This is a genomic window from Streptomyces sp. NPDC104381 (assembly GCF_055583745.1).
Genome location: NZ_JBVJNK010000006.1, coordinates 614295 through 670813 on the forward strand (window position 1 = coordinate 614295; position 56519 = coordinate 670813).

The 56519-nt window shown below is 72.3% G+C and carries 55 protein-coding genes and 1 pseudogene (2 of these 56 cut by a window edge); 33 read left to right on the plus strand and 23 right to left on the minus strand.

What is annotated here, in order from left to right; all coding sequences use genetic code 11:
• The 3 genes from ACZ607_RS23980 to ACZ607_RS23990 form a co-directional block, all read left to right on the plus strand.
• Positions 1-148, plus strand: the 3' portion of a protein-coding gene (locus ACZ607_RS23980; protein WP_469737603.1) for a hypothetical protein. Its footprint begins 446 nt before the window's first position; 148 of the gene's 594 nt are visible here — the last part of the coding sequence; the start codon falls outside the window, past its left edge; it ends in the stop codon at positions 146-148.
• A 267-nt stretch (positions 149-415) separates the two neighbouring features.
• Positions 416-1099 (plus strand): RNA polymerase sigma factor, encoded by a 684-nt coding sequence (locus ACZ607_RS23985; RefSeq protein WP_469737605.1) that lies wholly within the window; start codon positions 416-418, stop codon positions 1097-1099.
• Entirely contained in the window at positions 1099-2175 is a 1077-nt protein-coding gene (locus ACZ607_RS23990) for a hypothetical protein (protein ID WP_469737606.1), read from the plus strand. Before ACZ607_RS23985 ends, ACZ607_RS23990 begins: the two co-directional genes overlap by 1 nt.
• A gap of 177 nt (positions 2176-2352) precedes the next feature.
• Here the strand turns inward: ACZ607_RS23990 and ACZ607_RS23995 are convergent, their stop codons facing one another.
• Positions 2353-3249: a L,D-transpeptidase family protein gene (locus ACZ607_RS23995; protein ID WP_469737608.1), complete on the minus strand. Its 897-nt coding sequence runs from the start codon at positions 3247-3249 to the stop codon at positions 2353-2355.
• A 301-nt stretch (positions 3250-3550) separates the two neighbouring features.
• Between ACZ607_RS23995 and ACZ607_RS24000 the strand changes: the two genes are divergently transcribed.
• The 4 genes from ACZ607_RS24000 to leuE all read left to right on the plus strand — a co-directional run bounded on the left by ACZ607_RS24000 (position 3551) and on the right by leuE (position 8042).
• Complete coding sequence (locus tag ACZ607_RS24000; RefSeq protein ID WP_469737610.1) at positions 3551-5140, plus strand: acyl-CoA mutase large subunit family protein; 1590 nt, start codon at positions 3551-3553, stop codon at positions 5138-5140.
• A gap of 245 nt (positions 5141-5385) precedes the next feature.
• Complete coding sequence (locus tag ACZ607_RS24005; protein ID WP_469737612.1) at positions 5386-6546, plus strand: hypothetical protein; 1161 nt, start codon at positions 5386-5388, stop codon at positions 6544-6546.
• 113 nt (positions 6547-6659) lie between these two features.
• Positions 6660-7310 (plus strand): class F sortase, encoded by a 651-nt coding sequence (locus tag ACZ607_RS24010; protein WP_469737614.1) that lies wholly within the window; start codon positions 6660-6662, stop codon positions 7308-7310.
• Between the two features lie 78 nt (positions 7311-7388).
• On the plus strand, positions 7389-8042 hold the full coding sequence (gene leuE, locus ACZ607_RS24015) for a leucine efflux protein LeuE (protein ID WP_469737616.1): 654 nt from the start codon (positions 7389-7391) through the stop codon (positions 8040-8042).
• Between the two features lie 12 nt (positions 8043-8054).
• Here leuE and ACZ607_RS24020 read toward each other — a convergent pair whose 3' ends face one another.
• Both ACZ607_RS24020 and ACZ607_RS24025 read right to left on the minus strand, forming a co-directional pair.
• Positions 8055-8513, minus strand: coding sequence for a MarR family winged helix-turn-helix transcriptional regulator (locus tag ACZ607_RS24020; RefSeq protein WP_469737618.1), 459 nt, complete (start codon positions 8511-8513; stop codon positions 8055-8057).
• 18 nt (positions 8514-8531) lie between these two features.
• Positions 8532-9956, minus strand: coding sequence for an FAD-dependent monooxygenase (locus ACZ607_RS24025; RefSeq protein WP_469737619.1), 1425 nt, complete (start codon positions 9954-9956; stop codon positions 8532-8534).
• 38 nt (positions 9957-9994) lie between these two features.
• On the opposite strand from ACZ607_RS24025, the gene ACZ607_RS24030 reads away from it, so the two are divergent.
• From ACZ607_RS24030 to ACZ607_RS24055, 6 genes are all read left to right on the plus strand, one after another.
• Positions 9995-10639: a TetR/AcrR family transcriptional regulator C-terminal domain-containing protein gene (locus ACZ607_RS24030; protein ID WP_469737621.1), complete on the plus strand. Its 645-nt coding sequence runs from the start codon at positions 9995-9997 to the stop codon at positions 10637-10639.
• Positions 10640-10787: 148 nt separating this feature from the next.
• Positions 10788-11753 (plus strand): glycosyltransferase family 2 protein, encoded by a 966-nt coding sequence (locus tag ACZ607_RS24035; protein ID WP_469737623.1) that lies wholly within the window; start codon positions 10788-10790, stop codon positions 11751-11753.
• A 3-nt stretch (positions 11754-11756) separates the two neighbouring features.
• Complete coding sequence (locus ACZ607_RS24040) at positions 11757-13103, plus strand: polysialyltransferase family glycosyltransferase (RefSeq protein ID WP_469737625.1); 1347 nt, start codon at positions 11757-11759, stop codon at positions 13101-13103.
• Positions 13104-13158: 55 nt separating this feature from the next.
• Complete coding sequence (locus ACZ607_RS24045; RefSeq protein WP_469737627.1) at positions 13159-14442, plus strand: hypothetical protein; 1284 nt, start codon at positions 13159-13161, stop codon at positions 14440-14442.
• Positions 14439-16805: a polysaccharide pyruvyl transferase family protein gene (locus tag ACZ607_RS24050; protein ID WP_469737629.1), complete on the plus strand. Its 2367-nt coding sequence runs from the start codon at positions 14439-14441 to the stop codon at positions 16803-16805. The genes ACZ607_RS24045 and ACZ607_RS24050 overlap by 4 nt, the downstream gene beginning before the upstream one ends.
• A gap of 50 nt (positions 16806-16855) precedes the next feature.
• A complete protein-coding gene (locus tag ACZ607_RS24055; RefSeq protein ID WP_469737631.1) occupies positions 16856-17956 on the plus strand; it encodes an acyltransferase in 1101 nt (366 codons plus the stop codon).
• Between the two features lie 10 nt (positions 17957-17966).
• On the opposite strand, the gene ACZ607_RS24060 is transcribed toward ACZ607_RS24055, so the two are convergent.
• Together ACZ607_RS24060 and ACZ607_RS24065 are read right to left on the minus strand one after the other, a co-directional pair.
• A complete protein-coding gene (locus ACZ607_RS24060; protein ID WP_469737633.1) occupies positions 17967-19298 on the minus strand; it encodes a polysialyltransferase family glycosyltransferase in 1332 nt (443 codons plus the stop codon).
• The gene (locus ACZ607_RS24065; protein WP_469737635.1) at positions 19295-20278 is read right to left on the minus strand and encodes a glycosyltransferase family 2 protein; all 984 of its coding nucleotides are present in this window, start codon (positions 20276-20278) and stop codon (positions 19295-19297) included. Before ACZ607_RS24065 ends, ACZ607_RS24060 begins: the two co-directional genes overlap by 4 nt.
• 208 nt (positions 20279-20486) lie before the next feature.
• On the opposite strand from ACZ607_RS24065, the gene ACZ607_RS24070 reads away from it, so the two are divergent.
• The 5 genes from ACZ607_RS24070 to ACZ607_RS24090 all read left to right on the plus strand — a co-directional run bounded on the left by ACZ607_RS24070 (position 20487) and on the right by ACZ607_RS24090 (position 25914).
• The gene (locus tag ACZ607_RS24070) at positions 20487-21872 is read left to right on the plus strand and encodes a DUF6716 putative glycosyltransferase (protein ID WP_469737637.1); all 1386 of its coding nucleotides are present in this window, start codon (positions 20487-20489) and stop codon (positions 21870-21872) included.
• 20 nt (positions 21873-21892) lie between these two features.
• Positions 21893-23137, plus strand: coding sequence for a cytidylyltransferase domain-containing protein (locus tag ACZ607_RS24075; RefSeq protein ID WP_469737638.1), 1245 nt, complete (start codon positions 21893-21895; stop codon positions 23135-23137).
• Between the two features lie 12 nt (positions 23138-23149).
• A complete protein-coding gene (locus ACZ607_RS24080) occupies positions 23150-24085 on the plus strand; it encodes an N-acetylneuraminate synthase family protein (protein WP_469737640.1) in 936 nt (311 codons plus the stop codon).
• Positions 24086-24096: 11 nt separating this feature from the next.
• On the plus strand, positions 24097-25140 hold the full coding sequence (locus tag ACZ607_RS24085) for a hypothetical protein (protein WP_469737642.1): 1044 nt from the start codon (positions 24097-24099) through the stop codon (positions 25138-25140).
• A gap of 99 nt (positions 25141-25239) precedes the next feature.
• Positions 25240-25914, plus strand: coding sequence for a hypothetical protein (locus ACZ607_RS24090; RefSeq protein WP_469737644.1), 675 nt, complete (start codon positions 25240-25242; stop codon positions 25912-25914).
• A 35-nt stretch (positions 25915-25949) separates the two neighbouring features.
• Here ACZ607_RS24090 and ACZ607_RS24095 read toward each other — a convergent pair whose 3' ends face one another.
• The 4 genes from ACZ607_RS24095 to ACZ607_RS24110 form a co-directional block, all read right to left on the minus strand.
• Positions 25950-27776 carry a serine/threonine-protein kinase gene (locus ACZ607_RS24095; protein ID WP_469737646.1) on the minus strand — a complete coding sequence of 609 codons (1827 nt, stop codon included), beginning with the start codon at positions 27774-27776 and terminating at the stop codon, positions 25950-25952.
• Between the two features lie 127 nt (positions 27777-27903).
• Complete coding sequence (locus ACZ607_RS24100) at positions 27904-28722, minus strand: SGNH/GDSL hydrolase family protein (RefSeq protein WP_469737647.1); 819 nt, start codon at positions 28720-28722, stop codon at positions 27904-27906.
• Positions 28709-29278 carry a PadR family transcriptional regulator gene (locus tag ACZ607_RS24105; RefSeq protein WP_469737649.1) on the minus strand — a complete coding sequence of 190 codons (570 nt, stop codon included), beginning with the start codon at positions 29276-29278 and terminating at the stop codon, positions 28709-28711. Before ACZ607_RS24105 ends, ACZ607_RS24100 begins: the two co-directional genes overlap by 14 nt.
• Before the next feature lie 112 nt (positions 29279-29390).
• The gene (locus ACZ607_RS24110; protein ID WP_469737651.1) at positions 29391-30071 is read right to left on the minus strand and encodes a macro domain-containing protein; all 681 of its coding nucleotides are present in this window, start codon (positions 30069-30071) and stop codon (positions 29391-29393) included.
• Positions 30072-30287: 216 nt separating this feature from the next.
• On the opposite strand from ACZ607_RS24110, the gene ACZ607_RS24115 reads away from it, so the two are divergent.
• Complete coding sequence (locus tag ACZ607_RS24115; protein WP_469737653.1) at positions 30288-31904, plus strand: ADP-ribosyltransferase domain-containing protein; 1617 nt, start codon at positions 30288-30290, stop codon at positions 31902-31904.
• A gap of 28 nt (positions 31905-31932) precedes the next feature.
• Here the strand turns inward: ACZ607_RS24115 and ACZ607_RS24120 are convergent, their stop codons facing one another.
• Positions 31933-32691, minus strand: coding sequence for a hypothetical protein (locus ACZ607_RS24120; RefSeq protein ID WP_469737655.1), 759 nt, complete (start codon positions 32689-32691; stop codon positions 31933-31935).
• Positions 32692-32848: 157 nt separating this feature from the next.
• Here ACZ607_RS24120 and ACZ607_RS24125 point away from each other — a divergent pair, with 157 nt between their 5' ends.
• The 9 genes and pseudogenes from ACZ607_RS24125 (at position 32849) to ACZ607_RS24165 (ending at position 42064) form a co-directional block, all read left to right on the plus strand.
• Positions 32849-34063 (plus strand): amidohydrolase, encoded by a 1215-nt coding sequence (locus tag ACZ607_RS24125; protein WP_469737657.1) that lies wholly within the window; start codon positions 32849-32851, stop codon positions 34061-34063.
• 207 nt (positions 34064-34270) lie between these two features.
• Entirely contained in the window at positions 34271-35311 is a 1041-nt protein-coding gene (locus ACZ607_RS24130; protein ID WP_469737659.1) for a BMP family lipoprotein, read from the plus strand.
• Between the two features lie 254 nt (positions 35312-35565).
• Entirely contained in the window at positions 35566-37191 is a 1626-nt protein-coding gene (locus tag ACZ607_RS24135) for an ABC transporter ATP-binding protein (protein ID WP_469737753.1), read from the plus strand.
• A complete protein-coding gene (locus tag ACZ607_RS24140) occupies positions 37188-38303 on the plus strand; it encodes an ABC transporter permease (protein ID WP_469737661.1) in 1116 nt (371 codons plus the stop codon). Before ACZ607_RS24135 ends, ACZ607_RS24140 begins: the two co-directional genes overlap by 4 nt.
• Positions 38300-39589 (plus strand): ABC transporter permease, encoded by a 1290-nt coding sequence (locus tag ACZ607_RS24145; protein WP_469737663.1) that lies wholly within the window; start codon positions 38300-38302, stop codon positions 39587-39589. Before ACZ607_RS24140 ends, ACZ607_RS24145 begins: the two co-directional genes overlap by 4 nt.
• Positions 39586-39987, plus strand: coding sequence for a cytidine deaminase (locus ACZ607_RS24150; protein WP_469737665.1), 402 nt, complete (start codon positions 39586-39588; stop codon positions 39985-39987). The genes ACZ607_RS24145 and ACZ607_RS24150 overlap by 4 nt, the downstream gene beginning before the upstream one ends.
• Positions 39988-40126: 139 nt before the next feature.
• Complete coding sequence (locus ACZ607_RS24155) at positions 40127-41404, plus strand: thymidine phosphorylase (RefSeq protein ID WP_469737667.1); 1278 nt, start codon at positions 40127-40129, stop codon at positions 41402-41404.
• Positions 41405-41509: 105 nt separating this feature from the next.
• A pseudogene (locus ACZ607_RS24160) lies at positions 41510-41698 on the plus strand (Uma2 family endonuclease); the annotation flags it as partial.
• 21 nt (positions 41699-41719) lie between these two features.
• Positions 41720-42064: an STAS domain-containing protein gene (locus tag ACZ607_RS24165; protein WP_469737669.1), complete on the plus strand. Its 345-nt coding sequence runs from the start codon at positions 41720-41722 to the stop codon at positions 42062-42064.
• A gap of 7 nt (positions 42065-42071) precedes the next feature.
• Here the strand turns inward: ACZ607_RS24165 and ACZ607_RS24170 are convergent, their stop codons facing one another.
• The 4 genes from ACZ607_RS24170 to ACZ607_RS24185 all read right to left on the minus strand — a co-directional run bounded on the left by ACZ607_RS24170 (position 42072) and on the right by ACZ607_RS24185 (position 45556).
• Positions 42072-42353 carry a hypothetical protein gene (locus ACZ607_RS24170; RefSeq protein ID WP_469737671.1) on the minus strand — a complete coding sequence of 94 codons (282 nt, stop codon included), beginning with the start codon at positions 42351-42353 and terminating at the stop codon, positions 42072-42074.
• Between the two features lie 17 nt (positions 42354-42370).
• Entirely contained in the window at positions 42371-43357 is a 987-nt protein-coding gene (locus ACZ607_RS24175; protein ID WP_469737673.1) for a sigma-70 family RNA polymerase sigma factor, read from the minus strand.
• A gap of 97 nt (positions 43358-43454) precedes the next feature.
• Entirely contained in the window at positions 43455-44171 is a 717-nt protein-coding gene (locus tag ACZ607_RS24180; protein WP_469737675.1) for a L,D-transpeptidase family protein, read from the minus strand.
• A gap of 89 nt (positions 44172-44260) precedes the next feature.
• A complete protein-coding gene (locus ACZ607_RS24185; RefSeq protein ID WP_469737676.1) occupies positions 44261-45556 on the minus strand; it encodes an MFS transporter in 1296 nt (431 codons plus the stop codon).
• A 62-nt stretch (positions 45557-45618) separates the two neighbouring features.
• Here ACZ607_RS24185 and ACZ607_RS24190 point away from each other — a divergent pair, with 62 nt between their 5' ends.
• Positions 45619-46572, plus strand: a complete 954-nt coding sequence (locus ACZ607_RS24190) for a LysR family transcriptional regulator (protein WP_356712889.1) — start codon at positions 45619-45621, stop codon at positions 46570-46572.
• 21 nt (positions 46573-46593) lie between these two features.
• Here the strand turns inward: ACZ607_RS24190 and ACZ607_RS24195 are convergent, their stop codons facing one another.
• Positions 46594-47352 (minus strand): alpha/beta hydrolase family protein, encoded by a 759-nt coding sequence (locus tag ACZ607_RS24195; RefSeq protein ID WP_469737678.1) that lies wholly within the window; start codon positions 47350-47352, stop codon positions 46594-46596.
• 103 nt (positions 47353-47455) lie between these two features.
• On the opposite strand from ACZ607_RS24195, the gene ACZ607_RS24200 reads away from it, so the two are divergent.
• Together ACZ607_RS24200 and ACZ607_RS24205 are read left to right on the plus strand one after the other, a co-directional pair.
• Positions 47456-48610 carry an adenosine deaminase gene (locus tag ACZ607_RS24200; RefSeq protein ID WP_469737680.1) on the plus strand — a complete coding sequence of 385 codons (1155 nt, stop codon included), beginning with the start codon at positions 47456-47458 and terminating at the stop codon, positions 48608-48610.
• A 135-nt stretch (positions 48611-48745) separates the two neighbouring features.
• The gene (locus ACZ607_RS24205) at positions 48746-49042 is read left to right on the plus strand and encodes a hypothetical protein (RefSeq protein ID WP_469737682.1); all 297 of its coding nucleotides are present in this window, start codon (positions 48746-48748) and stop codon (positions 49040-49042) included.
• A 74-nt stretch (positions 49043-49116) separates the two neighbouring features.
• Here the strand turns inward: ACZ607_RS24205 and ACZ607_RS24210 are convergent, their stop codons facing one another.
• The 5 genes from ACZ607_RS24210 to afsQ1 all read right to left on the minus strand — a co-directional run bounded on the left by ACZ607_RS24210 (position 49117) and on the right by afsQ1 (position 52931).
• Positions 49117-49320, minus strand: coding sequence for a PspC domain-containing protein (locus ACZ607_RS24210; protein WP_099173697.1), 204 nt, complete (start codon positions 49318-49320; stop codon positions 49117-49119).
• A gap of 92 nt (positions 49321-49412) precedes the next feature.
• Complete coding sequence (locus ACZ607_RS24215) at positions 49413-49982, minus strand: VanZ family protein (RefSeq protein ID WP_469737755.1); 570 nt, start codon at positions 49980-49982, stop codon at positions 49413-49415.
• Positions 49983-50077: 95 nt separating this feature from the next.
• Positions 50078-50725, minus strand: coding sequence for a hypothetical protein (locus tag ACZ607_RS24220; protein WP_469737684.1), 648 nt, complete (start codon positions 50723-50725; stop codon positions 50078-50080).
• Positions 50722-52257 carry an ATP-binding protein gene (locus ACZ607_RS24225; protein ID WP_469737686.1) on the minus strand — a complete coding sequence of 512 codons (1536 nt, stop codon included), beginning with the start codon at positions 52255-52257 and terminating at the stop codon, positions 50722-50724. Before ACZ607_RS24225 ends, ACZ607_RS24220 begins: the two co-directional genes overlap by 4 nt.
• Positions 52254-52931 (minus strand): two-component system response regulator AfsQ1, encoded by a 678-nt coding sequence (gene afsQ1 / locus ACZ607_RS24230; protein WP_015578482.1) that lies wholly within the window; start codon positions 52929-52931, stop codon positions 52254-52256. Before afsQ1 ends, ACZ607_RS24225 begins: the two co-directional genes overlap by 4 nt.
• A 181-nt stretch (positions 52932-53112) precedes the next feature.
• On the opposite strand from afsQ1, the gene ACZ607_RS24235 reads away from it, so the two are divergent.
• Entirely contained in the window at positions 53113-53859 is a 747-nt protein-coding gene (locus tag ACZ607_RS24235; RefSeq protein WP_469737688.1) for a SigE family RNA polymerase sigma factor, read from the plus strand.
• Between the two features lie 195 nt (positions 53860-54054).
• Here ACZ607_RS24235 and ACZ607_RS24240 read toward each other — a convergent pair whose 3' ends face one another.
• On the minus strand, positions 54055-54759 hold the full coding sequence (locus tag ACZ607_RS24240; RefSeq protein WP_469737690.1) for a uridine kinase family protein: 705 nt from the start codon (positions 54757-54759) through the stop codon (positions 54055-54057).
• A gap of 63 nt (positions 54760-54822) precedes the next feature.
• Here ACZ607_RS24240 and ACZ607_RS24245 point away from each other — a divergent pair, with 63 nt between their 5' ends.
• Positions 54823-55248, plus strand: a complete 426-nt coding sequence (locus ACZ607_RS24245; RefSeq protein WP_469737692.1) for a hypothetical protein — start codon at positions 54823-54825, stop codon at positions 55246-55248.
• A gap of 68 nt (positions 55249-55316) precedes the next feature.
• Here the strand turns inward: ACZ607_RS24245 and ACZ607_RS24250 are convergent, their stop codons facing one another.
• Entirely contained in the window at positions 55317-56264 is a 948-nt protein-coding gene (locus ACZ607_RS24250) for an aldehyde dehydrogenase family protein (protein WP_469737694.1), read from the minus strand.
• Positions 56257-56519: the end of an aldehyde dehydrogenase family protein gene (locus tag ACZ607_RS24255; protein WP_469737695.1), read on the minus strand. 1174 nt of this gene lie beyond the right edge of the window; the window shows 263 of its 1437 coding nt (coding positions 1175-1437); the start codon falls outside the window, past its right edge — the gene reads right to left on this strand; its stop codon occupies positions 56257-56259. Before ACZ607_RS24255 ends, ACZ607_RS24250 begins: the two co-directional genes overlap by 8 nt.

Here is a 56519-nt window from a genome sequence, read left to right on the forward strand (position 1 = left end):
CCTCGCGGAGACCGGGGGAGGGGCGGGCGGTCCGACCGGTCTGCGAAGGGCCCTGGACCTGTCGACGGAGGGGCGGCGGGTGCTGCGCGCGGTGATGTCCCGCCGTGCTCGCGGCCGCGGCCGGACGGGCGGCGTGACCCTGACGTGACGTCGGAAGGGGGAGGGGACGACGACCGGGGCCGCCACCCCCCACAGGAGAGGCCCCGGCCGTCTTCCACAGGGCCGCAGAGCGACCCCGTACTCATCTCAGCGTCAACGGTGCGTTTTCTGTCACACCGCACTGTGTCAGGAGACAGTTGCGGGTTGTACAAGTCATGGACGGGGCACCGTCCGACCACGTAGCGTGCTGAGTCGCGCAGCGTGGCGCAGTAGTGGTGACCAGCTACGATTCGGATCAGCAGGGCGGGTTGAGGGAGTGCTGGGGGACGACGCGGAGCTGACCGCCGCGGTGCTCGCGGCACAGGACGGGGACGAGGACGCCTTCCGGACTGTGTACCGCGCCGTGCACCCGCGGCTGCTGGGCTACATACGGACACTGGTCGGTGAACCGGACGCCGAGGACGTGGCGTCGGAGTCCTGGCTTCAGATAGCGCGTGACCTCGACCGGTTCAGCGGGGACGCCGACCGGTTCCGGGGCTGGGCGGCCCGGATCGCGCGCAACCGCTCGCTCGATCACATACGGATGCGGGGCAGGCGCCCCGCGATCGGCGGCGACGAGAGCGAACTGGCCGGTGAGGCCGCCGAGTCCGACACGGCGGGCGAGGCGCTGGAGTCGATGGCCACCGGGCGCACCATGTCCCTCATCGCCCAGCTGCCCCAGGACCAGGCCGAGGCGGTCGTGCTCCGCGTGGTGATCGGTCTCGACGCGAAGAGCGCGGCCCTGACCCTGGGCAAGCGGCCGGGGGCGGTGCGCACCGCCGCGCACCGCGGACTGAAGCGGCTGGCGGAGCTGGTCGGCGCCGATCCCGGCCCGGAGGACGAGATTCCGGCGGCGGGCCCGGAGCTCGGAGCCGTACCCGCACAACGCCCCGGCCGACAGGGCGCGGTGTCGCCCGCCGGTGTGACGCATTCGCGTCCGTGGACGCAGAAGGACATGTGATGGCCGACGAGCAGCACGAGTGGCTCGACGCGGACGCGGCGGAGATGTTGCTCCGCGGCGAGCCCGTCGAGTCCGTCGACGATCACGCCAGGGCCGAGGCCCGCCGGCTGGAGGCCGCGCTGGGCGCCCTGCGGGTCCCGCCTCCCTCCGGTGACGAACTTCCGGGTGAGGCCGCCGTGCTGGCAGCCTTCCGCGAGGCGTCCCGGAGCGGAAAGCGCGCCGGAGCGGCCGGCCCCACCGGCGTCGCCGGGCAGCAGGACGCCCTGCACACCGTACGGATCGGGGCGGCGCGCACGACGCCGCTCCGGCGCCCGCGCTGGACCCGCCCGCTGCGCTACGGCCTCGCCGTCTCGCTCGCCGGGTGCGCGCTCGGCGGGGTGGCGGTCGCCGGTACGGGCATGCTTCCGGCGCCGTTCGGCGGGGGCGGCTCCCCGTCCCCGGCGGTGTCCGTCTCGGCGGCGGCGACTCCCGAGGAGCTGGGGGCGGAGCTGCCCGACGCCGGTGAGCCGCCTTCGCCGCTGCCCTCCATCCCGCCCGGGGCGTCCAGTTCCCCGTCGGCCACGGAGGTGCCGGACGGCGGGACGGCCGGGGACGAGGGGCGCACCGGGCACGACGGCGGCGGCGCGACGGACCGCGAGGACGCCGGCCCGGAGAGCGGCACCGGCTCCACCCAGGACGATCCGGACGGACGCGAGACGCCCGGCGGATCGTCGTCGCGGGCCGAGGTGCTCAAGAAGTCGATCAAGGCGTGCCGTGGCTACCGCGAGGACACCCTGAGCCAGGAGGAGAAGTCACGGCTTCTCGAACTGGCCGACGGGGAACGCAACCTGGACCGCTTCTGCGACCGCCTGCTGGGCGCGGACGACGGTGACGGCCGGGACGACGAGGGCGGCCAGGGCGACGGCGACGGCAAGGGGAACGACGGCGGGAACGGTGGGGGCTCCCTGCCCTCGATCATCTTCCGCAGCCCGTCCGCGGAGGGCACGCAGGACGACGCCTCGCAGGACGACGGCTCGTCGCCGGGCGCCGGGGCCATGGCGGGCCCCTCGTCCGGGCTCTCCTCCGCAACGCGCTGACCTGCACGAATGCGGCAGCTGTAACGTTCTTAGGCTGTCCGGCGCAGTAGTGAGTGCCGACTGGTCATCGGCCGCGCAACGAGCCGGGGTTCCCCCCGTACCTTCGGCTCAGCGCATCCGGCGCGGGCGGGACACGTTCCCCCGGTCCCGCCCGCGCCCCTTTTTCGGTTGAACGCTCTACCAGTAAATGACGACCTTGTCGCCGTTGCGCACCTGGTCGAAGAGCGACGCGATCTTCCCCTCGTCCCGTACGTTCACACAGCCGTGCGAGGCACCGCTGTAGCCGCGGGCCGCGAAGTCGGACGAGTAGTGCACGGCCTGGCCGCCGCTGAAGAACATCGCGTAGGGCATCGGGGAGTCGTAGAGCGTCGAGACGTGGTGGCGGGACTTCCAGTAGACCGAGAAGGTGCCGTCGCGGGTCGGGGTGTACTGCGAGCCGAACCGCACGTCCATCGACGAGACGACCTTGCCGTCGATCATCCAGGACAGCGTGCGGCTGTTCTTGCTGATGCACAGCACCCGGCCCGTGAGGCAGCGGGCGTCGGGCTTCGCGACCGCCGGTCCGGGAGCCGGCGGATCGAGCTCCTTCGCCGTCGGCTCCCTGGTCATCGCGAGCAGCCGTTCCCAGGTCACGGTGTCGGTCCTGCCGGTGCGGGACAGGCCCCGCTTGCCCTGGAAGGACCGCACGGAGGCGACGGTCGCGGAGCCGTAGTACCCGGTGGGGCTCCGGTCGAAGTGGCCGATCTGGCGCAGTCGCGCCTGGAGTTCCCGTACGCGCTTGCTCCGGTCGCCGGCGGACATCAGGGTCCGGGGCGCCGGGGAGGGGCTCGCGGCCGGGGTCCGTGCGGGGGCGGCCGAGGGGCTCGCGGTGCCTCCCCCCGGTTTGGCGTCGTCGCTGGTGGCCGACGCCGTGGGGCGGGTGGTCGCCCCGGCCGGGGGAGCGGTGTTCCCCGCGCCGCCCGTGGTCTCGACCTTGCAGCCCGCCGTCAGCGCGGCGAGCACGAGTACGCCCACGGCTGCCGTGGCCGCCGTGCGCACGTCCCGCGCGTGTCCGTCCGTACGTGTGCGTCCCATCCTCGGCCCCCTGGCTCGTCCGTCGCCGCCCGGTCGCGCGTGACCCGTCACATGACCTGTCGTACGACCCGTCACATGGCCCGTCCCGCAGCGCGGATATCTCAAGGGACGGATTCCCGTCCTGCCCGGTTGCCGAATCGTGCGCATGATGGGAGACATGCGTCCGGGCGTCCGGACGCGCTGTGAGCAAGGTCCCGGCGAAGGGCCTCCGCAGGCCGTGGTGTCCGCCGCCAAGGTCCGTCGCGACGCTTGTTACCGATAAGTAGCTCGATTGAAGACGCTTGAACGGGAGGCACAGCAGATGACGCGTGAGTCCGAGTCGGGACTGCCCATCGAGCCGGTCTACGGGCCTGAGGCGCTCGACGGCTGGCGGGCCGAGGAGAAGCTGGGCGAGCCGGGCGCCTATCCCTTCACGCGCGGTGTCTACCCGACGATGTACACGGGCCGGCCCTGGACGATGCGGCAGTACGCGGGATTCGGCACCGCCACCGAGTCCAACGCCCGTTACAAGCAGCTGATCGCCAACGGCACGGCCGGGCTGTCCGTCGCCTTCGACCTGCCGACCCAGATGGGCCACGACTCGGACGCCCCCATCGCCTCCGGTGAGGTCGGCAAGGTCGGCGTCGCGATCGACTCGATCGACGACATGCGCGTCCTCTTCGGCGGGATCCCGCTCGGCGAGGTCTCCACCTCGATGACCATCAACGCGCCCGCCGCGCTCCTCCTGCTGCTCTACCAACTGGTCGCCGAGGAGCAGGGCGTACCGGCGGACCGGCTGACGGGCACCATCCAGAACGACGTGCTCAAGGAGTACATCGCCCGGGGCACGTACATCTTCCCGCCCAAGCCCTCGCTGCGGCTGATCGCGGACATCTTCAAGTACTGCCGGGCCGAGATCCCCCGGTGGAACACCATCTCCATCTCCGGCTACCACATGGCGGAGGCGGGCGCCTCGCCCGCGCAGGAGATCGCGTTCACCCTCGCGGACGGCATCGAGTACGTCCGTACCGCCGTCGCGGCCGGCATGGACGTGGACGACTTCGCGCCCAGGCTCTCCTTCTTCTTCGTCGCCCGTACGACGATCCTGGAGGAGGTCGCCAAGTTCCGTGCCGCGCGCCGGATCTGGGCGAAGGTGATGCGGGAGGAGTTCGGCGCGAAGAACCCCAAGTCGCTGATGCTGCGCTTCCACACCCAGACCGCCGGGGTCCAGCTCACCGCCCAGCAGCCCGAGGTCAACCTGGTCCGGGTGGCCGTGCAGGGCCTGGGCGCGGTCCTGGGCGGCACGCAGTCCCTGCACACCAACTCCTTCGACGAGGCCATCGCCCTGCCGACGGACAAGTCGGCCCGCCTCGCGCTCCGCACCCAGCAGGTCCTGGCGTACGAGACGGACGTGACGGCGACGGTGGACCCCTTCGCCGGGTCGTACGTCGTCGAGAGGATGACCGACGACGTCGAGGCCGCCGCCCTGGAGCTGATGCGCAAGGTCGAGGACATGGGCGGCGCGGTCGAGGCCATCGAGCGCGGCTTCCAGAAGGGCGAGATCGAGCGCAGCGCGTACCGCGTCGCGCAGGAGACGGACAGCGGCGAGCGCGTCGTCGTCGGCGTCAACCGCTTCCGCCTGGACGAGGAGGAGCCGTACGAGCCCCTCCGCGTCGACCCGGCGATCGAGGCCCAGCAGGCCGCCCGCCTGGCGAAGCTCCGCGCCGAACGCGACCAGGGTGCGGTGGACGCGGCTCTGGCGGAGCTGAAGAAGGCGGCGGAGAGCGACGCCGGCACGGCCAACGTGCTCTACCCGATGAAGGACGCGCTCCGCGCCCGGGCGACGGTGGGCGAGGTCTGCGACGCGCTGCGGGAGGTCTGGGGCGCGTACGTCCCGACGGACGCGTTCTGAGAACGCGCCGGGCAGGTACGGGAGTTCGGTGAGCCCGTACGTGCCCGGCGCGGTCCGCCACGGGGCGGGGCGGCTGTGACGCCCGTCACGGTCCTGTGACATGGAGCGGACGGCTCCGCCGGAAACGATCACTACATTCGTATCAGCAGCCCGCCTCACCTCACGGCCTCACCCGACCGGGGAAGCGGCATGCGACTCTCCCACTTCTCGCAGCCCACGAGGCTGCATTCCTCACGGAGGCGTCCATGTCCCTCATCACCTCGCGCCGTCGCGCGGCCTTTCGCGCGACCGTGGCCGCCGCGGCGCTCGCCGGGGCGGTCCTCGGCCCCGCGGCCGTCGCCTTCGCCGACACCGCACCGCAGGCCGCAAGCCCCTCGGCCGCCCCCGACGAGGGCACCTTCGTCCGCACCGTCCAGCTCAAGGGCGGACTCACCGCCAAGGTCCACCGGCACGGCGACACGGCCGTGTTCTACACGGCGGCCGTCCTCAAGGGCGACCGGCAGCTGGGCACCCTGACGGCCGGCGCGGGCAAGGCCGCGCAGGAGAGCCGGGTCTTCGAGGGGGTGCAGGTCACCCTCACGGGCACCGGCGAGGTCACCTCGGTCAGCGACACCGGCAGCGACGGGCAGGGCCCGGAGACACCCGCGGGCGTCCTCGTGCACAAGGACGCGCTCAAGGGCGGCCTGAGCGCGGAGGTCTACCGGTACGGCACGGACGACCCCTACTACTCGGCGACCGTCCGCTCCGGCAAGAAGGTCCTCGGCGTCCTGGTGGCCGGCCATGGCTTCGCCGAGGAGGAGACCAGGGTCTTCGGCGACATCTCGGTGACGCTGCACTCCGACGGCCGCGTCACCTCCGCGTCCGACCACGGCAGCGACGGCCAGGGCCCCGACACCCCGGTGAAGTGCGTGGCCACGACCGAGAAGAGCATCGGGGCGGGAACCCAGGCCCTGCTGACCATCAGCCCCTCCGGGCCGTCCGTGATCTTCCGGGACGCGGGCGACGGAACGGTCATCGCCCAGCTCGACCGTACGCACCCCGAACTGCCCGGGAGCGCCGGCTTCGTCGGGGAGATCCTCGCCCCGAACAGCCACGCGCCGCGGTTGCGCACCAACATGGAGGGCGGTGGCCACCCGGCGACCGTCAACGACTTCCCGAAGCTCCCCCAGGGGTGCAGCTTCACCTACGGGAACAGTGCGGGCGGCGGCGCCGGCGCTTCCGGCGGCAACGACAACGACACCCAGACCACGGTCGTCCCGAAGGGCGGTGTCGCGGCGGGCGCCGAGATCGCGCCGAGCGACGACCGGATGCTGGTGACGGCCGTGACCGGGGGAGCCGCGGCGCTGGCTGCCGCCGGCATCGGCTTCGTCGCCCTGCGCCGCCGGGCCGGAGCGGCCGGCCGTTGAGGTCCCGGTGCCGGGCCGGCCCCGGTCCGGCACCCTCTTCGTCGCCCCCTCTCACGAGCACGGTCCGCCGCGGCGAACGGCTGCCCGTGCGGACCGCACCGGAGGAGTCCTCCTTGCACATCACCCTCGGCCGCCGTCTCCTGTCCACCGCGCTGGTGGCGGCGGCGCTGTGCGCGACGGCCGCATGCGGTGCGGACGACCGGGCCGTCGGCACCCCGCCCGCGCACATCACGACGGCGTCCCCCGCGCCCGCCGGCTCCCCTGCGCCGGACGCACCACTCACCGAGCCCCTGCCGGCCGCGAAACCGGTCCGCGTGCGGATACCGTCGGCGGGTGTCGACACCGGTCCCGTCCTCGATCTGGGCCTGTCCCCGGACGGCACCGTCGAGGTTCCCACGGTGAAGGAGGCGGACCGGATCGGCTGGTACACCAAGGGCGTCACACCCGGTCAGACGGGCCCCGCCGTCCTCATCGGCCACTTCGACACGGCCGACGGCCCCGCGGTGCTGAAGAACATCTCGGCGGTCGGGACCGGTGACCGCATCACGGTGGATCGCGCGGACGGCTCCCGGGCGGTCTTCGCCGTGCGGGAGCTGGAGCAGGTGGACAAGGACACGTTCCCGACCGACAAGGTCTACGGGGACACCAGCAGGCCCGAGCTGCGCCTGATCACCTGCGGCGGGGAACTGGAGGACGGCCACCGGCCGGACAACATCATCGTGTACGCCGACCTCGTCGGGCGGTCGGCCGCCACCGCGTCCTGATTCCCGATTCCCGATTCCCGATTCCCGCGATGTGAACCACCTGGACGGAGTGTCGTACCCGCGTGCGACACTCCGTTCATGCTAGGTGTCACCGATCTCCCGACCTATCTCGCCGGCCTGGTGCTGATCATTCTGCTGCCGGGGCCGAACTCGCTGTACGTGCTGTCCGTCGCCGCCAGGCGCGGGGTGCGTACCGGTTATGTGGCCGCTGCCGGGGTGTGGACCGGGGACACGGTCCTGATGACGCTGTCGGCGCTGGGTGCCGCGTCCCTGTTGCAGACGACGCCGCTGCTGTTCGCCGTCGTCAAGTACGCGGGCGCGGGCTATCTGACCTGGCTGGCGATCGGGATGATGCGGGCGGCCGTGTCGATGTGGCGTGAGCGGCACCAGCGGGTGGCCGAGCTGTCGGACGGGGGCGAGGCGTCCGGGGCGGTGGCGGAGCACCCCTACCGGCGGGCGCTCGTGGTCAGCCTGTTCAACCCGAAGGCGATCCTGTTCCTGATCTCCTTCTTCGTGCAGTTCGTCGACCCCGGGTACGCCTACCCGGCGCTCTCCTTCCTGCTGCTGGGCACGCTGCTGCAGATCGGCAGCTTCCTCTACCTCTCGACGCTCATATTCGGCGGCACCCGCCTGGCCACCGCCTTCCGCCGACGCAAGCGGCTCTCGGCGGGGGCCACTTCGGCGGCGGGTGTGCTGTTCCTCGGGTTCGCGGCGAAGCTGTCGCTCAGCTGAGGGTCGATGCACCTAGTGGTGCCAGGCCTTTCCGCCGACGTTGTGGATCATGCGCTGGAGGACCTTGAGCGCGGCGACGTACTCCTCGTCCGGGATTCCGGTGTGGATGTCCGCGATCGCCCTGCCGACCCGTTCCGCCGCCTCGGCGCGCAGCGCGTGTCCCTCGGGGGTCATCCGCAGGCGGGTGGTGGGGTCCTGGGTGACCAGGCCCTGGGCGATGAGGCCGTCGATCTCGGGCTCCAGGGAGTCGCCGACGTTCAGATAGCCCCGGAGCGTCGCGACCACCTCGGCGCGCGGGCGGCCCTGTTCGTCCGCATCGGTGAGCTGGTTGAGGACCCACCAGGGCGGCTGGGTCAGGCCGTGTTCGGCCAGTGCGGCCCTGATGTGGGTCACGGTCGCGTCGTGCGCCGCCCAGCTCCAATAGCCGATGGGCTGCCGTGCCAGTCCCGCGTCGTCATGTGAGTAGTCCATGTCCCGGACCGTAGAACCTCAAGCGAAGTCGAGGTCAAGGCCCAGAGGGGCCGCGTACTCGGCGAGCCCCGTGGTGTCCTCGCCGGCCCAGCCGATGTAGCCGTCGGGCCGGACCAGGAACAGACCCTTGCCGTAGGCCTCGGCCGCCTCCGTGCGGAAGGTCCGCAGCAGGGCGCCGTCCCGTGCGGGCAGCGGGGCGTCCGTGCCGACCGCGAGCAGTGTGAAGTGCGGCCCCCGGAAGACGTCGAAGAGCCGCCCGCCCTCGCCCGCCGGGCCGTCCGGGGCCCGGTCGCCGGCTTCCAGGAGGCCCGCCCGGCCGGACGCCAGCGGGCCTTCGCGGTAGCCGAGGCCCAACTGCTGCGCCGCGGTGCCGCGTTCCTGCTCCCCCCGGTGGATGCGGGTCGAGAGGCCCAGCATCTCGGCGGCGACCGGGCGGCGTTCCTGCTCGTACGTCTCCAGCAGGGCGGCGGGCGCGCCGTGCAGCAGCACCTGGCCCAGCTTCCAGCCCAGGTTGTAGGCGTCCTGGACGCTCGTGTTCAGCCCCTGGCCGCCTGCCGGGGAGTGGATGTGCGCGGCGTCGCCGGCGAGAAGGACCCGGCCGTCGCGGAACCGGTCCGCCAGTGCGGCGCGCGGCCGGAAGTCCGACGACCAGCGCACCTCGGTGACGTCGTCCTCGCTCAGGTGGGTGCGGGCGGCGACCACGGCCCGTACGCCCTCCGGCGTGGTGTCGGGCGCCCCCTCCTCGAACCGGGCGACCAGCTGGAAGTCCGGGGTGCCGGGCAGCGGGCAGAGCGTGAGCAGGCCCGCCTCGCCCAGGAAGATGTGCCAGTCGTCCCGGTCGAGGGCCGCCTCCGCGATCCGTACGTCGGCCACCAGCGTCGGCGACGGGTCCACGGTCTCGCCCTCCATCGTGATCCCGAGCGCGCGCCGGACCGTGGAGCGTCCGCCGTCCGCCGCGACCAGGTAGGAGGCACGCACCTCGCCGGTGGTGAGCCGGGCGGTGACCCCGTCGGCGTCCTGCGACAGGCCGGTGAGGGCCGCCGAGAAGAGGACGTCGCCGCCCAGTTCGCGCAGGCGGGCGAGCAGGATCTCCTGGGTGCGCCACTGCGGCATCATCCAGGGCTCCCCGTACGGCTCGGCCTCGGTGGGCGCCGCGCGGCGGAACAGGTCGTACGCGCCCTGGCGCTCGCCGTCCTTCCAGGTCATCCCCACCGGTGCGGGGCCGCCGTGCTCCCGCACCGCACCGCCCAGCCCCAGGTCGTCGAACACCTCCCGGGTGCGCGGCTGGATGCCCTTGCCGCGCGACCCCGGGAAGAGCGAGGGGGCCTGCTCGACGACCAGCGCGCGCACTCCGCGGCGGGCGAGGTCGCAGGCCAGGGCGAGGCCGCAGGGACCCGCGCCGACGATCAGGACCCGCGTTTCCTTAACGTTGTTAAGTTCCATGATTCGGAGTGTGCGCTTAACGCTGTTAAATTGTCAAGGTGGGTACGACGAAGATCGACCGGGCGCGCGTCGCGGACGCCGCGCTGGAACTGCTGAACGAGGTGGGCCTCGACGGGCTGACCCTGCGCGGCATCGCCAGGGAGCTGGACGTCAAGGCGCCCGCGCTCTACTGGCACTTCAAGGACAAACAGGCGCTGCTCGACGAGATGGCCACGGTGATGTACCGCCGGATGCTGGCGGAGGATCTGCCCGGGCCGGCGCCCGAGAGCTGGCAGCAGCAGATGGTCACGTACCAGAGCGTGCTGCGCCGCGCCCTGCTGCGCTACCGCGACGGCGCCCGGGTCTACACCGGCGCCCGGTTCACCGGCACCGACCACGCCGACGGCCTGGAGGTCCACCTGCGCACGATGGTCGACGCCGGGTTCGAGCTGTGGCAGGCCGTGCGCGCCGGCACCACCGTGAACGCGTACACGTTGGGCTTCGTCACCGAGGAGCAGGGCGTCCAGCCCATGCCGGACGAACGCCGGGAGGGGTACGACGTCGAGGAACGGGCCGCGCGCCTGGAGCGCTACCCGCTCGCCGCGGCGGCCGGCGCCGAGATCTTCACGCGCTACGACGAACGCTTCGAGGACGGCCTGTGGATCGTCGTCGCGGGCGTCGAGGCGCGGTACGGCGTGGCCTGAGGCCCCCGCGCCCGCACGGGCAGGCCCCCGGGCCTGCACGGGTCACTCCCGCGACGCCCAGAGTTCACCGTTCGTCGGGCCGGACGACACCCTCTCCTCCATCCCCCTCACTAGCGTGTGCGGACCATGATCGAAGGTGAGGGCCCGCGTGCCGAAGCTGTCCGTTGTCGTTCCGTTCCACAATGTCGGCGCCTACGCCGACACGACGCTGGGCAGTCTTGCCCGTAACGCGGGCCCGGACATCGAGTTCCTGCTGGTCGACGACTGCTCCACGGACGACACACCGGCGGTCGTCGACCGCTGGGCCGACAGACTCCCGCACGCCGAGGTCATCCGGCACGAGAAGAACGTGGGCATCGCCGCCGCCCGCAACAGCGGCATCGACGCGGCCCGGGGCGACTTCGTCACCTTCCTCGACGGCGACGACTGGTACGCCCCCGGCCACCTGGACCGGCTGCTGCACGCCGCCACCGAGCTGGACTGCGACTTCGCCCGCACCGACCACGTCCAGGCCACCGGGACCAGCAGGGTCGTGCGCCGGGCGCCGGCCCGGCTCCGCGAGACCGTGATGGACCCGCGCGAGGGCATCGCCGCACCCGAGTGGGAGACCATGGTCGACTACCCGTTCGTCTGGGCGGGCGTCTACCACCGGCGGCTCTTCGAGGACGGCGGGCACCGATTCACCACCCGGCTGCGCACCGCCGAGGACCGCCTGTGGATCTGGCAGCTGCACCTGCGGGCCCGCACCTACGCGGCGCTGAACCTGTACGGCGTCTTCTACCGGCGCGGCGTCACCACGTCCCTGACCCAGATCAAGGACGCCCGCCAGCTGGACTTCTTCCCCGCCTACGACACGCTGCTCGACGAGATCCGCGAGGACCCGGACGCGGAGCTCCTCCTCCCCAAGGCGGTCCGCACCTACTGCGCGATGATCGCCTTCCACAACGAGAAGGCGGACGCCTACGAACCCGCGACGTTCCGGCGTCTGCGCCAGGAGTCGGCGGCCGCGCTGCACCGCATGCCGCAGCAGGTCCTCGACCGCACCTTGACGATGATGGACACCAGGCGCAGCACTCTGCTCGGCCGCCTGCGTGACAAGCAGAAGGCCGCCTGACCCATGCCCACGCGTACCCAGATCTTCCAGGTGTCGACCCTGTACGGGGCGGCCACGCTCGCGGCGGCGCTGGACGCCGGCCGGTTCGGACCCGGACAGGACAGCCACCGCGTCCTGCTGGTCTCCAACAACGCGGCGATCCCCGAGACCGCCCTCCGGATGGAGGAGATGCGGGGGTACGGGGACATCGCCGCCCGCTTCGACTCCGTCGTCGACTGGAACGAGGCCATCAGCCCGCACCACCCCAGCGGCTGGGGCCCGCGCGCCGAGGAGACCGAGCTCTGGCAGCGCGCCTTCCGGCTCGCCTGGGGCATCGACCCGGAAGGGCCCGTCGACCTCGCCGTCGAGTCCATCCAGGTCAACCCGGCCCGCGCGCTGGCCGCGATCTTCTCCGAGAGCGCCGTGCACGTCTACGCGGACGGCCTGATGAGCTACGGCCCGACCCGCAACAAGGTGCCGCGTTCCCTCGCCTGCCGCATCCAGCGGGTGCTCCACCTGGACCTCGTACCGGGGCTGCGGCCGCTGCTCCTCGCCGAGTCCGGCGTCGAGCCCGAGCTCGTCCCCGACGACGCCTTCCGCAAGGTGCTCGGCGAGATCGCCGGGGCGGCGGCCGGCGACCGCGGGCTCGCGGAGGCCGAGGCCGCCGCCCCGACGGCCGTGCTCCTCGGCCAGTACCTCGCGGCGCTGAACATCCTCACGGCCGACGAGGAGGAGGACCTTCACCTGCGCATGCTGCGCGGCGCGGCCCGGGCCGGCCACACCTCGATCCTCTTCAAGCCCCACCCCACGGCGCCGGCCCGCTACTCCAGGGCACTGGACGACGCGGCCACCGAACTGGGCGTACGGCTGACCACGCTGGACGGCCCGCTGCTCGCCGAGACGCTCTACGAGCGGTGCGCGCCCACGCTCGTCGTCGGCTGCTTCTCCACCGCGATGTTCACCGCCGCCGTGTACTACGGCATCCCGGTCGCCCGGGTCGGCACCCGCCTCGTCCTGGACCGCATCACCCCGTACGAGAACAGCAACCGGGTCCCGCTGACGATCGTCGACCACCTCGTGCCCGACCTGGACGAGCAGGGGGGCGACCCCGTGCCCCGGCTCGCCCCGACCGCACCCGGGACCCTCGCGCCGCTGCTCCGGACGGTCGGCTACTGCATGCAGTCCGGACTCCACCCGGCCCTGCGCGCCGAGGCCGAGGCCTGGCTGCGGGACCACCTCGACAGCGGCACCCAGCACTACTTCAAGCGGCGCCGCCTGCAGAAGCTCACCCTGCCCGGCGGCGGCCCGCGAGGAGCGGCGGTCCGGCTGCGCCGCACCGTACGGCGCACCCGCAGCAGCCTCGGCCTCTGACCCGGGACCGGGGCGCGCCCCGGCCGGCCACTGATCACAGAACGGCGGAACGAGCATGGGCCAGACCTTCAGCGGGCTGCTCAGGGCGGTGCGGGCGAGAACCGGGCAGGGCGGTACGGCGCGCCCGGCGCCCACGGCCGCCCTGCGCCTCTGCGGCGACTACCTCGCGGGCCTCGCCGCGAGCGGTCCCCCGGACGACGCCCGGCGGACCCGGCTCGTCGCCGCCGTCGGGGACCTCACCACCGCCACCGGCACGGACAGCCTGTTCGACGCCCTGCTCCGCACCGGGCAACGGGCCCTGGAGACCGGCGGGGAGGCGGAGACCCGCCTCGCCCTGGACCTCGCCGTCGAGGCCACCGGGCTGCGCCCCCGGTCCAAGGGCGCCTGGCGGCTGCGCGGGAGCGCGCTGGACGCCCTGGGCCGCCGCGACGAGGCCGTGCAGGCCTACGAACAGCACCTGACGCTCCAGCAGAACCCGGCGGCCTCCGAGGACATCACGCGCAGGACCGCCACCCTCAAGGAACTCCGCGCCTGCCTGGACGAGGCCGCCGGGCTGCTCCCCGGCGAGGACGGCGACCGGCTGCGGGCCCTGCACCACGCCCCCGCCGGAGCGGCCCGTACCGCCTTCGCCGAGGTCGTACGCACGCGGAGCGCCGAGGCCGGAGGAACGGCCGACCCCGCCGTACGCCGGCTCGTCGCGCTGTACGCCGCCCACCGCCGGCTGCTGGACCGGGACAGGATGGCCGACCCCCTGCTCGGCGGGGCGGAACCGGTCGGAGTCACCGGGCTGCGCGGCCTCGTCACCGGCCGCTCGGTCTGCCTGGTCGCCGGAGCCGCCCGCGTCACCGACGAGGAACGCGACCCCGGGAGCCCGCTCGGCAAACTGATCGACGGATACGACCTGGTGATGCGCTGCGACACCCTCCCGCCGGCCGCCCCGCGCACCGACCTGCACGCGGTCACGCTGCGCGGCGACACCCCCTGGACGGGCCCCGCCTGGCACCGGAAGGCCGGCACCCGGCTGGTCTTCGGCGACCCGCTGCCGCACTGGCGCCGCTCGCTGCGCGCCCGCCTCGTCGCAGGCGCGCAGGACCACATCGGCGACGCCTCGCTGCGGCGCCCGCTGGACGATCCGGCGCTGCTCGGCGAGGGCGGCAGGTGGCCGGGGACCAGCACCGCCTTCACCCTGATCAGGCTCCTGGACTTCCTGGACGCGGCCGACCGCCTGGACCTCGTCGGCTTCGGGCTGCCGGGGCAACTGGCGCCGGGCGAGCACGCGTGGGTGACGGCCCGCGCGACCCACCAGGACGAGACCGAGATGAGGACCGCGCTCCGATGAACACCCCCGCCGAGCCCACCGACGGCAGACGGCCCGGGCCGACCGCCCTCCACGGGCGCGCTCCCGCCCCCGACGACCGGCGCGCCGTCACCGGCAAGCGGCGGATCGCCTTCGCCGCGTACGCCGACGAGGCCCGGATGCCCGGCCTCCTGGTGCTGCTGCGCAGCCTCGCGCTGGCGGACCCGGCCGTCTGCGAGGACTTCCTCCTCCTGCACCCCGGACTGCCCGAGTCCACGCTCGACGCCGCCCGCCGGCTGCACCCGCGCCTCGTCCCGCGCACCGCGGGCAGCCGCCTCGACGTCTTCCGGACGACCGGGTACGACACCGTGATCGCGCTCGGCCCCGGCATGGTCGTCCTCGGCTCGCTCCAGCCGCTGCTGGCCCTCCGCACCGGGGTGGCCGCCGTGGCGCGGCCCGGCCCCGGCGGCGTACGGCCCGTGCGGGACGGCGGGCTGCTGGTGATCCAGCACCAGGACGTGACGGACGCCGTACGCGACGCCCTGGCCGCGGGCGAGGAGGCGGTGGACCGGGCGCTGGGCGAGGCGGGCGTCCTCGAACCCCTCGGCTCCCGGTACGACGTCCCGGCCGGCCCGCCGCACGACGACACCCCCGTACCCGGAAGCACCGTCGTCCTGCGCTTCACCGAGGACGCCGCCCCCGGCACCCCGGCCCGCGAGGCGCGCGAGCGATTCGATCTGGACGACGAGGCGTTCCGCGCCGCCTGCCGCACCCTGCCGGGCCCCGTCCACCCCGAACTGCTCCTGCACTGCGCCCTGCCGCTCCCCGAAGGAGGGCGTGCGCCGGTGGACCTGGTCCGCCGGGTCGCGGAGGTGCACCGGCAGCAGGGCCGCTACGACGAGGCCGTCGCCCTGCTGACGGCCGCCGTGGCGGACCGGCCCGACCGGCCGCGCTGCCACGAGACGCTGGGCATCAGCCTGATGGCGCTGTCCCGCTACGAGGAGGCCGAGGCCCACCTCCAGCTGGCCACCGTGTCCCCGGACTTCGCCGCCCGCGCCTACGGCCAGCTCGCCCGGCTCGCCTGGCTGCGGGGCCGGACCGCGGACGCGCACGCGTACGCCCGCGAAGGGCTCGACGCCGACCCCACCGACGGCAACTGCCACGCCTGGTACGTGCGTACGCGCCCTGTGGCGTCCCCCGCCACGGGCACCGCCGGCGAACAGCTCGCCCATGTCGCCCTGTTCGCCGACGGGCAGGAGAACGCGGGCGACAAGGTGCTCCCCGAAGCCGTACGCATGTGCTTCGGTCCCGACACCGGTCAGGCCCGCTGGCACGAGCGGCATGTGCACCGGCTGGTCGACGAGCCCGGACTGGAGGAGCTGAACGCCCGGCGCGGCATCGTCGTCGGCGGCGGCGGGCTCTTCCTCCCGGACACCGCGCCCAACAGCAACAGCGGCTGGCAGTGGAACATCCCCGACGACGTCCTGGCCCGGATCACGGCCCCGCTCGTTGTGTTCGCGGTCGGCTACAACGTCTTCGACGGCCAGCGCTACCGGCGGGAGCGCTTCGCGGCGAGCCTCACCGCCCTGGTCGAGAAGGCGGCCTTCTTCGGCCTGCGCAACCAGGGCTCGGTGGACCGGGTCAGGGAGCTCCTGCCCGAGGAACTGCGGGACCGGGTGCGCTACCAGCCCTGCCCCACGACCGTGGCCCGCCACCTCGACCCGCGCCTGGACGACGGCCCGGACGACGGCCCGGACCGGGACGACACCGTGCTGGTCAACTGCGCCTACGACCGCGCGGGGCTCCGCTTCGGCCACGACTACGGCCACTTCCTGGCCGAGACGGCCACCGCCGTGCGCGCCGTCGGCGAACGCGCCGAGGTCCGGTACGCGGCCCATATGCCGGCCGACGAGAAGTTCGTCCACGACCTGCGCAGGGAACACGGCATCGCGCTCCCCGTGGAGCCCCTGTACGTGTTCTCCAACGACCGCATCCGCGCGCTCTACCGGCGTACGCGCCTGGTGATCGGCATGCGCGGGCACGCGGGGATGATCCCCTTCGGCTGCGGCACCCCGGTCATCAGCCTGGTCTCGCACCCCAAACTCGCCTACTTCCTCGCCGACATCGACCGTCCCGAGTGGGGCGTCTCCGTCCACGACCGGTCCCTGGGCGCCCGTCTCGCCGAACGTGCGGCGGCCGTGCTGGACGACCACCGGGCAGCCGTGGCCGATGTGCGCGGCCGGCAGGAGCACCTGTGGTCGGTCACCCGCGCCAACCTCGCCGAACTCCGGGACGTCTTCGGCCCGGCCGGCCCCCTCGACGGGCCGCACGCGGCACACGTCCCCGGGCCGCGTGCCGGAGCGCCGGCACGCGGCCTTCACCTGCCCGACACCCGGACGAAGTGACTGTTCACCTGACCGGAGTTCACCCCGGACCCGCCCGTTCGTAGCCTTCGATGACCATGCCTTCCTCCGTCTCCCCGGCCGGCCCGCCCGCCCTCGCGCAGTCCCCGGAGCCCGCCGCCGAACCCCGCCCCCACCGCGAACACCGGTACGACATCGATCTGATCCGGCTGCTCTGCTCGGTCGGCGTGATCCTCTGCCACACGGGCTCCGCCTTCGTGAACACGGCGGGGCGCGAGGCCGCGCAAGGGCCCGGCACCTACTGGGCGGGCCTGGTCGCGGACTCGGCCGGCCGCTTCGCCGTACCGCTGTTCTTCGCGATCGCCGGCTGGGTCGTCCTCGTCGGCGCCCCCGTCCGGGACGGCCGGCAGCTGTGGCGGCGCATCGTGCGGATCGTGGTGCCGCTCGCCGTGTGGACGGTGCTCTACGTGGCCTGGGGACGGCTGCGCGGCACCAACGACGCGCCCGCCGGTGAACTGGCGCTCGACGCGCTGTTCGGCTCGGTGCGCCCGGCGTACCACCTCTGGTACCTGTACGCCTACATCCCCGTGATCATGCTGCTGGCCTTCGCCGCCCTGGTGCGGTCGGGCAAGCGCCCCTGGGGCCTGGGTGCCGCGCTCCTCGTCCTGGGCGCCGCGCCGAGCCTCTCCGGTGACCTGGCCGAGGTCACGGGCCTCGAACTGCCGCGCTTCGGCTGGGGCTTCGGCCCGTACCAGCTGATCTACGCCGCCCTCGGCGCCCTGCTCCTCGCGCTGCCCCCGCGCGCCTCCGGGAAGCGGCGCCTGTGGTGGCTGCTGCCCGCCGGCGCCTTCCTGGCCGCGATCGTGGCGTACCAGCACGAGGTGCACTACGCGATCCCGTACGCCGGCGTGCTGGTGGCCCTCTTCAGCGCGGGCGTGCTGCTCTCCCTGCACCGGCTGCGCGTCCCGGAACGGCTGCGTCCGGCGCTGACCAGGCTCGCGGGCGCCTCGTTCGGCGCGTACATGATCCACGTGCTGGTGCTGGGCGTCCTCACCGACGCCCTGGTCGACGCCGACCTGACGCTTCCCGTGGCGGCGGCCCTGGTGCTCGCCGTCACCGCCGCCACGACGGTCCTGTCCTTCGGCGCCGCGCTGCTCTGGACCCGGCTCGGGCTGACACGGCTGCTGGGCTGAGTCCCCGCGCTCAGCCCCGCTTCAGCGCCCGCGCGCGCCGTGCGAGCCGGCGCAGCACGGGGCTCCGGCGTACGAAGGAGAGGCGGGCGGGTACGACGCCGGGGAGGGCCAGCGAGCCGAGACGGCGGCGCTTGAAGTAGCGCCAGGTCCGGGCGTCGAGCCGGGTGGCGAGGTAGTGCTCGGCGGCCGGGCGGAGGTCCGGGCGGACGCGTGGCCGCATGGCGAACGCCACCGCCGGCAGCAGCCCGCCGAGTGCGTCGGCCACCGAGGCCTCCGTCAGTACCGGCCGGTCCGCCGCATCGGCGGGTCCGGCCAGGTCGGGCAGCAGGGCGTCCACGACCGTGACCGGGATCCTCGCCGGGTGCTCGTACGGGGTGAGGCGCTCCAGGAGGGTGCCGGTCCCGGCCCGGGCGACCGGCAGACCGTAGTGCACGGCCGCCGTCAGCAGGGCCGTCGCGTACGCGCCGACGACGAGCGCGGGGCGCAGCCGTTCGTGCAGGACCTCGGCCAGGACCGGCGCGCAGGGGTCCGGCCCGGTCAGCTCGACCCCCAGGCGCGCGGCCTCGGCGCGCAGGGCCTCGGTGGCGGGCGCGGGGCCGCCGGGGTCGCGGTGGAGCACGAGACGGGTGTGGCCGAGGGCGGCCGTGCCGCGCACCATCCGCAGGTGCAGCTCCGCCTCCTCGGCGGCGGGAAGCATCCCGGGCTCGGAGAGCAGCAGCAGCGCCGCACCCTCCGGGGCCCCGGACTCCGGCGCCTCCCGCGCCAGTTCGCCGAAGACCTTCAGCAGGGCGGAGGCGGGCAGCGGGTGGGGTACGGCGTCGAACTCGCCCAGCAGGAGCGGTGTCACCCCGGGCAGCAGGTCCGGGTGGATGAGCCGCCGGACGCGGGTGCCGACCAGCGGCGGGATCTTCCCTCCGGTCGGGCCGTAGGCGGTCAGGCCGTCCGCGTACACGGTCACCGGCCCGCCGGGGAGGACCTGGGCCAGAGCCAGGGCCGGCGCGGTGTGCGGGGACTCCAGGACCAGCTCGACCTCCTCGTCCCCGAGCCCCCAGGCGCGCCGCAGATGCCGCTCCCACAGGGGTACGTCGTCGGGGCGGGGAGTCCAGGCGGCCGGGTGGAGCGGGCGGACGGCGTCGTTCCACGAGAGCACCTCGTCGAAGCGGGCACCCAGCCGCCCGAACCCGGGCATCGCCCGGACCGGGACCCCCGCCTCGGGGACCGCCGTGGTGTCGCAGAGCAGCAGGATGCGGCGGCCGGGGCTCCCGAAGCAGCCCGAGTCGAGCGCCGCGGCGAGCAGGGCCACGCCGCGCAGGCCGGAGGCGACGAAGATCTGGACGGTCATGCGGCGGACGCTCCCTCGGAGACGGCGGACCTGCGGCGCAGCCTGCGCAGCACGGTCGCCCGTTCGGTGTCCATGGAGTCCAGGACGTCGTCGAGCACGCGCTGCGGCATTCTTCCGAGCGCCGCGGAGGCGAGCGATTTCAGGGTGCGGGCCACGGAAGGTTCGAATTTCTCGATGGAACCGATGTGGTGGGAAATCACCGCGCAATAGGTGCGTACGGCTTTCGGCATCAGAATGTCCGCGTCACGGTCCGTCGCGGTATCCGCGAGCACCTGGTCATAGGCCCGGATGAAATCCAGCTGGCGTTCGTCGCCGATGCGGGTGAGGGAGGTCGCGACCCCCCGCCGGTAGAAATGACTCAGCGTTCCCAGGACCGCGAAGGATTCCGCCTCCCGGTGCAGCCGCCAGATCCACGGCCGGTCCTCGGCGGTGCGCAGCCCGTCGGTGAAACGCAGCAGCCCCCGGTCGAGCAGACTCCGGTGGTAGAGCCCCGCCCAGGCGAACGCGTAGTCCACCGAGGTCGTCCGGCCGGCGGGCAGGATCGCGTCCCGGGGGTCGCTCACCACGCCCCGGGGGCCGTGCGGAACGTGGCGCACCGTGCGCGCCGTACCGGTGACCTGGACGTGGTCCGTGCGTACGAACGCGCAGCCCAGGGCCTCCGTACGGGCGAGCAGCGCGGCGTAGTGGCCGGGCGCCAGCCAGTCGTCGCCGTCCAGGAAGGCGATGTACTCGCCACGGGCCGCGTCCAGGCCGGTGTTGCGGGCGGTGGCCAGGCCCGCGTTGAGCTCGTGCCCCCGGACCACCACCCCCTCGATCTCGTCCCGGGCCCGGCGCAGGAGCTCGGCCGTCCCATCGGTCGAGCAGTCGTCGACGAGAATGAACTCGAAGTCCTCGCGGGTATTGGACCGCAGGCTTCTGAGCGTGTCGGGAGCGTATGCCCGGACGTTGTAGAACGGCACGATGACGGAGAGCTTGACCACCCGCAGCACGCTAGGGGCGGCCCCGGCATTCGCCTCGACACCCGCCCGTACGGAAAGTGAACGGCACGCGGCGGAAAAGTGAACCCGGCCGTTTCCCGGGCCGATTCACCCTTACGGGGAGCCGGATCTCCAAGCGTCGACCGGCTGTTAACCATCTGTTGCCACCGCGTTGGGCCACGGATCGAAATGGCTTCCTAGCTTTTACGACGTGCCCCCTCGTACCGATGACGCGGCCTCCCCGGCCGCCACCCCAGCAGCCGGCCGTGCGGCCCTCCGCATGGCCGTGCTCGCCGACTCCGACACCCGGTGGAAATGGGGCGCGCTCACCGCGCGCCGCCTCTCCGGGGACCCGGTGACCGGCGCGGCGGAACGCCCCGTCGAGATCAGCGGGCTGCTGCTGCGCGGACGGGCCACCCCGACGCCCCGCCAGCTCGCCGAGGTGGGCGAGGTCGGGGTCGACACGGGCCGGGTGCGTGAGGTGACCGCGGTCGAGTTCCTGCACACGGTGCGGGACGAGGCGTACGACGTCGTCGTCCTCGCCCTCGTGGGCGGCGCCGTCCAGGCGATGCTGCACGGCCTGGCCGCACTGGACCTGCCCCGCAGGCCCGTCGTCGTCACCGGCTATGTCGGGGTCGTCTACGAGAAGCTCGCGGACGGACTCCTGCTGCGCCACGGCGCGGACGTCGTCCTCGCCAACTCCCGCCACGACGGCGAGCGTTTCCGCGCGGTCTACGAAGGGGTCGGCGCCGACGCGTCGGCCGTCACCGAGGCCGCCCTGCCGTTCCTCGGCGGGGAGCCGCACCGGGCCCAGGAGGGCCGCGACACCGTGGTGTTCGCCGCCCAGCCCTCCGTACCCGCGTCCCGCGCCGACCGTACGTACCTGCTGCGCCGGCTCGTCGAGCACGCCCGGCTGCACCCGGGCCGCGAGGTGCTGCTGAAGCTGCGCTCCAAGCCGGGCGAGCACACCACGCACATCGAGGAACTGCCCTACCAGCGGCTCGCGGAGCGGATCCCGGGCGGCCTCCCGCCCAACCTCCGCCTCGTGTACGGGCACATGGGCGAGGTCCTGGACCGCACGGACCTCCTGGTCACGGTCTCCTCGACCGCCGCGCTGGAGTCCCTGCACCGGCGGATCCCGACCGCGATCCTCTCCGACCTCGGCGTACGCGAGGGCCTCGGCAACCACCACTTCATCGGCTCGGGACTCATCACGTCCTGGGACCACCTCGACGGCGGCTTCCGGCCCGAACCCGACGGGACGTGGCTCGCGGGCCAGGGCGTCGCCGCCGACGGCACGTACGGCGCGGCCTACGACACCGCCCGCGCCCGGGTCGCGGCGCTGCTCGACGCCGGGCCGCTGCCCCGCCTCGCCCCCTACTACACGCCGGCCACCGCACCCGGATACCTCCCCGGCATCCTCGCCCGCCACCACCTGGGCCCCGACGGCCACCCGCTTCCGGGCGCCGTCACGCCCAAGGAGACGGGCCGGGTCCGGGGCGCGGTCCGCGACACCGTACGCAACGCGGCGCGCGGCGCCTACCGCCACGGCGTCCAGCGGGTCGCCCCCGTGATCCGGCGGATGGGCGAGCTGTGACCACCGACTCAGGAGCAACCATGACCCCGCCCCCCACCGTGCTCGCCGTGATCCCCGCCCGCGGCGGATCCAAGGGCGTACCCGCGAAGAACCTCGCCCGGGTCGGCGGCGTGCCGCTCGTCGCCCGGGCCGTCCGCGCCTGCCTCGCCTCGGCCGAGGTCACGGACGTCGTCGTCACCACCGACGACCCGGCCATCGCCGCCGCGGCCAGGGCCGAGGCGGAGGCGCTCGGGGAGGACCCCCGGCTGCACTGCGTCCAGCGTCCCGCCGCCATAGCCGGTGACACGGCCACCAGCGAGGACGCGGTCCTGCACGCCCTGCACGCCTACGAGGCGACGACGCACGGCCGGAAGGCCGACGTGGTGCTGCTCGTGCAGTGCACGAGCCCCTTCATCACCCGTGAGGACATCGACGGCGTCGCCACCGCGGTCTCCCGAGGCGGCGCCGACACCGCCGTCACCGTCGCCCCCTTCCACGGCTTCGTGTGGCGCGACGGCAGCGCGGTCGAGGACGACACCTACGGCGTCAACCACGACAAGGCCGTACGCCCGCGCCGGCAGGACCGGCCCCAGGACCACCTGGAGACCGGCGCCGCGTACGCCATGGACGTCGAGGGCTTCCGTACCCACCGCCACCGCTTCTTCGGGCACACCGCGCTCGTCCCCACCGACCCGGCCCGGGTCCTGGAGATCGACGACCCGCACGACCTGGCCCGCGCCCGCGCCCTCGCGCCGCTGCTGGACCCCTCGCCGTACCCCACCCGGTCGGACATCGACGCCGTCGTCCTCGACTTCGACGGCACGCAGACCGACGACCGCGTCCTCATCGACTCGGACGGCCGCGAGACCGTCGCCGTGCACCGCGGTGACGGCCTCGGCATCGCCGCCCTGCGCCGGGCCGGCGTACCGCTCCTGATCCTGTCCACGGAACAGAACCCGGTGGTCGCCGCCCGCGCCCGCAAGCTCCAGGTCCCCGTCCTGCACGGCATCGACCGCAAGGACCTGGCACTCAAGCAGTGGTGCGAGGAGCAGTCCATCGCCCCCGACCGCGTGCTCTACGTCGGCAACGACGTCAACGACCTGGCGTGCTTCGGCCTGGCGGGCTGGCCCGTCGCCGTGGCGAGCGCCCACGACTCGGTACGCGCCGCCGCGCGTGCCGTGACCACCAACCCCGGCGGCTCCGGCGCCATCCGCGAGATCGCGGCCTGGCTCCTGGGCCCCACCCTCACCCTCTCCACCGAAACGACCCACGCCCCCACCACGTAAGGAAGCACCACCATGAGCAGCACCTCCCGCCTGCGCACGTTCGGCACCCGCACCGCCGGCCCCGGCCACCCCGTCTACGTCACCGGCGAGATCGGCATCAACCACAACGGCGACCTCGACAACGCGCTGGCGCTGATCGACGTGGCCGCCGAAGCCGGCTGCGACGCGGTCAAGTTCCAGAAGCGCACCCCGGAGATCTGCACCCCGCGCGACCAGTGGGACATCGAGCGCGACACCCCCTGGGGCCGGATGACGTACATCGACTACCGCCACCGCGTCGAGTTCGGCGAGGCCGAGTACACCGCCATCTCGGAGCACTGCGCCAAGCGCGGCATCGACTGGTTCGCCTCCCCGTGGGACACCGAGGCCGTCGCCTTCCTGGAGAAGTTCGACGTACCGGCCCACAAGGTCGCCTCCGCCTCCCTCACCGACGACGAGCTGCTCCGCGCGCTGCGCGCCACCGGCCGTACCGTCATCCTCTCCACCGGCATGTCCACGCCGAAGCAGATCCGGCACGCGGTCGAGGTCCTCGGCAGCGACAACATCCTGCTCTGCCACGCCACCTCGACGTACCCGGCCAAGGCCGAGGAGCTCAACCTGCGGGTCATCAACACCCTCCAGCAGGAGTACCCGAACGTCCCGATCGGCTACAGCGGCCACGAGACCGGCCTCCAGACGACCCTCGCCGCCGTCGCCCTGGGCGCCGCCTTCGTCGAGCGCCACATCACCCTGGACCGCGCCATGTGGGGCTCCGACCAGGCGGCCTCCGTCGAGCCGCAGGGCCTCACGCGCCTCGTCCGCGACATCCGCACCATCGAGGCGTCGCTCGGTGACGGGGTCAAGAAGGTGTACGAGTCGGAGCTCGGCCCGATGAAGAAGCTCCGCCGGGTCGCGGGCGTCGTCGCCGAGAGCGAGAACGCCCCGGCCGCCGAGCCGGTCGCGGTCTGACGGGCCGACCGGTGAACCTCGCCTTCGTCGAGAGCCCGGTCCAGCTCCTGAACGTCCTGGAGTGGACCCACACGCGGGGAGGAGCCGACACCACCGTCGTCGTCCTCCCCCCGGTCGACCCGATGTCGCGCGGACAGCTGCGCAGGATGGCGGAGCTGGCCCGCGACGAGGGCATCACCGTCCGCTGGCAGGAGGCGCGCGGGGAGACCGGCGCGCCTCTGAAGACCCTGCGGGCGCTGACCGGCCTGATCCGCAAGGCCGAGCGCATCGTCATCGGGGACCCGTTCTCCCGGTACGTGCAACTGCTCCTCACCCTGGTCCGCGCCCGCCGGATCACGGTCGTCGACGACGGCACCGCCACCATGGAGTTCGTCGCCCAACTGGCGCGCGGCGAACGCCTGGTGCGCTGGCACCGCCGGGGGAGCGGCGGCCCGCGCGAGCTGCTCCTGGCCCCGGTCACCACCGCGGCCCGCCGCAGCTTCACCCCGTCGGCGTCCCGCACGGTCGAGGTGTTCACCGCGATGCCGGTGGAGGCCCCCGACGGCATCGAGGTCACGGCGAACACCTTCGCCTGGACCCGGGAGCGCTTCGGGCCGCCCCTCATCACCAAGGGCGCCGACCTGGTCGGCACCTCCCTCGTGGAGACGGGGGTGGTCGACCCCGTCCCGTACGAGGAGGCGGTCACCTCGCTGGCCCGCACCCACGGCGCGACCCGCTACTTCGCCCACCGCCGCGAGTCGGCGGACAAGCTCCACGCCCTGGAAGCCGCCACCGGCCTGGAGATCGTCCGCCCCGACCTGCCGCTGGAACTCATCGCCCGCAGAGGCCCCATCGGCCACACGGTCCTGAGCTTCCCGTCCACCGTGGTCCACACCCTTCCGCTGGCCCTGGCCGGCACGGGCGTGAAGGTCGCGGTGTGCGACATAGCGCCGGAGTGGCTGCGCGACACGGCGTCCCCGCGCGCACAGGGCTTCCTGAGCGGGGTCACGGAGACGGCCAAGGACGTGCAGCGGCTGGCGCCCTGGCGGGTCACGGCGGTCGTCAGGGAGGGCTGACGCGGACGGGCCGACGGCCGGGGTCGCACAGGCGTACCTTCGTGCTGGACGTTCACCACCGGAACGTTCCCCACGCACACACACGAAGGAGCTCGTCGGGTGACACAGACTCTGAGCCTGCACGGGATGCGCCGGCTGAGGAACGCTCCCGGCGGGGAATTCGACTACCGGATCAGCTACTCCGACGGCGGGGGAACCTCGCGGACCGTCGCCTGTGTGGAACGCGAGTTGCCGCCCGGCGGCATACCCGCCTACCTCGCGGCCCGGGGGAGCGGCGCCCGGTCCTTCGTCCTGTGGGAGGACGAGCAACGCCGGGCGCGGGTCGCCACCCTGGTCACCGTCTCCGCGAACGGCGGGCACGCCCAGTTCCAGGTGCTCGGCGCGCAGGGCGAACCGCTCGGCACGTTCACCCGCGACAAGGCGTTCAGCCGGGGCGCGCGTTCACGCTGGACGGTGAGCACCGCCGGCATCCCGGAGGCGGTGGGTCACAAGGGCCGGCTCTTCTGGTGGGGCGTGTGGTGGTTCTTCTCGCCCCTGGTGCCGCTCATGCTGGTGGGCGCCCTGTTCGGCGGTGGCGGCGGCGACTACCCGCGCGGCCCCCGCCGCATCAAGTGGCGCTCCGGGGGACAGGTGCCCCTGGAGTTCAAGTCGTCCGGGAACACGGTGCATCTGCACGCACCGCACCTGGACTGGCGTGTCGGAGCCGCCCTTGCCGCCCTCGTCCCCTCCTTCGACGGCTGGATCGGCGACCCCTGGGACAGCAGGAAGGACTGACGGGGCCTGGGCGCCGTCGCCTCTACCGGCCCGCTCTACCGGTCCGCGTTCCGCCAGACCGTCAGGTCGCCCTGGAGGAAGGCGAGGTCCGCTATCGCGGTCGACTTCGTCTGGATCACGTAGAGCCCGATGTTGCCCTTGTCGTCCTTCATGCAGATCTCGGTGCCCGCCGCCGCCCCGGCCAGCGGCCACTCGTGCTTGGTGGCGCTGCCGAGCATGAGGCGGCACTCGTCGAGGGTGGTGCCATGGCCGCCGAATATCTGCATGAACACGGCACGGTCGCTCCTCAGTTCGCAGCCGGCCGTCCGGCAGCTGAAGCGGACATCACCCTTGCGGTTCTCCTGCGACGGCTCGGCGCTCCTGAGGCTCAGCGAGTTCTTCGCGTCCATCCACACCAGGGGGAACCCCTCCGGGCGGGGATCCTCGGGCGGGGCGGCGGCGTCCTCGACGGCACCGTCACCGGACCCGGCCGCGGAGGAACCGGCGGAATCCGAGGCATCGGTGGCACCGGCGGCACCGGTCGAATCCGAGGTGTCGGAGGGGGAGCCCGCGGAGGAACCGCGGGCGGATCCCGGAGCGGACGACTCAGCGGCCGGTCCCGTCGCGGACGTCCTGGAGCCGGACCCGTCCCGGTCGTCGAGCCGGCCCACCGCGTCCATGAGCGACCACGCCAGCGCGACCACCAGCAGCGCGCCTCCCGTCACACCGGCTGCCGTGATCAGCGCGGTGCGCCGTCTCCGGGTGCGGCGCTGCTCCTGCGTCAGCTGGGGCGGAGCGGGCGGCGGCGGGAACCCCGGCGCGCGCACCGGCGCGGACGTGAACCGGGAGGTGGAGGTGGACGCGTCGAGGGATGACGGCGCGGGCGCGGAGACGGGTGAGTGCGCGGGCGCGTCGAGCGATGAGGGCGCGGGCGTGGAGGGGGGCACCGGCGGCTGCGGGTAGGCCGGGGTCGGCTCGGGTACCGGCGCCGGAACCACGGTCTCCGGCCCGGTGAACTCCCGCCACACGGCAGGCCCCCCACCCGCTTCGGCATCCGCCCCCAGCCGGTGCCGGCACCACTCCACGATCTCCTCGGGTGTGGCCCGCTCCGCCGGGTCGGCCGCCAGGCACCGGGCGAACAACGGGCGCAGGGACTGCGGCAGCAGGGAGAGATCGGGCTCGGAGTGCACGATCCGGTACAGCACGTTGACGGCCGGACCGTCCCCGTACAGCGGCTTGCCCAGAGCCGCGTACGCCGCCGTCTGGGCGAGCGCGAAGACGTCGGCCGCCGCCGTGACCTCGTTCCCGGACGCCTGTTCCGGGGCCATGAAGGAGGGCGTTCCGATCGTGCCGCCGGTCGCCGTGTACGCGGTCCCGTCGGCGGCCAGCGCGATACCGAAGTCGATCACCCTCGGCCCGTCGGCGGCCAGCAGCACGTTCGACGGCTTCAGGTCCCGGTGCACGATGCCCTCGGCGTGGATGGCCTTCAGCGCCTCGGCGATCCCCGCCATCAGCCACAGCACCGCTGGTACCGGCAGCGGCCCGCGCCGGGTCACCGCCTCCGTCAGCGACGGCCCCGGCACGTACAGCGTGGCCAGCCACGGCGGTGCGCCGTCCGCGTCGGCGTCGATCAGCTCCGCGGTGTACGCCCCACGGACCTGCCGGGCCGCCTTGATCTCACGTCCGAACCGCCGCCGGAAGCCCGGATCGTCGGCCAGCTCCGGCCGCACCACCTTGATCGCCACGGGGCGGCCGCCCTGCGTGTGCGACAGATAGACCTGCCCCATGCCGCCGGCGCCCAGCCGCGCGGCGAGCCGATAGCCCGCCACCACGGCCGGGTCGTCGGTCCGGAGCGGTTCGAAGACGTCCATCGCACGGCTCATCGGCCCTGTACCCCCCACAGTGATGCGTTGGCCAACGACAGCAGCCTATGCGGGATGTCGACCACTCGGTCACGCGTTCTCCCCATGGCCGAGCCCCGGAAGAGGCCGGCAGGAGAGGCCGCTGTCCCTACGTCAGCTGTTGCCGCCCGGAGTCGGCGGAGGAGTCAGAGGTGGTGCCCAGGGGTTGCAGCAGGGGCCGTTTCGCGGTGCGGCCGTCGCCTGAGGACCGGCCGCGCAGACGGCGGCCGAGCCAGGGGCCGAGGAAGGCGGCGGCCCAGCGCACTTCGGCGCCGGCTGCCCGCAGGCGTGAAGGGAGCGGCTGTACCGGCAGGGGACGGGTCCAGGCGTCGTCGCTTCCGGGCAGCTGGAGGGCCTGGGCGACGGCGGCGGCGATCCGCTCGTGGCCGAGGGGGCTGGTGTGGAGCCGGTCCGTGCTCCACAGCCGTGGATCGGCGGCGGCCGCATGCAGGTCGATCTCGGCGACCGCGACCCCGTGGCGGGCGGCCGCGGCGCGGATGTGGGCGTTGAGGGCGAACACACGGCCCCGGACCGGCCGGGCGAGGGGCGCGATCTTGCCCACGTCGGGAAAGGTCATCGTCACCACCCGGGCCCCGGCAGCCGTCAGTTCGGCGAACATCTCCTCCAGATGCCCGACCACCTCCGCGGCGTCGAACCGGGGCCGGAGCACGTCGTTGACCCCGGCCACGACGCTGGCGAGATCGGGCCGCAGGGCCAGGGCGGGCCCCAGCTGCTCGGCGTGGACCTGGCCCGCGACACGGCCGCGTACGGCCAGGTTCGCGTACCGGAGGGCGGGGTCCACGGCCGCGAGCCGCTCGGCGAGCCGGTCGGCCCAGCCGCGCAGTCCGACGGTGTCGTCCCCGTCGCCGACCCCTTCCGTCTGGCTGTCGCCCAGGGCGACGTAGCGCACGTACTCACCGCTCGGCACGGGTGGACTGCCTTTCCTCGAGGACGGAAGCGATCCGCAGGCACCAGTCGCGGTGTTCCTGCTCGAAGGACAGACCGCGCAGGCACGTCAGATACGGTCCGATCCGCTCGCCGTGGCGGAGGAACTCGTCCTCCTCCATCTCGCCGCGGAGCTGCCGCAGGAGCTTGCCGAGCAGCTCGATCTTGCCCTCGGCCGCCGACGCCCGCTCCTCCAGCTGACCGATCACCGACGCGGTGCCGACACGGTCGGCGACCTGCACCTTGACCAGCAGGTCGTCGCGGATGGACGAGGGTTTCGACACGGCTGCGGCGAAGCCCTCCAGCTCGGCGCGGCCGGCGTCGGTGACCTGGAAGAGGCGTTTGTTGGGCCGGGTCTCCTGGACCACCTGCCGGCCCGCGATCAGCCCTTCCTTCTCCAGCTTGGCCAGCTCGGCGTACAGCTGCTGCGGCAGGGCGTGCCAGAAGTTCGCGACGCCGATGTCGAACGCCTTCGCCAACTGGTATCCGCTGTACTCGCCGTCCAGCAGCGCCGCCAGCACCGCGTGGCGCAGGGCCATGGAGGCACCCCCTTTCCTCTCCTGTCCTGCCGCATCATACTCAAGAATCTGACTAATCAAATTCTTGAGTATGAGGAGGTGGAGGAAGGCGGAGTGTGCGGGGCGCCCTCCGTCAGCGGCGCGTCGCTCCCCTCCCCGCCGGGTCGATACGGACCCGCTCCGTGGCCGGTGCGGCCTCCAGGTCGTCCAGCTGCGCGACGATCGTGCCGCGCAGGTCGTCGTAGTCCTCGAAGCTGTGCTCGTTGAACAGGGTGTGGCCCGTCCACATCAGGTTGGCGCACACCCGCGCCGGCACCCGCCCCGTACGGGCGCCCATGCCGACCAGCGCCACCGATCCGATGCTCCCCGGCCCCCGCCTGTTCTGCAGATGGATCGCCTGGAAGGCCGCGGCGCAGGCCAGGGCCACGTTCAGGGTCTCGCTCACGTTCTGCGAGGACCCCTCCATCGTCGGCGTCGATATGAGGAACTTCGGGTTGACCGCCCCGGACGGCACGCACACCGCGCTCCCCACCGGAAGGCTCCCGCCGAACCCGTCACGGATCGCCCGCTGGACGCGCAGCTGGATCCCCGCGCCGAGGTGCCGCTTGACGGCGGCGTCGGTGCCCCCGTCCATGCGGCCGCGGGAGTTGGTCGGGGTGACCCAGGCGTCCACCTTCTCGTCGAGGATCGAGCCCTTGCGGATCTCGACCTCCGGGGTGTCGGCGAACGCGGCCCGCCACGCCTCCACGACACCGGCGCTGAGGTCGGTCAGGACCACCCGGACAGGCGGCGGCTGCATACGGTTCGCGGTCATCGTCCACTCCGATCGAGAGGTGGTTCCTCCACTGGTCAGGACGCTACAGCGCACCACTGACAACGCCTGCGGACGCGGCAGCAGTTGGCCCGCCGCCGTTGTCAGTGGCGCGGAGTACAACTCGTCCTGTGCGGGTCCACGGTGCGTACGGCGCCGGGCCGGCCCCGAGCACACCTCTGCCCTCAGCACGGACCGACACCGCGGAGCGCCTCCACCATGAACGACGCCAACACCCCGGCCCAGCCCGACCCGAACGACCCGCTGGCCCTCGCCGAACTCTTCGCGGGCGGCGGCGAACCGTGGCTGCCGCTGCTGAAGCCGGTCATCGAAGCGCAGCCGGACGCCGCCGAGTTCATCGGACCGGGACGGAGCCCGGGAGTCGTTCCCGTACGCGAGCTGACCTTCCAGGCGCTCAAGCCGAACGCGCCGCACCAGTGGAAGGTGGTCGTCTTCGGCCAGAACCCCTACCCGCGGCCGGAGAGCGCCACCGGCATCGCGATGTTCGACAACACCTTCCACGACTGGAAGGACAGCCAGTTCGGCCGGGTCGTCAGCATCCGCTGCATCATCAAGGCGGCGGCGATGTGGAAGTACGGCATACCGAAGAAGACCCCGATCGCCGACGTACGCGCGCTCCTGAAGGAGCAGGACACCGTCCAGCCGCCGGAGTGGTTCCAGGCGATGCTCACGCAGGGCGTACTGCTGCTGAACGCGGCCCTCACCGCCAGCAGCGACGGGGCGACGGCCACCGACCGGCACACCAGGTTCTGGCGCCCGGCGGTCGAGCGGATCGTCGAGGAGATCCTCAAGGCCAAGAAGGACGCCGATCAGGAGGACCGCTACGTCGTCTTCGCCTGGTGGGGCGCTCACGCGCGCAGCCTGAAGAACGTCGTCCTCCGGCTCCAGAAGAAGTATCCGGAGGTCGAGGTGCGGCACATCGACCATCCCAACCCCGCCGCGCAGGGCGACATCTTCTGCGAGGGCGAGCACTTCGGCACGGTCAACGCCGCACTCGCCTCGCTCGGCGCCGACGAGATCGACTGGCTGCCCAGCAAGGGGTGGAACGAGGCCGCGGAAGGGCCCGGCGGCGCGGACGACGGGGTCGCCGACCGCATGGGCGCGTTCATCGCGTCGACGATGGAGCTGCATCAGCTCTATCTGGACCGGCTCGCGGGGGTCAAGGACGAGGGGCTCGTCCTGCCCGCGATCACCGGGGTGTTCGACACCCCGCTCCTGGAGTTCCAGGAAGCCGTCGGGCCGGTCGTCTCCCTGCTGGCCGGCATCGACCGGCACGTGGGGCGGTCGTACGAGTTCGGGAAGAGGCGTGCGGACGAGGTGGCCGGCGAGCTGTCGGCGGACGCCGTCGCCGCACTCCACCTGTACACCTGCGAGTCCGCGTTCTACCGGGAGATCAACGCGGTCCTGCGCTCCCCGGACCGGACGAAGGTCGTCCCGTACCTCCCCTACCTGCGGCTGTTGTTCTCGGCCGTCTCCCGACTCCCGGCCCACACCGCGCCGTTGTGGCGCGGGGTCTCGCTGGACCTGCGCGCGCAGTACCCGCTCGGCCGGACGGTGACCTGGTGGGGCGTCTCCTCGTGCACGTCCGAGGTCGCCGTGGCGCGCTCGTTCCTCGGCAGCCGGGGCAAGCGGACGCTCTTCGAGGTGACTCCCGCACGGGCGGTCGGCATCCGGCGCTTCTCCGCGTTCACGGGCGAGGAGGAGTTCATCCTGTCGCCCGGTACCCAGCTGAAGGTGACGGCCGTCAAGGCGGAGCGCGGCGGTCTGTGCACGGTGAAGCTGACGGAGCTGGAGGAGCAGAGCCTCGTGTCCTGAGGGGCCCGGGCGGCGCGGCGGTGCGCGATCAGCCGGCGTCCTCCCGGGCGGGGGCGGGGGCGGGGGAGGCCGCCGGTTCCGCCTCCGGACGCGGGGCCGTGCGCTCCGCGCTCCGGCGCCGCCACGCGAGGGCGAAGCCGACCGCGGCCAGCAGCGCCGGGGCCGCCGACTGTGCCGTCAGCGACGCCACCCAGTCGGGGTTCATACGTTCCGTCATGCCGCTGCCGTACTGACAGGTCGCCTGGGGCGGAAAGAAGCTGTACCCCAGTGTGCTGGGCGGATAGCTCCCCCAGTCCGCGCCCGCCGAACAGGCGTCCGACGGCCCCACGAGCAGCTTCCAGCCGGCGAGTGCGTACAGGAGGAGGAACAGGGAACCGGTCACGGTCAGCGCCGTCCCCGTCCGGCGGAGCTTCTCCGTCCTGGACATCGGCATCACCAGCGGGCTGCCGGGGCGCGGATCGAAACACTCCGCGAGGAGGGCCAGGAACAGACAGGCCACCATGATCAGCATGGTGCTCCACAGCAGCAGGGCGAGCACCCCGTGCCCACCGAACGAGACGATGTCCCCACCCGTGTACTCACAGACGGTGGCGGGAGGGAACGCCTGGCTCCGCGTCCGCAGAAGCCGTCCCGGCCCCTCCGTGATCCCCCGCGTGCACCGCTCGTCGAACTCCAGCATGGCGAACAGGGCGACCGCCGACTCGGCGATCAGCGCGGCGAACGAGATCCCCACGGTGGCCCACAGGCCGCCCGTCCGGTAACCGCTGGGCGTGCGCACGTATGACATGCACGCACCGTACGCGAACGCACCCATGGGAAATAGGCGAGTTTACCCACCGGAACCGCCCGTCACACGCCGCCGCACCCTCTTTTGTTCCGCTGAGCGGCTGAACTTTTGTTGATCTGTGGCCAGTTGTGGGTGCCAGGGGCCTACCCTTGACTAGGTGAACCAGTTGAAGTCCCGTGCGCCCCACGCCGAGGCCGTCCTGCCCGGCACCCTGCCCGACGACCTGCGTGCCGAGCTCATCGCCTTCCGCCGTGATCTGCACATGCACCCGGAGCTCGGCAACCAGGAGTTCCGTACCACCGCGGCCATCAAGGCCCGGCTGGAGAAGGCGGGGCTGGAGCCCCAGGTGCTGCCCGGGGGCACGGGACTCGTCTGTGACGTGGGGGAGTGGGACGGCGTGACGCCGATGCTGGCGCTGCGCGGCGACATCGACGCCCTGCCGATCCCGGACACCAAGGAGGGCGTCTCCTACCGGTCCACCGTGCCCGACCGGGCACACGCCTGCGGGCACGACGTCCACACCAGCTGCGTCCTGGGCGCGGGGCTCGTGCTGAGCGACCTGGACCGCCAGGGGCTGCTGCCCCGGCCGGTGCGGCTGCTGTTCCAGCCCGCCGAGGAGGTGCTGCCCGGCGGCGCCGCCGACGCGGTGGCCGCCGGGGTGCTGGAAGGAGTGGGGCGGATCATCGGGGTGCACTGCGACCCCAAGGTCGACGTGGGCAGGATCGGTCTCCGGATCGGACCGATCACCTCCGCCTGCGACCGCCTGGAGGTCTCCCTCGACGGCCCCGGCGGCCACACCGCCCGGCCGCACCTCACGACCGACCTGGTCACCGCCGCGGCCCGGGTGGCCACCGACGTGCCCGCGCTGCTCGCCAGGCGCGTCGACGCCCGCGCCGGCCTCGCGGTCACCTGGGGCAGGCTCCAGACCGGCCACGCCCCCAACGTCATCCCGCAGCACGCCGAACTCTCGGGCACGGTCCGCTGCCTCGATCTGGAGAGCTGGCGGCAGGCGCCGGACCTGGTGCAGGAGGCCATCGACGAAGTGGCCGGAATGTACCGGGCCAAGACGGTGATCGACTACGTCCGCGGGGTCCCGCCCGTGGTGAACGAGGCCGAGACGATCGGCCTTCTCGACGCCGCGATGACCATCCGCCGCGGATCGTATGCGATCGAGGACACCGAACAGAGCCTGGGCGGCGAGGACTTCTCCTGGTACCTGGAGAAGATCCCCGGCGCCATGGCCAGGCTCGGCGTACGGGCGCCGGGGGACACCCGCGGTCTCGACCTGCACCGGGGCAACTTCGACGTGGACGAGGAAGCGATCACGGTCGGCGTGGAACTGTTCACCGCGGCCGCGCTGCTGGACGCCTGACCGAGGTGGAGCGGGGAGGCCGCGGACGGGTGGCGTGGCCTGCTGTTCCCTGCTGGTAACGGCTCGTAACCGGACAGGACACCTCCTGTTCGCGACGATCCGATAACGGCTTCCGTAGGGGTCTTTATCTGACATCTACGCGCGTTACGATCGCCGCGAAACCAGCGCCGGAAGAGGCGCTTCGGTCAGGTTTGAAGGAGCCTTCCCTTGCGCCGCGTATCCAAGATCGCTGCTGCGTGTACCGTCTCCGCGGCTCTCGCCTTCACCGCTACCGCGTGTGGTGAATCGTCCACCGAGAGCACCGGTTCCGACAAGGACCAGTTGAAGATCGGCATGGCCTACGACGTCGGTGGCCGTGGCGACAACTCGTTCAACGACTCCGCCGCCCGTGGCCTGGACAAGGCCAAGAAGGAGTTCAAGGCCGAGACCAAGGAGCTCACCGCCAAGAGCGGCGAGACCCCGGCCGACCGCGAGCAGCGCCTCGCGTCGCTCGCCGAGGGCGGCTACAACCCGGTCATCGGCGTCGGCTTCGCCTACCAGGCCGCGCTCGAGAAGGTGGCCAAGGCCCACCCCGAGACCACCTTCGGCCTGATCGACTCGGTCTCCGAGACGAAGAACGTGGCCTCCATCGTCTTCACGGAGGAGCAGGGCTCCTACCTCGCCGGTGTCGCGGCGGCCCTGAAGTCCAAGGACGGCCAGGTCGGCTTCATCGGCGGTGTCGACCTTCCGCTGATCAAGAAGTTCGCGGCCGGCTTCCAGCAGGGCGTCACGGAGACGAACCCGAAGGCCAAGGTCCAGATCCAGTACCTGTCCACCGGTTCGGACCTCTCCGGCTTCGGCAGCCCGGACAAGGGCGAGGCCGCCGCCAAGGGCATGCTGGACAAGGGTGCCGACGTCGTCTTCGCCGCCGCGGGCGGCTCGGGCGCCGGTGCGATCGAGGCCGTGGCCGGCAAGAAGGGCGCCTGGTCCATCGGTGTCGACTCCGACCAGGCCAAGGACCCGGCCCTGTCGAAGTACGCCGACACGATCATGACCTCGGTCGTGAAGAACGTCGACAGCGGTGTCTACGACCTGGTGAAGTCCGTCAAGGACGGCAAGCCGCTCACCGGCACGCAGACCTACTCCCTGGCCGAGGACGGCGTCAGCCTGACCACCACGGGTGACCACCTCAAGGACATCCAGGCCAAGATCGACGAGGCGAAGAAGAAGATCGCCGACGGCTCGATCAAGGTCAAGACCACGACCTGACCGGCCCGCTGAAGTCGGGGTCCGCAGGCGCGGTTTCCGCCGCGCCTGCGGACCCCGATTCACGTATACCTCCGGGCCGGGGTCCCTCGGCGTGTGTCGGTATCGTTCCCCTGGTTCGCCACCTGTCGCCGGGTGGCCAACGATTCGGTGGCGCTACGCGCGTAGTGCCCGCCGAGCGCGGTAGCTTTCGCCACCGGTCCCCGCGCTGTGTCCGTACATCGCCCGCCCTCCGCTCCTGCCAAGGAGAGTGCGCCATCAAAGCGTCCAGCAGTCCTCATGCCGTAGAGCTCCGCGGCATCACCAAACGATTCCCCGGCGTCGTGGCCAACCACGACATCGACATCACGGTGAGCCGTGGCACCGTCCACGCCCTCGTCGGTGAGAACGGCGCCGGCAAGTCCACCCTGATGAAGATCCTTTACGGGATGCAGAAGCCGGACGAGGGCACCATCTCGGTGGATGGTGAACAGGTCTCGTTCAGCAGCCCGGGCGACGCCATCGACCGCGGTATCGGCATGGTGCACCAGCACTTCATGCTCGCCGACTACCTCACGGTCCTGGAGAACGTCGTCCTCGGCTCCGAGAAGCTGCACGGCATCGGGGACAAGGCACGGGCGAAGATCAAGGAGATCTCCGACGCGTACGGCCTCGGCATCCGCCCGGACGCCGTGGTCGAGGACCTCGGGGTCGCCGACCGCCAGCGGGTGGAGATCCTCAAGGTCCTCTACCGCGGCGCCCGCACCCTGATCCTCGACGAACCGACCGCGGTCCTCGTGCCGCAGGAGGTCGACGCGCTCTTCGACAACCTGCGCGAGCTGAAGGCCGAGGGCCTCACCGTCATCTTCATCTCCCACAAGCTGGGCGAGGTGCTGTCGGTCGCCGACGAGATCACCGTGATCCGGCGCGGTACGACGGTGGGCACCGCCGACCCCGCGCACACCACCAGCAAGCAGCTCGCCGAGCTGATGGTGGGCAGCGAACTCCCCTCGCCCGAGACCCGGGAGTCGACGGTCACGGACACGCCGATGCTGGCCGTGGAGGACCTGCGGCTGACGGCCACCGACCCCGACGGTGTGGTGCGCGCCGTGCTCGACGGCATCACCTTCACCATCCACAAGGGCGAAGTGCTCGGCATCGCGGGCGTCGAGGGCAACGGCCAGTCCGAACTCGTCGACGCCATCATGGGGATGCGCACCCTCGACAAGGGCGCGCTGACGCTCGACGGCACGGACATCTCCCGTACGGCCACGCGCAAGCGCCGCGAGGACGGCATGGCCGTCATCCCCGAGGACCGGCACCGGCACGGCCTTCTCCTGGACGCGCCGCTCTGGGAGAACCGCATGCTGGGCCACGTCACCGAGCGGCCCAACAGCAAGGGCGCCTTCCTCGACCTCAAGGCCGCGCGCGCCGACACCGAGCGCATCGTGCGCGAGTACGACGTCCGCACGCCCGGCATCGAGGTCACCGCCGCCTCGCTCTCCGGAGGCAACCAGCAGAAGCTGATCGTCGGCCGCGAGATGAGCCACAACCCCAAGCTGCTGATCGCCGCGCACCCCACCCGGGGCGTGGACGTCGGCGCCCAGGCGCAGATCTGGGACCAGATCCGCGAAGCGCGCCACGAGGGCCTCGCGGTCCTGCTGATCTCCGCCGACCTCGACGAGCTCATCGGACTCTCCGACACGCTGCGCGTCATGTACCGCGGCAAGCTCGTGGCCGACGCCGACCCGGCGACCGTCACCCCCGAGGAGCTCGGCTCCGCGATGACCGGCGCGGCCGCCGGCCACCTGGAGGCGCCCGGCGCCACGGGCGCCACGGCCGCCGGTGACACCGCGGCCGACGGCTCCGAGACCGACCCCCGGGACGGGGGAGAGGACCGATGAAGAAGTTCGACAAGGAGCGGCTGCTCCTGGGGATCGCCGCCCCGCTGCTCGCCATCGTGGTCGCGTTCCTGGTGACCGCCCTGGTGCTCGCCGCCACCGGCAAGGAACCGTTCAGCGCCTTCGGCATCATGTTCGACTACGGGCTGAAGTCGGACAGCCAGGTCTACATCCTCAACAAGGGGACGACCTACTACCTCGCGGGTCTCGCGGTCGCTGTCGGCTTCCGCATGAACCTCTTCAACATCGGGGTCGACGGCCAGTACCGCCTCGCCGCGTTCTTCGCCGCCGCACTCGGCGGCGCGCTGACGCTGCCGGGCGCCCTCCAGATCCCGCTGATCATCCTCACCGCGATGATCGTGGGAGCGATGTGGGCCGGTATCGCCGGTCTCCTCAAGGTCACCCGAGGAGTCAGCGAGGTCGTCTCGACGATCATGCTGAACTCCATCGCGACGGCCATCATCGGCTACCTCCTCCAGCAGGGCCGCCTGGGCCACCTCGACAAGGCCGGCACGAAGGTCTCCACCACCCCGATCCCGGAGTCCTCGCACTTCTTCGAGTTCCCGACCACGCCGACGCCCGTCTGGGGCTTCATCGTGATCGCGGTCGTCGCCGGCGTCGGCTACTGGTTCACGCTCAGCCGCACCCGGTTCGGCTTCGACCTCCGTACGGTCGGGCAGTCCGGTTCGGCCGCCGAGGCCAGCGGTGTCGACGTCAGGAAGATGGTCGTCACGTCCATGCTGATCTCCGGCGGTATGGCCGGCCTGATCGGCATGCCCACACTGCTCAACGACAGCTACGAGTACAGCGGCGACTTCCCGGTCGGCATCGGCTTCACCGGGATCGCCATCGCGCTCCTCGGCCGTAACCACCCCGTCGGCATCGCGCTCGGCGCGCTGCTCTGGGGCTTCCTGGAGCGGGGCACCGGCAAGCTCGAATTCGAGGGCTACGACAAGGAGATCGTCGGCGTCATCCAGGGCGTCATCGTCCTCTGCGTCGTCATCGCCTACGAGGTCGTCCGCCGCTTCGGCCTCAAGCGCCAGCAGAGCAAGGTCGGCGCGGAACTCGCCGCCAAGGCCGCACGTAACTCCGACCAGCAGGAGGTGTCGGCGTGAGCGCCACGGCGACTTCCACCCCGCCGCCCGCGGCCCCCAAGGTCTCCGGCGGCAAGGGCGGCCGCACCCGCTTCAGCTTCCCCGTCGTCCTGCTGATCATCGCGGGCGCCCTGCTCGCGCTGTCCGCCGTACGCGCGATCACCGGCGCCCAGGACGTCACCTCGGCCGGGCAGATCAGCGCGGCCCTCGCGATGGCCGTGCCGATCGGGCTCGCCGGTCTCGGCGGGCTCTGGTCCGAGCGGGCCGGCGTGGTCAACATCGGCCTCGAAGGCATGATGATCCTCGGCACCTTCTTCGGTGCCTGGGCCGGCTGGCAGACCGACCCGTGGCTCGGCGTCCTGGCCGGAGTCGTGGGCGGCATGCTCGGCGGTCTGCTGCACGCCTTCGCGACCGTCACCTTCGGCGTCGACCACATCATCTCCGGCATCGCCATCAACATCCTGGCCCTCGGGTTCACGACGTACCTGGCCAAGCTGTGGTTCAACACCGGGGACGCGGCCGAGAAGGGCGGCAGCCCCAAGCAGTCGCCGCCCGCCGACAGCATCACGCAGGTGACGGTGCCCGGTCTCTCGGACTGGCTGCATTCGCTGGAGAAGCACCACTGGTTCTTCGTCTCGGACCTCGCGGGCATCCTCGGCGGTCTCGTCACCAACGTCTCGCTGCTGACCCTGGTGGCCGTGGTGCTCTTCGCGGGCACGTTCTTCGTCCTGTGGAAGACCTCGTTCGGCCTGCGGCTGCGCTCCTGCGGCGAGAACCCGGTGGCGGCCGAGTCCCTCGGCGTGAACGTCTACCTCTACAAGTACATCGCGGTGATCGTCTCCGGCGGTCTGGCCGGCCTCGGCGGCGCCTTCCTGTCCCTGGTCACCTCGCACATCTACAACGAGGGCCAGACCGGCGGCCGCGGATACATCGGTCTCGCCGCGATGATCTTCGGTAACTGGCGGCCCGGCGGACTCGCCATGGGCGCGGGCCTGTTCGGCTTCGCCGACGCGCTCCAGCTGCGCAACGGCGGCGAGTCCGTCCACGCGCTGCTCCTGCTGCTCGTGGTGATGCTGGCCGTCCTCGCGGTCTGGAAGCTCTACCGCAAGAGCTTCGTGCCCGGTGTCATCAGCGCGGTCATCGCCGCGGCGGTGCTGGTCTGGTACCTCGCCACCGACACCGTGCCCACCGAGTTCGTCAGTGCCACCCCGTACGTCGTCACCCTGCTGGTGCTCTCGCTCTCCGCGCAGCGCCTGCGGATGCCGAAGGCGGACGGCATGCGCTACCGGAAGGGGCAGGGGAAGTGACGGACGGCGCGACCCCCGTCGACTGGGACGCGCTGCGCGCGGCCGCCCGGGACGCCATGTCCCGGGCGTACGCCCCGTACTCGGGCTACCCGGTCGGCGTGGCGGCCCTCGTCGACGACGGCCGCATGATCACCGGATGCAACGTCGAGAACGCCTCGTACGGCATCGGTCTCTGCGCCGAGTGCGGCCTGGTCTCCCAGCTCGCCGCCACCGGCGGCGGCCGGCTGACCCACTTCACCTGCGTGGACGGTACGGGCGCCACGCTCGTGCCGTGCGGCCGGTGCCGCCAGCTGCTGTACGAGTTCGGCGGGCCGGGCCTCGTCCTGGAGACCCCGGACGGCTTCCGTACGCTCGACGAGATGCTGCCGCAGGCCTTCGGGCCGCAGCATCTGGGGTAGTGCCCCGCCGCCGCTCCGTTCATCCCGGCGGGCCCGACCGGCCCGCCGGGGGAACGCGGCGGCGGAACGTTCCCTCTCTATGCGCGTAGAGTCAACGGGACTCTCTCGCCCACCATCCGGCCGGAAGGACCCCCATCCCATGGACGCCATCTCCGTCATCCGCACCAAGCGGGACCGAGGCGAGCTCAGCCCCGAGCAGATCGACTGGGTCATCGACGCGTACACCCGCGGCGAGGTCGCCGACGAGCAGATGTCCGCCCTGGCCATGGCGATCCTGCTCAACGGCATGAACCGCACCGAGATCGCCCGCTGGACCGCCGCGATGATCGCCTCCGGCGAGCGGATGGACTTCGGCGCGCTCTCCCGCCCCACCACCGACAAGCACTCCACCGGTGGCGTCGGCGACAAGATCACCCTGCCGCTCGCCCCGCTGGTCGCCGCCTGCGGCGCCGCCGTGCCCCAGCTCAGCGGCCGGGGCCTCGGCCACACCGGCGGCACCCTCGACAAGCTGGAGTCCATCCCCGGCTGGCGCGCCCACCTCTCCAACGCCGAGATGCTGGACGTCCTGGACGGCACCGGCGCCGTGATCTGCGCCGCCGGCGACGGGCTCGCTCCCGCCGACAAGAAGCTGTACGCGCTGCGCGACGTCACCGGCACCGTCGAGGCGATCCCGCTGATCGCCAGCTCGATCATGTCCAAGAAGATCGCCGAGGGCACCGGGGCGCTCGTCCTGGACGTCAAGGTCGGCTCCGGCGCCTTCATGAAGACGATCGAGGACGCCCGCGAACTGGCCTCCACCATGGTCGCGCTGGGCACCGACAGCGGCGTACGGACGGTGGCGCTGCTCACCGACATGGCGACCCCGCTCGGCCTGACCGCGGGCAACGCCCTGGAGGTGCGCGAGTCCGTCGAGGTCCTCGCGGGCGGCGGCCCGCAGGACGTCGTCGACCTGACCCTCGCGCTCGCCCGCGAGATGCTCGACGCCGCCGGGCTCAAGGACGCCGACCCGGAGAAGGCCCTGGCCGACGGCTCCGCCATGGACGTGTGGCGCCGCATGATCTCCGCCCAGGGCGGCGACCCGGACGCCGCACTCCCCGTCGCCCGTGAGCAGCACGTGATCAGCGCCCCGTCCTCGGGCGTGCTGACCCGCCTCGACGCGTACGACGTCGGCGTCGCCGCCTGGCGCCTCGGCGCGGGCCGCGCACGCAAGGAGGACCCGGTGCAGGCGGGCGCGGGCGTCGAACTGCACGCCAGGCCGGGCGACACGGTGACCGAGGGCCAGCCGCTGCTGACCCTGCACACGGACACCCCCGAGAAGTTCGAGTACGCCCTGAAGGCACTCCCGGGCTCGTACGACATCGCCCCGGCCGGCACACCCTTCACCGCCACGCCGGTGGTGCGGGAGCGTATCGCCTGAACTGCGGCTTTCCCTTTCGGGTGAACGGGACCGGTGGACCACCACCGGTCCCGTTCGGCATGCTGGACTCGCCCTCGGGTGGCGCACCGATCAGAGGAGACCGCCGCGAAGGCCGGCGTCGAGCTGTTCCTCCTGCTCGACCCGTGGCACACAGGCCGCCCGACCGCGACGCTGTACGGGGAGCCGAGCGACGGCACCTACCGGGTCCTGGAAGCGGTCGAGTACGGCGAGACGCTGACACTGCCGAAGCCGTTCGGGCTGGATCTGGACACGGGGATCCTCCCGGTGAGCTGAGGCACACGCGCACGGGGGCCGATGAGTTTCGGGGTTCCCGGCGGTCTCCCTGGTGTGGATGCCGTGACCCCGTACGCCCTCGTCCTCACCGGCCGGATCACCCGGGCCGATGTGCCGGGCCTCTGCGCCCGGCTGGAGGCGCTGTTGAGCGGCGCCCCTGAGGCCGCCCTGGTGGACTGCGACGTCGGCGGTGTCGTACGCCCCGACCTCGCCCTGGTCGAGGCGGTCGCCAGGCTGGGGCTCGTCGCGCGCCGGGCCGGAGGTGTGGAGCTGCGGCTGCGCAACGTCACCGCCGAACTCGGCGCGCTGCTCGACCTGGTGGGGCTGGCCGAGGTCGTGGGGGGCCTCGGGCCCGCCCCGGAATGACCGAGGCTCAGCGGGCCACGGCGCGGTCACGCACCACGACGGTGGTGCAGTAGACCTGCCTGACATAGCCGTCGGCGTAGGCGTCGGGCACCTTGGCGGCCGACAGCGGATCGCCGCTCTCCGACGGCGCCGTCGTGCACGAGCTGTCCGGCTGCGGCCCCGGGGCGGGGTTGCCGTCCGGGGAAGTGGAGGACGGAGCCGGGCCGGGGCCCGCCGTGGCGGACGGCTCACCCAGCAACAGCGTCGCCGCCCAGCCCCCCGCCACCAGGAGCGCCCACCCGGTCACCACGGATCGCCCGACTCCCCTCACGCGTCCGCGTCCAGATGGTCCGGGAGCCCGAACAGCGGGAACCAGCGCGGGGTGTCCAGGAAGCAGTGCATCCCGGTGATGGCACCGTCCGAGATGTCGATGACCTGCACGGCCCACGGCACGAACCCCGGCCCGTCCGGATCCGGCTTGTAGTGCGCGAAGGCAGGCGTCCCGTTGGCCCGGGTCGCCACCAGCCGGGAACCCGCGCAGCTCGCACCGATGCTGAGCATGAAGCCGGTGATGTCGTCGTGCCCCTGGAGCCAGAGGTCGAACGGCGGCATGGTCATCACGGCGTCCTCATGGAGCAGCGCCGTCAGCGCCGCCATGTCGTATCCCTCGAAGGCCGCCACATAGCGGTCCAGCAGCTTGCGCTGCTCGTCGTCCAGCGGATTCGAGGGGTCCGGTGCCGTGCTCCTCGTCTCGGAGAGGGTCGCCCGGGCGCGCTGCAGAGCGCTGTTCACCGAGGCGACCGAGGTGTCGAGCAGCTCGGCGACCTCGTTGGCCTTCCACGCCAGCACCTCGCGGAGGATCAGCACCACCCGCTGCTTGGGCGGCAGATGCTGGAGCGCGGCGACGAACGCGAGGCGCACCGACTCCCGGGCCACGGCCGCCTCCGCGGGGTCGGCCACCGAGGGCAGGATGCGCCCGTCGGGCATCGGCTCCAGCCAGGTGTTCTCCGGGAGCGGGTTCAGCGCGGCCTGGGCCAGCGGGGTCGGGCCGGTCAGATCCACCGGCCTGGCCCGCTTGTTGCCCGCCTTCAGCATGTCGAGACAGACGTTCGTCGCGATGCGGTACAGCCAGGAGCGCAGGGAGGAACGGCCCTCGAACTTGTCGAAGTTGCGCCAGGCACGCACCAGCGTGTCCTGGACCGCGTCCTCCGCCTCGAAGGCCGAGCCGAGCATCCGGTAGCAGTAACCGGTCAGCTCGACCCGGTGTCCCTCCAGACGGCTGTCGATGTCAGCCGTCGTCGTCTGATCACTCATCGCTCCACCCCTGTTGCGCTGTGACACCGCTCACTCAGCACTGTGGAAGCTACCGCAGGGCACTGACAACCGGGGCGGGAAGCAAGGAAACCGGTGATCAGGTGCCGGGCTTGCGTCCGTAGACGAAGACGTCGTCCCCGTTCCTCAGCAGGTTCCAGTATGACTTCGCGTCCGCCGGGCGCATGTTGACGCAGCCCGCCGACCCCGGGTTGTTGTACATGGACTTGGTGACCGAGTGGAACGCCTGCCCGCCGTCGAAGAACTGGGCGTACGGCATGCGGACGTCGTAGAGCGTCGACCAGTGGTCGATGTTGCGCCAGTAGATCTTCTTCGAGCCGGTCCGCGTCTCCGCGCCGTTACGACCCGTACGCACCGGCACCGGACCGAACTTCAGCTTGGACCCGTCCTGGATCCAGCTCAGCTGCCTGGTCAGGTCCACACAGGCGATGCGGCCCTTGTTCGTGGGGCACTTCTTCGCCTTGTTCGGGTTCTTGCCCGCGGCCTTCTGCGCGGTGATCGTCTTCATCGTGCGCCAGGTGACCGGCCCCGCGTACCCGATGGCCGGGGTGATCCCCTTCGCGGTCTGGAACGAACGGATCGCCTTGCAGTCGGCGGCCGACTGCCTGCCGTCGGCCGTCCGGCCCAGCCACTTCTCCACCTGCTTCTGGTACGGCCCCTTCGCCGCCGTGCACGACGCCGCCTGGGCCGCCGTCCCGGTGCCCAGGACGAGGGCCGGTGCGGCCACCAGACCGGCGACGGACAGGACGGCTCCGCGCCGCACCCCTGCGCCGCGTATCTTCCCCATGCTTCCCATGTACGCCTGCTCCCCTTCGCGTCGTCCGCGGTGTGTGACTCCGCTTGTTGGACGTGCGTCGGGGAGCGGCGGTTGTGCGGGGGCAGGTCTCAGTTCGGCACAGCCGCCCGGAGCCGCTCCGTCCGGGCGGCCCGGCTCCCGAACAGGGTGATCGACAGGACGCCGAGGACCGCGAGGACCCCCAGCACGACCGTGCCCGCCCAGCCCCCCGCGTGGAAGGCGACGGCGCCGAGCGTGCCGCCCGCGCTGGAGCCCAGGTAGTACGCGGACTGGTACAGCGCCGACGCCTGGGCGCGGCCCGAGGTCGCCGTACGGCTCACCGAGGACGAGGCGACCGCGTGCCCGGCGAAGAAGCCGGCCGTGATCAGGACGAGCCCCGCCAGGACGGCCGCCAGCTGGTCGGCCAGGGAGAGCAGCAGTCCCGCCGCGGTCGTGGAGACGGCCAGGTAGAGCGCGCCCCGGCGGCCCAGCCGGGCGACCAGCCGGCCCGCTGCGGCGGAGGAGACCGTGCCGACGAGGTAGACCAGGAAGACCGAGCCGACGATGCCCTGGGGCAGGCCGAAGGGCTCGTCGACGAGCCGGTAGCCGATCACCGTGTAGACCGCGCCGAACACCGTCATGAACAGCGCGCCGATCGCGTACAGCCGGCGCAGCAGCGGGTTGGAGAGGTGACCGGTGACGGTCCTCGCCAGGGCCTTCGGGTTGAGCGAGGCGGGGCTGAAGTGCCGGGCCGTGGGGATCATGAAGTGGAAGACCACCGCGCAGGCCACGGCGAGCAGCCCGATCGCGCCGAGCGCCATCCGCCAGCCCCACAGCTGGGCGACCCAGCCCGCGAGGATGCGGCCGCTCATCCCGCCGATGCTGTTGCCCGCCACGAACAGTCCGATCGCGGCCACCAGGGCCTTGGGCCGCACCTCCTCCGCCAGATACGCCATCGCGGAGGCGGGCAGTCCCGCCAGCGCCGCGCCCTGGACCGCGCGCAGCGCGATCAGCCAGCCGAGCGAGGGCGCGAAGGGCACCAGCAGCCCGATCACCACGGCGACCGCCAGCGAGGCCGTCATCATCTGGCGCCGCCCGAAGCGCTCGGAGAGAGCGCTCAGCGGCAGGACACAGAGGGCCAGGGCGCCCGTCGCCGCGGAGACCGTCCAGCTCGCCTGGCCGGCCGTCGCGCCGAAGGACGCGGAGACGGACGGCAGCAGGGCCTGGGTGGAGTAGAGGAGGGCGAAGGTCGCGATCCCCGCCGCGAAGAGCGCGAAGCTCATCCGGCGGTAGCCGGGACCACCCGGTGCGAGGCGGTCCGGGACGGCCGGGGGGACGGCGGCGGTGGATGACGGAACGGCGGCGTCCAGCACGACGGTGGACGCCCCGGTACTGGCAGGAGGCATACGGCGAACGTAGACCGCGAGGTTTCATGCGTCCAATGCATGAAACCCTCATAATCGTTCCCATGGCGCATCAATACAGCTCACAGCCACGGCTGTCACCGAGCAGTTACGAAGAAGACATCCGGGCGGTCCTCGCGCCCCGCCTCGCGTACTTCGAGGCGGTGGCCCGGCACGAGCACGTCACCCGGGCCGCGCACGAGCTCGGCGTCCCCCAGTCGACCCTGTCGCGGGCCATGGTGCGGCTGGAACAGGACCTGGGTGTCGCCCTGTTCGCGCGCCGGGGCCGCACCGTCTCGCTCACCCCCGCCGGGCGCACCTTCCTGGGCTCCGCCGAACGCGCCCTGGCCGAGGTGGAGAAGGCCGCCGACTCCGTACGCGCCGACGCCGACCCCACGGCGGGCAAGGTCGCCTTCGGCTTCCTGCACACCATGGGGTCCGAGACCGTGCCCGCCCTGATCCGCGCCTTCCGCGCGGACCACCCCCGGGTCCGTTTCCAGCTCGTCCAGAACTACGGCGAGGCGATGATCGAGCGGCTGCGGGCCGGCGGCCTCGACCTCTGCCTCACCTCGCCCGTCCCCGACGCCCCCGACCTCGTCGCCATGCGCCTCGACGAGCAGCGGCTGCGGCTGGTCGTGCCCGACGACCACCGGCTGGCCGGGCGCCGGCGCATCCGCCTCGCGGAGGCCGCCGACGAAACGTTCGTCACCCTGGAACCCGGCTACGGCCTGCGGCGGATCACGGACGACCTCTGCGCGGAGGCGGGCTTCACCCCGCGCGTCGCGTTCGAGGGCGAGGAGGCCGAGACGCTGCGCGGCCTGGTCGCCGCCGGGCTCGGGGTGGCGCTGCTGCCGCCGCCCGCCGTCGCCCGGCCCGGTGTGGTCGAGCTGACGGTCACCGCGCCGCGCGCCGCCCGCGAGATCGGGGTCGCCTGGCTGGACGGCCACCCCGACACCCCGCCGGTGGCCGCCTTCAAGCGCTTCCTGCTGTCCCGCCGGGGGAGCCTGCTGCCGGACTGACCCCGCGGGCGACCGCCCGGTTCAGTGCCGCAGCGACCGCCCGAACCCCGCCGCGAGCGGCATTCGCAGCCCCAGCGGCGGCGGAGCCGCGAACGCGTCGGCGACCGGGCGCGCGTAGGACCGGGCGAACAGGGATCCCCGTACGAAGTCCGAAGCGAGCGCCACCACTTCGGACCGGTGCTGGCGCAGGGCATGCCCGTCCGAGTGGACCTCGAAGCGGCAGGTGTCCCGGTTGGACTTCTTGGCCCGCTCCGCCAGCCGGTAGGAGAGCTCCGGATCGGTCCGGGCGTCGTTCGTGCCGTGCACGATCAGCACCCGGCGCCCCGCCAGGTGCTTCACCGGTTCCGGCTCGGGCTCCGCGCCCTCGGGGAGCCAGGGGGCCATCGCCAGGACGGAGGTGACGGCGGCGTGCCCGGCGCCGCGCAGGGCCGCCCGGCCGCCCATGCCGTGCCCGGCCAGACACACCGGGATGTCGCCGTAGCGGCGTACGACCTCGTCGGCGGCCCAGTGGGCGTCGGCCGCCGGATCCGCGCCGGAGTTCCAGCCCCGGGTGCGGTACCGCACGACGTGCACCGCGAGCCCGTCGTCCTGGCCGGCGCGGGCGAGGGCCCGGGCGAACGGCAGCTGCGCCGCGTACGAAAGGGTGGAGGGACGGCGTCGCGAGTCGGTCTCGCCGTCCGGGAGCAGCAGGACGACGCCGCTGACCTCGGGTGCTGCTCCGGCCGTGAGGACGGCCCGTCCCAGCCTGGCGGCAGGCAGGGGAAGTGCGCGCTGTGCCATGACAGAACAGTGTCAGAAGGGCAGGTGTATTCCACCCGGCTTCGCGGTCACTGTTACGCATCGACGACCAGCGCTCTACGCGCGTAGGCGCTAGAGTGCCCCAATGACGAGCCAGACCCTGAACGTCCCCGGTCCCGACCAGATCCGCCGCGCGCCCAAGGTGCTCCTCCACGACCATCTCGACGGCGGGCTGCGCCCCGGCACCATCGTCGACCTGGCCCTGGAGCAGGGGTACGAGGCACTTCCCGAGACGGAGCCCGACAAGCTCGGCATCTGGTTCCGCGAGGCGGCGGACTCCGGTTCGCTGGAGCGCTACCTGGAGACGTTCGCCCACACCTGCGCCGTCATGCAGACCCGCGACGCGCTGTTCCGGGTGGCCATGGAGTGCGCCGAGGACCTCGCCGAGGACGGTGTCGTCTACGCCGAGGTGCGGTACGCGCCCGAGCAGCACCTCACCGCCGGCCTGACCCTCGAAGAGGTCGTCGAGGCGGTCAACGAGGGCTTCCGCGAGGGCGAGCGCAGGGCCCGCGCCGCCGGCCACCGCATCCGGGTCGGCGCCCTCCTCACCGCGATGCGGCACGCCGCCCGGGCGCTGGAGATCGCCGAACTCGCCAACCGCTACCGCGATCTCGGTGTCGTCGGCTTCGACATCGCGGGCGCGGAGGCGGGCTACCCTCCCACCCGCCACCTGGACGCCTTCGAGTACCTCAAGCGGGAGAACAACCACTTCACCATCCACGCGGGCGAGGCCTTCGGTCTGCCGTCGATCTGGCAGGCCCTGCAGTGGTGCGGCGCGGACCGGCTCGGCCACGGGGTCCGCATCATCGACGACATCGAGATCGCCGACGACGGCGGCGTGACGCTGGGCCGCCTCGCCTCCTACGTGCGCGACAAGCGGATCCCGCTGGAGCTCTGCCCGACCTCCAACCTCCAGACCGGCGCCGCGGCCTCGTACGCGGAGCACCCCATCGGGCTGCTGCGGAAGCTCCACTTCCGTGCCACCGTGAACACGGACAACCGGCTGATGAGCGGGACGAGCATGAGCCGCGAATTCGAGCGACTGGTCGACACATTCGGATACACGCTCGACGACATGCAGTGGTTCACAGTCAATGCGATGAAATCAGCGTTCATTCCTTTCGATGAACGTCTGGCGATGATCAACGACGTCGTGAAGCCCGGTTACGCGGAGCTGAAATCCGAATGGCTCTTCCGCCAGACGGCTGTGACCAGCGGGTCTTCGTCCTTCGCGGGCTGAGTGGGCGAAAAGCGTAACGGCCGGGAGCGTCCTGTTCCCGGCCGTTTTCCGTGTCCCGGCATGTTTGCGGGAGGGGCGAGCCGATGACTACGTTGCAGAGCCGCTCACATCCCCTTCCCCAAGGATGAATTTCACATGAAGCAGTCTGCTGTCAGGACCCTCGGTGTCGCCGCTCTCGGTGCCGCTTTCGCCGCCGCCGGCGCGGGCAGTGCCTCCGCCGTCTCCCTGCCCGTCGACGCCGCCGCGGCCGCCCTGCCCGCCGGTGTCGCGCTCGACTCCGTCACCGACGCCCTGCCCGCCGTGCAGAAGGCGGCCGGCGGCCTCCTCGACCAGCAGCAGCGCGGCAGCAGCGACCTCTCGGCCCCCGGCACCAACCTGCTCGGCGGGCTGCCCGCCGGCGGTCTCACGGGCGTTCTGCCGCTCGGCAACTGATCACCGCACACATCTGTGGGGCGCACACCCGGGCCGGGTGTGCGCCCCACAGTTCTTCCCCGTGGTCCCGACGGTCACCAGGCCGTCGCGGCCGGGCTCTTCTCCGACGGCAGCAGGATCCACAGCGCCAGGTAGAGCAGGAACTGCGGGCCGGGGAGCAGGCAGGAGACCAGGAAGATCACGCGCATCGTCCCTGCGGAAGTGCCGAAGCGCCGTGCCAGCGCTGCGCACACTCCGCCGATCATGCGTCCGTCACGGGGGCGGGCAAGTGCGGCCATGGTGGGCTCCTTCGCGAACCGGTTCGGGGAGCAGCTCCGTCGTGCTCCCGGTACCTCCATAGTGGCTCCGCCGAGGGGGACAAAGCATCGCTCTACGGTGCGATTCCGACCCTGGTAATCGTCGGGGGCGATCCCTGAGGGGCCTCCGCACGCGCCGACCGTGCCCCGATCCGGGACAGGTCACCGGCCCCCGCACGGTTCCCCCGGCGCAGCCGCGACCGAGACAGCGGGACGACCAGCAGATGGGCCAGCGCGACGCCGGACGTGTTCAGCAGCAGCGAGTCGACGTCGACGACCTGGCCGGGCACGCCCGTCTGCGCCAGCTCGATGGTGATCGAGATCAGGGCGCCCGCCGCGACCGTACGGGCCAGCGACGCCCACGGGGAGACCAGCAGCCTGCCCCCGGCCATCGGCAGCAGTATGCCCAGCGGCGCCAGCAGCAGAAGTCCCTCACCGATGCGGCGCGCCGCCTCGGCGGGGCCCAGGGCCAGGTCCGCCCTGATCCCGTCGAACGGCTGGAAGTTCGCGGCCGTCACCCAGGGCACGTCCAGCGGGCGCAGCGTCAGCCAGCAGACGAACAGAAGATGCGCGAGGAGGAGGAATACCCCCGCCGCGCGGAAGCGGATGACGGCCGGGCCGTCCGAACTGTGACGCACGTGCACCAAGACGCCACGACCGGCAGGATCGGTTCCGCGCCGCTCCGGGAAGCCTCTGTGACGAGTGGCACGGCCGCCGGGGCGCCTCCCGGCGGCAAGCCTCAGGACAGTCCTACGGCACCCAGCGTGGGCACCTCGCCCGGCAGGCTCTTCGTCTCCGACGTACACAGATACCCGCGCGGGGCGTAGTTGCCCGGGCCGCCCAGCAGCACCGAACCCCCGGAGCCGAGCGACTCGCTGTCGGCGTACGTGCACACCACCTGGGCCAGCGCCTCCGCCGGCAGGTCGTCCGGCTGCTCGCTGAGGCGCAGCGTGCCCTCCGGGTCGCCCTTGTGGGCGGCGCCGACCCGCAGTGCCGCCGGGACGTCGGTGGAGAAACCGGCGCGCCGCTCGGCGGCGGCCGGGTCGCGCTGCAGCTCACCGAGGAGCTTCTGCGCGATCAGGAGCGGCCCGGACCGCGACTCGTCGAACTCGACCGTGCGCTCCACCGTCACCAGCTGCGACGCGCAGACGAGATAGACCGGTACGGACACACTCCCCGCCGGCGGCGCGGTGGCCTCCGCGGAGGCCGTGCGGCACGGCATCCGGGACGGGGCCGCCCCGGCGTCCACCGGCACCGACGTGCTGCGGATGCCGCAGCCCCCCGCCAGCGCGGCGCAGGCCACGACGGCGGCCAGCGCGGCGACGGCCCGGCCGGGCCGTCGCAGGACCCCGCGCGGAACGCCGTAGGACCGCTCGCTGCGCCTCACGCGGAGTCACCCTTCTCGTTCCGGTCCGGGTCGTCGCCCGGTCCCTGCGCTCCGGTCAGCCGCTCCGCGTCCCTCGGGAGCCGCAGCACGAACACCGCGCCCTGGCCGTCCGGCAGGTTCGAGGCCGTGATGTCACCGCCGTGGATGTGCGCGTTCTCCACCGCGATGGAGAGGCCGAGCCCGCTGCCGTCGGAGCGCGGCCGGGAGGCGCTCGCCTTGTAGAAGCGGTCGAACACGTGGGGCAGGACCTCTTCGGGGATGCCGGGGCCGTGGTCACGTACCTCGATGACCAGGTCGTCCTCGTCGGTCCGTACGGACACCCGCACCGGGGACCCGCCGTGCTTGAGCGCGTTGCCGATCAGGTTCGCCAGGATCACGTCGAGGCGGCGCGGGTCGAGCCGCACCATGATGCCGCGCTCCGCGTCCAGGTCGACCGCGTCCAGCCAGGCGCGGGCGTCGATGCAGGCGGTCACCTGGTCGGCCACGTCGACCGTGTCCAGGACGAGGCGGGCCGTACCGGCGTCGAAGCGGGTGACCTCCATGAGGTTCTCGACCAGGTCGTTCAGCCGCCGGGTCTCGCTCACCACCAGGTGCACGGCCGGGGCGATCATCGGGTCCAGGCTGTCCGCCTCGTCCTCCAGCACCTCGGCGACCGCCGTGATCGCGGTCAGCGGGGTGCGCAGCTCGTGCGACATGTCGGCGACGAACCTACGGCTCGACTCCTCCCGCGCGCTCATGTCCGCGACCTTCTTCTCCAGGGAGCTCGCGGCCTTGTTGAACGTATGGGAGAGATCGGCGAGTTCATCGGTGCCGGAGACCACGAGACGGGTGTCGAGCTTGCCCTCGCCCAGCTTGCGGGCCGCGTCGCCGAGCCGCTGCACCGGCCGCAGCACCGTCGTCGCCGCCGCCTGGGCGAGGAGCGCCGAGCCGACGAGGGCCAGCGCGGTGGCGATGCCCAGGGACCACGCCAGCGAGTTGAGGTCCTCGCGCTCCTGGTCGAGCGACTTCAGCATGTACCCGGCGGGGCCACCGCCGATGATCTTCGTCCCGGCCACCAGGTACGGGGTGCCGCCCACGGTCGTACGCTGCCAGAACAGGTGGTACTCAAAGGTGTTGGCCGACGTCAGCGGCTGCTTCTTGTTCACTTGCCGTTGCAGCGAGGCCGGTACGTCGGCCTTGGTGAAGGCGTCCAGGTCGGAGGAGCCGGTGACGGGCTTGCCCTCGCGGGTGCCGATCAGCAGCACGTGGTAGCCGGGACCGCTGCTGGCCATCTGCTCGGCGGCGTCCTGCAGATCGAGCGCCGTGGGCTGCAACGACAGCGAGGCCGCCTGGGTCTGCATCTGACGGCGGAAGTCCCCCAGGGCCGTGTCCTGCGTACGCGTCAGGACCGCCTCGCGGTTGAGCCAGTACGCGATGCCCGACGCGGACACCGCCGCCACCAGCGCCACCAGCGCGAACACGATCAGCAGCCGCAGCCGCAGGCTGGTCCAGCGAAGACCCGCGAGTATGGAACGCTTCGCGGTATCGCTCACTGAGGCGAGTCCAGCCGGTAACCCACGCCCCGCACCGTACGGATCAGGGTCGGCGACGACGGCACGTCCTCCACCTTCGCCCGCAGCCGCTGCACGCACGCGTCCACCAGACGTGAGTCGCCGAGATAGTCGTGCTCCCACACCAGGCGCAGCAACTGCTGCCGGGACAGCGCCTGTCCGGGCCGGCGGCTCAGCTCCAGCAGGAGCCGCAGCTCGGTCGGCGTGAGCTGCAGATCCTCCCCGTTCTTCGTGACGGTCATCGCCGAACGGTCGATGACGACACTCCCGAACGTCGCCGAGTCCGTGGACTCCCTCTCCCCACGGCGCAGGACCGCGCGGATACGGGCGTCGAGCACCCGGCCCTGCACGGGTTTCACCACGTAGTCGTCCGCGCCGGACTCCAGTCCCACCACGACGTCGATGTCGTCGCTGCGCGCGGTCAGCAGAATGATCGGCAGTTGATCGGTGCGCCGGATCCGCCGGCACACCTCGAAACCGTCGATGCCGGGCAGCATCACATCCAGCACGACCAGGTCAGGCCGCTGCTCCCGGAGCAGCTCCAGGCCGTCCTCTCCCGTCGCCGCGGTGGCCACACGATGGCCCTGGCGTGACAGCGAGAGTTCCAGGGCTGTGCGGATGGCGTCGTCGTCCTCGATCAGCAACAGGAAAGGCACAGGGGCCATTCTGGCCCATGGTGGTGCCACCTTTCGACAGTCCCCCCGACTTGATCCGCCCGTTCCGGCCCCGACATGCCCTGTGACAGCCCTGTGACAGTCGGGGGACAGCGCCATGAAACTGCCCGGGCAAGCTCGTTGGCACACGGAACGAACGGACTCCACCGATGGGGGGCGCCAGATGAACGCACTGCACAGCACCACCTCAAGCGCAGTTGTCACGCGCCTTCACGACGTCGGGCGGAGCCCGGAGAAGTCCGGCGTCGGGGGACGGGGGCGCACACGCGGCGCCGGGCGTCAGCACTCGTCGTACCTGACGATGGTTGACGCGGCCACGGGGGACAACGGGGGAACCGCGTACGGGGAGGGCTCGGGGGAGCGGAAGCCTCTGGACCGGCCGGAGGACGCCGAAGCGGCGTTCACCGCCTACGTCCAGGAGCGCCGTGCCTCCCTGTACGCAACCGCCTACCACCTGACCGGCGACCGGTTCGAGGCCGAGGACCTGCTGCAGAGCGCCCTCTTCTCGACGTACCGGGCGTGGGACAGGATCAGCGACAAGGCGGCCGTCGGCGGATACCTCCGCCGCACCATGACCAACCTGCACATCAGCGCGTGGCGCAGGCGCAAGCTGAACGAATACCCGACCGAGGAGCTGCCGGAGACGGTGGGCGACACGGACGCGATGCGCGGCACGGAGCTGCGGGCGGTGCTCTGGCAGGCGCTCGCACGGCTGCCGGAACTCCAGCGCACGATGCTGGTCCTCCGCTACTACGAGGGCCGCACGGACCCGGAGATCGCGTCGATCCTCGACATCAGTGTCGGCACGGTGAAGTCGAGCATCTGGCGGTCGCTCCGCCGGCTGCGCGAGGACGAGGTCCTCAGCTTCGGCCGTGACGAGGAGGAGTCCTTCGGCGAGCTGGTGGCCTGAGGTCTACGGGGGGACACGGGGATAACGGGGGAACGGGGAAACGGGGGGACACGGGGGAACGGCCGCGGCTTCGGGGGAGGCGGCGGCACGGGGGAGAGCGCAGCGGGGGCGGACAGGCCGGGGGGTCCTGTCCGCCCCCGCCGCGTCATGTGGCGGGTGTTCTCCCGCCGCGCCGTCCGGGCCCGTGCCCGGTCGTCAGTTCGGCACCCGGCTGCGCGGGGCCCGGCAGCGTCCCGCCGCGGCGTCGGCCAGCCGGCCCAGGGCCTCCTGCTTGGCGCAGGGGTACGCGCCCAGCGCGGCCTGGCGGGCCACGATGCGCCGTTCGGCGCGCATCAGGCGCCAGCCCCGGCGCAGCAGGAACGGCACCGACTTACGGCCCTCCCGCAGGTCCCGCACCAGCCGGCGGCGGAACGTCGTCGACGGCCGGCCGCGCAGGCACAGCGCGTCGGCGAGCAGGCCCAGTTCCTGGCAGCGCTCCACGATGTCCGCCGCGAAGATGCCCTCCGCGACGAAGAGCGGCGTGCGCTCGATGTCCAGCGTCTCGCGGCCCGTCCGTGAGCTCGTGGCGATGTCGTACAGGGGAACGGACGTACGCCCCGTGCGGCACAGCTCCGCTATGGCCGCGACCGCGCCGTCCGCGTCCCAGGAGAGGGCCGAGTCCCAGTCGATGTCCGCGCTGCCGGTGACCCGGGGCAGTGTCGGATCGTTCTGCTCCTTGTAGAAGTCGTCCAGGCGTAGCACCGGGAGACCGCTGCGGGCCGCGAGGGACGACTTGCCGGAGCCGGACGGACCGGCGAGCAGCACGACGCGCGTGGGGATCGGTTGGGAACTCACAGAACAGAAGTGTGAGGCATTGACCCGCGTAGGGGATCCCCGGGAGGTCCTGTTGGTATCGAGCATCACACCTCAACTACTCTGCGCGCACGGATGATTACCCGACACGTCCCGATCAGGTGGGAAAACATGGCACGTCATGCACTGTCCAAGCCCCGGAAACGCACCCTGCTGCGTGCCGGTCTGACCCTCACCGCGCTGGGTGCGGCGCTCGGCGCGGGAGGCGCGGCGGCCCAGGCCGCACCGCTGCCCGCCCCGCCCGCCACCGGCTCGGACACCGCCGACAGCACGCTGGGGGCGGTCAACGAGGCGGCGGAGCCCGCGCTGAACAGCGTGCTCGGCTACGGGATCGTGGGCGCGGTCAAGCCCCTCACCGATCTGCAGCTCGACCCGTTGGCGGGGACCGGGGTCGACCCGCTGGACAACGCGGTGGGGACCCAGATCGCCGACTTCAAGCCCGTCACCACGGCGCTGGTCACCGACCCGCTGACCAGTGGCGCCGCGCTCGGTGATCTGCCCGTGATCGGAGAGGTGACCGGTCTGATCACCGGCTGATCCGGCCTGGACACGGGTGTGGGGCCGCCCGGGAGCGGCCCCACACCCGTGCGGGGAGATTCGGTGCCTCAGTACGAGGAGCCCGAGGCCCCCAGGGCGCCCGTCGGGTGCCAGACCGTCTTGGTCTCCAGGAAGGCCGTCAGGCGGCGCGTGCCGGGGTCCGCCGACCAGTCGCCCGTGTCCACAGCCTGTGGATGAGCAGCGCTGTGCGCTTCTCTCCCGGGGTGGTGGTGGGAGGCGGGTGGGCGCACCACGCGCTTCAGGTTGTCGGCCGCCGCGACCTCCAGCTCCTTCGCCAGAGTGGCGTCCGCGCCCGTGAGGTCGAGGGCGTTGACGTCCTGGTGGGAGGCCAGCGGGGCCGCGAGCTCAGCCGTCCGCCCGGACAGGATGTTCACCACACCGCCGGGCAGGTCCGAGGTCGCCAGGACCTCGCCCAGCGAGAGGGCGGGCAGCGGCGCGTCCGCGGAGGCGACGACCACCGCCGTGTTCCCGGTGGCGATCACCGGCGCGACCACCGACACCAGGCCGAGGAACGACGACTCCTGCGGAGCGAGAACGGCGACCACACCGGTCGGTTCCGGGGTGGAGAGGTTGAAGAACGGGCCCGCGACCGGATTCGCCCCGCCCACGACCTGGCCGATCTTGTCCGTCCAGCCCGCGTACCAGACCCAGCGGTCGACCGCCGCGTCGACGACGGCCGCCGCCTTGGACTTCGACAGCCCCTCGGCGTCCGCCACTTCCCGTACGAACTGCTCCCGGCGGCCCTCCAGCATCTCCGCGACGCGGTAGAGGATCTGCCCGCGGTTGTACGCGGTCGCGCCCGACCAGCCGCCGAACGCCTTGCGCGCGGCCACGACCGCGTCCCGCGCGTCCTTGCGGGAGGACTGCGGGGCGTTCGCCAGCCACCTGCCCTTGGAGTCGCTCACCTCGTACACCCGGCCGCTCTCGGAGCGGGGGAACTTGCCCCCGACGTACAGCTTGTAGGTCTTGAAGACGCTCAGTCGCCCGTCAGACATCGAGGTAGGCCTCCAGACCGTGACGGCCGCCCTCGCGGCCGAAGCCCGACTCCTTGTATCCGCCGAACGGCGAGGTCGGGTCGAACTTGTTGAACGTGTTGGCCCAGATGACGCCGGCCCGGAGCTTGTTCGCCACCGCGAGGATGCGGGAGCCCTTCTCCGTCCAGATGCCGGCGGAGAGGCCGTACTGGCTGTTGTTGGCCTTCGCGACGGCCTCGTCCGGCGTACGGAAGGTCAGCACCGACAGCACCGGGC

Excerpts from the sequence above, each read along its gene's own strand:
- ACZ607_RS24155 (WP_469737667.1), top strand. The coding sequence starts at position 40,127 with ATGGACGCCATCTCCGTCATCCGCACCAAGCGGGACCGAGGCGAGCTC.
- leuE (WP_469737616.1), top strand. The coding sequence starts at position 7,389 with ATGCTAGGTGTCACCGATCTCCCGACCTATCTCGCCGGCCTGGTGCTG.
- ACZ607_RS24105 (WP_469737649.1), bottom strand. The coding sequence starts at position 29,278 with ATGGCCCTGCGCCACGCGGTGCTGGCGGCGCTGCTGGACGGCGAGTAC.
- ACZ607_RS23990 (WP_469737606.1), top strand. The coding sequence starts at position 1,099 with ATGGCCGACGAGCAGCACGAGTGGCTCGACGCGGACGCGGCGGAGATG.
- ACZ607_RS23995 (WP_469737608.1), bottom strand. The coding sequence starts at position 3,249 with ATGGGACGCACACGTACGGACGGACACGCGCGGGACGTGCGCACGGCG.
- ACZ607_RS24095 (WP_469737646.1), bottom strand. The coding sequence starts at position 27,776 with ATGAGCCGTGCGATGGACGTCTTCGAACCGCTCCGGACCGACGACCCG.
- ACZ607_RS24115 (WP_469737653.1), top strand. The coding sequence starts at position 30,288 with ATGAACGACGCCAACACCCCGGCCCAGCCCGACCCGAACGACCCGCTG.
- ACZ607_RS24210 (WP_099173697.1), bottom strand. The coding sequence starts at position 49,320 with ATGGCCGCACTTGCCCGCCCCCGTGACGGACGCATGATCGGCGGAGTG.
- ACZ607_RS24000 (WP_469737610.1), top strand. The coding sequence starts at position 3,551 with ATGACGCGTGAGTCCGAGTCGGGACTGCCCATCGAGCCGGTCTACGGG.
- ACZ607_RS24185 (WP_469737676.1), bottom strand. The coding sequence starts at position 45,556 with ATGCCTCCTGCCAGTACCGGGGCGTCCACCGTCGTGCTGGACGCCGCC.
- ACZ607_RS24075 (WP_469737638.1), top strand. The coding sequence starts at position 21,893 with ATGACCCCGCCCCCCACCGTGCTCGCCGTGATCCCCGCCCGCGGCGGA.
- ACZ607_RS24110 (WP_469737651.1), bottom strand. The coding sequence starts at position 30,071 with ATGACCGCGAACCGTATGCAGCCGCCGCCTGTCCGGGTGGTCCTGACC.
- ACZ607_RS24200 (WP_469737680.1), top strand. The coding sequence starts at position 47,456 with ATGACGAGCCAGACCCTGAACGTCCCCGGTCCCGACCAGATCCGCCGC.
- ACZ607_RS24050 (WP_469737629.1), top strand. The coding sequence starts at position 14,439 with ATGAACACCCCCGCCGAGCCCACCGACGGCAGACGGCCCGGGCCGACC.
- ACZ607_RS24165 (WP_469737669.1), top strand. The coding sequence starts at position 41,720 with ATGAGTTTCGGGGTTCCCGGCGGTCTCCCTGGTGTGGATGCCGTGACC.
- ACZ607_RS24250 (WP_469737694.1), bottom strand. The coding sequence starts at position 56,264 with ATGTCTGACGGGCGACTGAGCGTCTTCAAGACCTACAAGCTGTACGTC.
- ACZ607_RS24235 (WP_469737688.1), top strand. The coding sequence starts at position 53,113 with ATGAACGCACTGCACAGCACCACCTCAAGCGCAGTTGTCACGCGCCTT.
- ACZ607_RS24245 (WP_469737692.1), top strand. The coding sequence starts at position 54,823 with ATGGCACGTCATGCACTGTCCAAGCCCCGGAAACGCACCCTGCTGCGT.
- ACZ607_RS24140 (WP_469737661.1), top strand. The coding sequence starts at position 37,188 with ATGAAGAAGTTCGACAAGGAGCGGCTGCTCCTGGGGATCGCCGCCCCG.
- ACZ607_RS24205 (WP_469737682.1), top strand. The coding sequence starts at position 48,746 with ATGAAGCAGTCTGCTGTCAGGACCCTCGGTGTCGCCGCTCTCGGTGCC.
- ACZ607_RS24020 (WP_469737618.1), bottom strand. The coding sequence starts at position 8,513 with ATGGACTACTCACATGACGACGCGGGACTGGCACGGCAGCCCATCGGC.
- ACZ607_RS24080 (WP_469737640.1), top strand. The coding sequence starts at position 23,150 with ATGAGCAGCACCTCCCGCCTGCGCACGTTCGGCACCCGCACCGCCGGC.
- ACZ607_RS24025 (WP_469737619.1), bottom strand. The coding sequence starts at position 9,956 with ATGGAACTTAACAACGTTAAGGAAACGCGGGTCCTGATCGTCGGCGCG.
- ACZ607_RS24120 (WP_469737655.1), bottom strand. The coding sequence starts at position 32,691 with ATGTCATACGTGCGCACGCCCAGCGGTTACCGGACGGGCGGCCTGTGG.
- ACZ607_RS24060 (WP_469737633.1), bottom strand. The coding sequence starts at position 19,298 with ATGACCGTCCAGATCTTCGTCGCCTCCGGCCTGCGCGGCGTGGCCCTG.
- ACZ607_RS24055 (WP_469737631.1), top strand. The coding sequence starts at position 16,856 with ATGACCATGCCTTCCTCCGTCTCCCCGGCCGGCCCGCCCGCCCTCGCG.
- ACZ607_RS24195 (WP_469737678.1), bottom strand. The coding sequence starts at position 47,352 with ATGGCACAGCGCGCACTTCCCCTGCCTGCCGCCAGGCTGGGACGGGCC.
- ACZ607_RS24175 (WP_469737673.1), bottom strand. The coding sequence starts at position 43,357 with ATGAGTGATCAGACGACGACGGCTGACATCGACAGCCGTCTGGAGGGA.
- ACZ607_RS24180 (WP_469737675.1), bottom strand. The coding sequence starts at position 44,171 with ATGGGAAGCATGGGGAAGATACGCGGCGCAGGGGTGCGGCGCGGAGCC.
- ACZ607_RS24240 (WP_469737690.1), bottom strand. The coding sequence starts at position 54,759 with ATGCTCGATACCAACAGGACCTCCCGGGGATCCCCTACGCGGGTCAAT.
- ACZ607_RS24005 (WP_469737612.1), top strand. The coding sequence starts at position 5,386 with ATGTCCCTCATCACCTCGCGCCGTCGCGCGGCCTTTCGCGCGACCGTG.
- ACZ607_RS24045 (WP_469737627.1), top strand. The coding sequence starts at position 13,159 with ATGGGCCAGACCTTCAGCGGGCTGCTCAGGGCGGTGCGGGCGAGAACC.
- ACZ607_RS24040 (WP_469737625.1), top strand. The coding sequence starts at position 11,757 with ATGCCCACGCGTACCCAGATCTTCCAGGTGTCGACCCTGTACGGGGCG.
- ACZ607_RS24190 (WP_356712889.1), top strand. The coding sequence starts at position 45,619 with ATGGCGCATCAATACAGCTCACAGCCACGGCTGTCACCGAGCAGTTAC.